This window comes from Floccifex porci, from assembly GCF_009696175.1.
Taxonomy (GTDB): domain Bacteria; phylum Bacillota_I; class Bacilli_A; order Erysipelotrichales; family Erysipelotrichaceae; genus Floccifex; species Floccifex porci.
On record NZ_VUMM01000003.1, the window covers coordinates 1 to 57,671 of the forward strand.

66 protein-coding genes and 1 pseudogene (1 of these 67 running past the window's edge) are annotated in these 57,671 nt (G+C 33.6%); 12 read left to right on the forward strand and 55 right to left on the reverse strand.

Annotated features, from left to right (window positions below; genetic code table 11):
- Window positions 1–208 precede the first annotated feature (208 nt).
- From FYJ50_RS02365 to FYJ50_RS02420, 12 genes are all read right to left on the reverse strand, one after another.
- Entirely contained in the window at window positions 209–3,133 is a 2,925-nt protein-coding gene (locus FYJ50_RS02365) for a DEAD/DEAH box helicase (protein ID WP_205946386.1), read from the reverse strand.
- A 512-nt stretch (window positions 3,134–3,645) separates the two neighbouring features.
- Entirely contained in the window at window positions 3,646–4,746 is a 1,101-nt protein-coding gene (locus FYJ50_RS02370) for a glycerol dehydrogenase (protein ID WP_154459445.1), read from the reverse strand.
- A 57-nt stretch (window positions 4,747–4,803) separates the two neighbouring features.
- Window positions 4,804–5,406, reverse strand: a complete 603-nt coding sequence (locus FYJ50_RS02375; protein WP_205946387.1) for a hypothetical protein — start codon at window positions 5,404–5,406, stop codon at window positions 4,804–4,806.
- Window positions 5,406–6,452 carry an SIS domain-containing protein gene (locus FYJ50_RS02380; RefSeq protein WP_154459447.1) on the reverse strand — a complete coding sequence of 349 codons (1,047 nt, stop codon included), beginning with the start codon at window positions 6,450–6,452 and terminating at the stop codon, window positions 5,406–5,408. The genes FYJ50_RS02375 and FYJ50_RS02380 overlap by 1 nt, the downstream gene beginning before the upstream one ends.
- On the reverse strand, window positions 6,445–7,287 hold the full coding sequence (locus FYJ50_RS02385) for a DMT family transporter (RefSeq protein WP_154459448.1): 843 nt from the start codon (window positions 7,285–7,287) through the stop codon (window positions 6,445–6,447). The genes FYJ50_RS02380 and FYJ50_RS02385 overlap by 8 nt, the downstream gene beginning before the upstream one ends.
- Complete coding sequence (gene agaF, locus FYJ50_RS02390; RefSeq protein WP_154459449.1) at window positions 7,265–7,684, reverse strand: PTS galactosamine/N-acetylgalactosamine transporter subunit IIA; 420 nt, start codon at window positions 7,682–7,684, stop codon at window positions 7,265–7,267. The genes FYJ50_RS02385 and agaF overlap by 23 nt, the downstream gene beginning before the upstream one ends.
- A 39-nt stretch (window positions 7,685–7,723) precedes the next feature.
- Window positions 7,724–8,773, reverse strand: coding sequence for an SIS domain-containing protein (locus tag FYJ50_RS02395; protein ID WP_154459450.1), 1,050 nt, complete (start codon window positions 8,771–8,773; stop codon window positions 7,724–7,726).
- A gap of 4 nt (window positions 8,774–8,777) precedes the next feature.
- Window positions 8,778–9,257 carry a PTS sugar transporter subunit IIB gene (locus FYJ50_RS02400; protein WP_154459451.1) on the reverse strand — a complete coding sequence of 160 codons (480 nt, stop codon included), beginning with the start codon at window positions 9,255–9,257 and terminating at the stop codon, window positions 8,778–8,780.
- A 9-nt stretch (window positions 9,258–9,266) separates the two neighbouring features.
- Entirely contained in the window at window positions 9,267–10,076 is an 810-nt protein-coding gene (locus tag FYJ50_RS02405) for a PTS system mannose/fructose/sorbose family transporter subunit IID (RefSeq protein ID WP_235900905.1), read from the reverse strand.
- Window position 10,077: 1 nt separating this feature from the next.
- Entirely contained in the window at window positions 10,078–10,860 is a 783-nt protein-coding gene (locus tag FYJ50_RS02410) for a PTS mannose/fructose/sorbose/N-acetylgalactosamine transporter subunit IIC (RefSeq protein WP_154459453.1), read from the reverse strand.
- 154 nt (window positions 10,861–11,014) lie between these two features.
- Window positions 11,015–11,746, reverse strand: a complete 732-nt coding sequence (locus tag FYJ50_RS02415; protein ID WP_154459454.1) for a GntR family transcriptional regulator — start codon at window positions 11,744–11,746, stop codon at window positions 11,015–11,017.
- Window positions 11,743–12,249 carry a GntR family transcriptional regulator gene (locus FYJ50_RS02420; RefSeq protein ID WP_154459455.1) on the reverse strand — a complete coding sequence of 169 codons (507 nt, stop codon included), beginning with the start codon at window positions 12,247–12,249 and terminating at the stop codon, window positions 11,743–11,745. The genes FYJ50_RS02415 and FYJ50_RS02420 overlap by 4 nt, the downstream gene beginning before the upstream one ends.
- Before the next feature lie 164 nt (window positions 12,250–12,413).
- Between FYJ50_RS02420 and FYJ50_RS02425 the strand changes: the two genes are divergently transcribed.
- Window positions 12,414–13,598, forward strand: a complete 1,185-nt coding sequence (locus FYJ50_RS02425) for an ATP-binding protein (protein WP_154459456.1) — start codon at window positions 12,414–12,416, stop codon at window positions 13,596–13,598.
- 19 nt (window positions 13,599–13,617) lie between these two features.
- Here FYJ50_RS02425 and FYJ50_RS02430 read toward each other — a convergent pair whose 3' ends face one another.
- The 10 genes and pseudogenes from FYJ50_RS02430 to FYJ50_RS02470 form a co-directional block, all read right to left on the reverse strand.
- Window positions 13,618–14,448, reverse strand: coding sequence for a histidinol-phosphatase (locus FYJ50_RS02430; RefSeq protein ID WP_154459457.1), 831 nt, complete (start codon window positions 14,446–14,448; stop codon window positions 13,618–13,620).
- Window positions 14,441–14,884 carry a low molecular weight protein-tyrosine-phosphatase gene (locus FYJ50_RS02435; RefSeq protein ID WP_154459458.1) on the reverse strand — a complete coding sequence of 148 codons (444 nt, stop codon included), beginning with the start codon at window positions 14,882–14,884 and terminating at the stop codon, window positions 14,441–14,443. The genes FYJ50_RS02430 and FYJ50_RS02435 overlap by 8 nt, the downstream gene beginning before the upstream one ends.
- 293 nt (window positions 14,885–15,177) lie before the next feature.
- Window positions 15,178–15,738, reverse strand: a complete 561-nt coding sequence (locus FYJ50_RS10625) for an ATP-binding protein (protein ID WP_420841791.1) — start codon at window positions 15,736–15,738, stop codon at window positions 15,178–15,180.
- Window positions 15,739–15,941: 203 nt separating this feature from the next.
- A pseudogene (locus FYJ50_RS10630) lies at window positions 15,942–16,340 on the reverse strand (ATP-binding protein).
- On the reverse strand, window positions 16,255–16,851 hold the full coding sequence (locus FYJ50_RS10635) for a macro domain-containing protein (protein WP_154459459.1): 597 nt from the start codon (window positions 16,849–16,851) through the stop codon (window positions 16,255–16,257). Before FYJ50_RS10635 ends, FYJ50_RS10630 begins: the two are co-directional and overlap by 86 nt.
- Before the next feature lie 46 nt (window positions 16,852–16,897).
- Entirely contained in the window at window positions 16,898–18,055 is a 1,158-nt protein-coding gene (locus FYJ50_RS02450; protein ID WP_154459460.1) for an aminotransferase class V-fold PLP-dependent enzyme, read from the reverse strand.
- Window positions 18,056–18,064: 9 nt separating this feature from the next.
- Window positions 18,065–18,934: an SPL family radical SAM protein gene (locus tag FYJ50_RS02455; protein ID WP_154459461.1), complete on the reverse strand. Its 870-nt coding sequence runs from the start codon at window positions 18,932–18,934 to the stop codon at window positions 18,065–18,067.
- A gap of 18 nt (window positions 18,935–18,952) precedes the next feature.
- Window positions 18,953–19,093 (reverse strand): hypothetical protein, encoded by a 141-nt coding sequence (locus tag FYJ50_RS02460; RefSeq protein ID WP_154459462.1) that lies wholly within the window; start codon window positions 19,091–19,093, stop codon window positions 18,953–18,955.
- 182 nt (window positions 19,094–19,275) lie between these two features.
- Complete coding sequence (locus FYJ50_RS02465) at window positions 19,276–19,440, reverse strand: hypothetical protein (RefSeq protein WP_154459463.1); 165 nt, start codon at window positions 19,438–19,440, stop codon at window positions 19,276–19,278.
- Window positions 19,441–19,524: 84 nt separating this feature from the next.
- Window positions 19,525–20,718 (reverse strand): aspartate kinase, encoded by a 1,194-nt coding sequence (locus FYJ50_RS02470; RefSeq protein WP_154459464.1) that lies wholly within the window; start codon window positions 20,716–20,718, stop codon window positions 19,525–19,527.
- A 71-nt stretch (window positions 20,719–20,789) separates the two neighbouring features.
- Here FYJ50_RS02470 and FYJ50_RS02475 point away from each other — a divergent pair, with 71 nt between their 5' ends.
- Together FYJ50_RS02475 and FYJ50_RS02480 are read left to right on the forward strand one after the other, a co-directional pair.
- Window positions 20,790–21,365: a histidine phosphatase family protein gene (locus FYJ50_RS02475; protein ID WP_154459465.1), complete on the forward strand. Its 576-nt coding sequence runs from the start codon at window positions 20,790–20,792 to the stop codon at window positions 21,363–21,365.
- The gene (locus FYJ50_RS02480) at window positions 21,362–22,660 is read left to right on the forward strand and encodes an MATE family efflux transporter (RefSeq protein WP_154459466.1); all 1,299 of its coding nucleotides are present in this window, start codon (window positions 21,362–21,364) and stop codon (window positions 22,658–22,660) included. Before FYJ50_RS02475 ends, FYJ50_RS02480 begins: the two co-directional genes overlap by 4 nt.
- 56 nt (window positions 22,661–22,716) lie before the next feature.
- Here the strand turns inward: FYJ50_RS02480 and FYJ50_RS02485 are convergent, their stop codons facing one another.
- The 10 genes from FYJ50_RS02485 to FYJ50_RS02530 form a co-directional block, all read right to left on the reverse strand.
- A complete protein-coding gene (locus tag FYJ50_RS02485) occupies window positions 22,717–24,075 on the reverse strand; it encodes a glycoside hydrolase family 1 protein (RefSeq protein WP_154459467.1) in 1,359 nt (452 codons plus the stop codon).
- A gap of 38 nt (window positions 24,076–24,113) precedes the next feature.
- Entirely contained in the window at window positions 24,114–24,992 is an 879-nt protein-coding gene (locus FYJ50_RS02490; protein ID WP_154459468.1) for an ABC transporter permease, read from the reverse strand.
- Entirely contained in the window at window positions 24,989–25,900 is a 912-nt protein-coding gene (locus FYJ50_RS02495; protein WP_154459469.1) for an ABC transporter ATP-binding protein, read from the reverse strand. Before FYJ50_RS02495 ends, FYJ50_RS02490 begins: the two co-directional genes overlap by 4 nt.
- A 64-nt stretch (window positions 25,901–25,964) precedes the next feature.
- A complete protein-coding gene (locus FYJ50_RS02500; RefSeq protein WP_154459470.1) occupies window positions 25,965–27,095 on the reverse strand; it encodes an AI-2E family transporter in 1,131 nt (376 codons plus the stop codon).
- A gap of 35 nt (window positions 27,096–27,130) precedes the next feature.
- Window positions 27,131–27,703, reverse strand: a complete 573-nt coding sequence (locus tag FYJ50_RS02505) for an HD domain-containing protein (RefSeq protein WP_154459471.1) — start codon at window positions 27,701–27,703, stop codon at window positions 27,131–27,133.
- Window positions 27,693–28,442 carry a GNAT family N-acetyltransferase gene (locus tag FYJ50_RS02510; RefSeq protein ID WP_154459472.1) on the reverse strand — a complete coding sequence of 250 codons (750 nt, stop codon included), beginning with the start codon at window positions 28,440–28,442 and terminating at the stop codon, window positions 27,693–27,695. Before FYJ50_RS02510 ends, FYJ50_RS02505 begins: the two co-directional genes overlap by 11 nt.
- A complete protein-coding gene (locus tag FYJ50_RS02515) occupies window positions 28,435–28,863 on the reverse strand; it encodes a 2-thiouracil desulfurase family protein (protein ID WP_154459473.1) in 429 nt (142 codons plus the stop codon). The genes FYJ50_RS02510 and FYJ50_RS02515 overlap by 8 nt, the downstream gene beginning before the upstream one ends.
- 1 nt (window position 28,864) lies before the next feature.
- Window positions 28,865–29,047, reverse strand: coding sequence for a PspC domain-containing protein (locus tag FYJ50_RS02520; protein ID WP_154459474.1), 183 nt, complete (start codon window positions 29,045–29,047; stop codon window positions 28,865–28,867).
- Window position 29,048: 1 nt separating this feature from the next.
- Complete coding sequence (locus FYJ50_RS02525; RefSeq protein WP_154459475.1) at window positions 29,049–29,789, reverse strand: response regulator transcription factor; 741 nt, start codon at window positions 29,787–29,789, stop codon at window positions 29,049–29,051.
- Window positions 29,786–31,075: a sensor histidine kinase gene (locus tag FYJ50_RS02530; protein ID WP_205946388.1), complete on the reverse strand. Its 1,290-nt coding sequence runs from the start codon at window positions 31,073–31,075 to the stop codon at window positions 29,786–29,788. Before FYJ50_RS02530 ends, FYJ50_RS02525 begins: the two co-directional genes overlap by 4 nt.
- 100 nt (window positions 31,076–31,175) lie before the next feature.
- Here FYJ50_RS02530 and FYJ50_RS02535 point away from each other — a divergent pair, with 100 nt between their 5' ends.
- Window positions 31,176–32,162 (forward strand): LacI family DNA-binding transcriptional regulator, encoded by a 987-nt coding sequence (locus tag FYJ50_RS02535; RefSeq protein ID WP_154459477.1) that lies wholly within the window; start codon window positions 31,176–31,178, stop codon window positions 32,160–32,162.
- A gap of 65 nt (window positions 32,163–32,227) precedes the next feature.
- A complete protein-coding gene (locus FYJ50_RS02540; protein ID WP_205946389.1) occupies window positions 32,228–33,547 on the forward strand; it encodes an MATE family efflux transporter in 1,320 nt (439 codons plus the stop codon).
- A 10-nt stretch (window positions 33,548–33,557) separates the two neighbouring features.
- Here the strand turns inward: FYJ50_RS02540 and FYJ50_RS02545 are convergent, their stop codons facing one another.
- Together FYJ50_RS02545 and cysK are read right to left on the reverse strand one after the other, a co-directional pair.
- Complete coding sequence (locus tag FYJ50_RS02545) at window positions 33,558–33,974, reverse strand: RrF2 family transcriptional regulator (protein ID WP_154459479.1); 417 nt, start codon at window positions 33,972–33,974, stop codon at window positions 33,558–33,560.
- A 2-nt stretch (window positions 33,975–33,976) separates the two neighbouring features.
- Complete coding sequence (cysK, locus tag FYJ50_RS02550; protein ID WP_154459480.1) at window positions 33,977–34,900, reverse strand: cysteine synthase A; 924 nt, start codon at window positions 34,898–34,900, stop codon at window positions 33,977–33,979.
- A 104-nt stretch (window positions 34,901–35,004) separates the two neighbouring features.
- Between cysK and rbr the strand changes: the two genes are divergently transcribed.
- Genes rbr through FYJ50_RS02570 form a run of 4 tightly spaced genes read left to right on the forward strand, consistent with a single transcriptional unit; the run spans window position 35,005 to window position 37,473 of the window.
- A complete protein-coding gene (gene rbr, locus FYJ50_RS02555) occupies window positions 35,005–35,544 on the forward strand; it encodes a rubrerythrin (RefSeq protein WP_154459481.1) in 540 nt (179 codons plus the stop codon).
- 42 nt (window positions 35,545–35,586) lie between these two features.
- Window positions 35,587–36,339 carry an N-acetyltransferase gene (locus tag FYJ50_RS02560; RefSeq protein WP_154459482.1) on the forward strand — a complete coding sequence of 251 codons (753 nt, stop codon included), beginning with the start codon at window positions 35,587–35,589 and terminating at the stop codon, window positions 36,337–36,339.
- Window positions 36,340–36,389: 50 nt separating this feature from the next.
- Window positions 36,390–37,190 carry a MerR family transcriptional regulator gene (locus FYJ50_RS02565; protein WP_154459483.1) on the forward strand — a complete coding sequence of 267 codons (801 nt, stop codon included), beginning with the start codon at window positions 36,390–36,392 and terminating at the stop codon, window positions 37,188–37,190.
- Between the two features lie 19 nt (window positions 37,191–37,209).
- Window positions 37,210–37,473, forward strand: a complete 264-nt coding sequence (locus FYJ50_RS02570) for a hypothetical protein (protein WP_154459484.1) — start codon at window positions 37,210–37,212, stop codon at window positions 37,471–37,473.
- 12 nt (window positions 37,474–37,485) lie between these two features.
- On the opposite strand, the gene rpiB is transcribed toward FYJ50_RS02570, so the two are convergent.
- From rpiB to FYJ50_RS02650, 16 genes are all read right to left on the reverse strand, one after another.
- Window positions 37,486–37,935: a ribose 5-phosphate isomerase B gene (gene rpiB, locus FYJ50_RS02575; RefSeq protein WP_154459485.1), complete on the reverse strand. Its 450-nt coding sequence runs from the start codon at window positions 37,933–37,935 to the stop codon at window positions 37,486–37,488.
- Window positions 37,936–37,953: 18 nt separating this feature from the next.
- The gene (locus FYJ50_RS02580; RefSeq protein ID WP_154459486.1) at window positions 37,954–38,262 is read right to left on the reverse strand and encodes a nucleoside triphosphate pyrophosphohydrolase family protein; all 309 of its coding nucleotides are present in this window, start codon (window positions 38,260–38,262) and stop codon (window positions 37,954–37,956) included.
- An 81-nt stretch (window positions 38,263–38,343) separates the two neighbouring features.
- Window positions 38,344–38,970: an endonuclease III gene (gene nth, locus FYJ50_RS02585; RefSeq protein ID WP_154459487.1), complete on the reverse strand. Its 627-nt coding sequence runs from the start codon at window positions 38,968–38,970 to the stop codon at window positions 38,344–38,346.
- Window positions 38,967–39,497, reverse strand: coding sequence for a DnaD domain-containing protein (locus FYJ50_RS02590; RefSeq protein WP_154459488.1), 531 nt, complete (start codon window positions 39,495–39,497; stop codon window positions 38,967–38,969). Before FYJ50_RS02590 ends, nth begins: the two co-directional genes overlap by 4 nt.
- Window positions 39,498–39,944 (reverse strand): hypothetical protein, encoded by a 447-nt coding sequence (locus FYJ50_RS02595; RefSeq protein ID WP_154459489.1) that lies wholly within the window; start codon window positions 39,942–39,944, stop codon window positions 39,498–39,500.
- Window positions 39,934–40,620 carry a 5'-methylthioadenosine/adenosylhomocysteine nucleosidase gene (locus FYJ50_RS02600; RefSeq protein WP_205946391.1) on the reverse strand — a complete coding sequence of 229 codons (687 nt, stop codon included), beginning with the start codon at window positions 40,618–40,620 and terminating at the stop codon, window positions 39,934–39,936. The genes FYJ50_RS02595 and FYJ50_RS02600 overlap by 11 nt, the downstream gene beginning before the upstream one ends.
- Window positions 40,617–41,324, reverse strand: coding sequence for a class I SAM-dependent methyltransferase (locus tag FYJ50_RS02605; protein ID WP_154459491.1), 708 nt, complete (start codon window positions 41,322–41,324; stop codon window positions 40,617–40,619). Before FYJ50_RS02605 ends, FYJ50_RS02600 begins: the two co-directional genes overlap by 4 nt.
- Entirely contained in the window at window positions 41,314–41,652 is a 339-nt protein-coding gene (rsfS, locus tag FYJ50_RS02610) for a ribosome silencing factor (protein WP_154459492.1), read from the reverse strand. Before rsfS ends, FYJ50_RS02605 begins: the two co-directional genes overlap by 11 nt.
- A 1-nt stretch (window position 41,653) precedes the next feature.
- Window positions 41,654–42,670 (reverse strand): nicotinate-nucleotide adenylyltransferase, encoded by a 1,017-nt coding sequence (nadD, locus tag FYJ50_RS02615; RefSeq protein WP_154459493.1) that lies wholly within the window; start codon window positions 42,668–42,670, stop codon window positions 41,654–41,656.
- Entirely contained in the window at window positions 42,667–42,957 is a 291-nt protein-coding gene (locus FYJ50_RS02620) for a YhbY family RNA-binding protein (RefSeq protein ID WP_154459494.1), read from the reverse strand. The genes nadD and FYJ50_RS02620 overlap by 4 nt, the downstream gene beginning before the upstream one ends.
- Entirely contained in the window at window positions 42,957–44,093 is a 1,137-nt protein-coding gene (locus FYJ50_RS02625) for a GTPase (RefSeq protein WP_235900911.1), read from the reverse strand. The genes FYJ50_RS02620 and FYJ50_RS02625 overlap by 1 nt, the downstream gene beginning before the upstream one ends.
- Window positions 44,044–45,612 carry an NAD(P)/FAD-dependent oxidoreductase gene (locus FYJ50_RS02630; protein ID WP_154459495.1) on the reverse strand — a complete coding sequence of 523 codons (1,569 nt, stop codon included), beginning with the start codon at window positions 45,610–45,612 and terminating at the stop codon, window positions 44,044–44,046. The genes FYJ50_RS02625 and FYJ50_RS02630 overlap by 50 nt, the downstream gene beginning before the upstream one ends.
- 3 nt (window positions 45,613–45,615) lie before the next feature.
- Window positions 45,616–46,629, reverse strand: coding sequence for an acyltransferase family protein (locus FYJ50_RS02635; RefSeq protein ID WP_154459496.1), 1,014 nt, complete (start codon window positions 46,627–46,629; stop codon window positions 45,616–45,618).
- 3 nt (window positions 46,630–46,632) lie between these two features.
- Complete coding sequence (gene alr / locus FYJ50_RS02640) at window positions 46,633–47,781, reverse strand: alanine racemase (protein WP_154459497.1); 1,149 nt, start codon at window positions 47,779–47,781, stop codon at window positions 46,633–46,635.
- Window positions 47,775–48,827 carry a D-alanine--D-alanine ligase family protein gene (locus FYJ50_RS02645; RefSeq protein ID WP_154459498.1) on the reverse strand — a complete coding sequence of 351 codons (1,053 nt, stop codon included), beginning with the start codon at window positions 48,825–48,827 and terminating at the stop codon, window positions 47,775–47,777. Before FYJ50_RS02645 ends, alr begins: the two co-directional genes overlap by 7 nt.
- A 2-nt stretch (window positions 48,828–48,829) precedes the next feature.
- Entirely contained in the window at window positions 48,830–50,176 is a 1,347-nt protein-coding gene (locus tag FYJ50_RS02650; protein WP_154459499.1) for a UDP-N-acetylmuramoyl-tripeptide--D-alanyl-D-alanine ligase, read from the reverse strand.
- Between the two features lie 378 nt (window positions 50,177–50,554).
- Here FYJ50_RS02650 and FYJ50_RS02655 point away from each other — a divergent pair, with 378 nt between their 5' ends.
- Entirely contained in the window at window positions 50,555–50,950 is a 396-nt protein-coding gene (locus tag FYJ50_RS02655) for an HIT family protein (RefSeq protein ID WP_154459500.1), read from the forward strand.
- 2 nt (window positions 50,951–50,952) lie between these two features.
- Window positions 50,953–51,672, forward strand: coding sequence for a sugar isomerase domain-containing protein (locus tag FYJ50_RS02660; RefSeq protein ID WP_154459501.1), 720 nt, complete (start codon window positions 50,953–50,955; stop codon window positions 51,670–51,672).
- Window positions 51,673–51,700: 28 nt separating this feature from the next.
- Here the strand turns inward: FYJ50_RS02660 and FYJ50_RS02665 are convergent, their stop codons facing one another.
- From FYJ50_RS02665 to FYJ50_RS02675, 3 genes are read right to left on the reverse strand one after another with little or no spacing between them, the layout of a single operon-like run.
- On the reverse strand, window positions 51,701–52,483 hold the full coding sequence (locus tag FYJ50_RS02665; RefSeq protein ID WP_154459502.1) for a hypothetical protein: 783 nt from the start codon (window positions 52,481–52,483) through the stop codon (window positions 51,701–51,703).
- Between the two features lie 9 nt (window positions 52,484–52,492).
- On the reverse strand, window positions 52,493–54,472 hold the full coding sequence (gene recG / locus FYJ50_RS02670) for an ATP-dependent DNA helicase RecG (RefSeq protein WP_154459503.1): 1,980 nt from the start codon (window positions 54,470–54,472) through the stop codon (window positions 52,493–52,495).
- The gene (locus FYJ50_RS02675) at window positions 54,462–55,211 is read right to left on the reverse strand and encodes a hypothetical protein (RefSeq protein WP_154459504.1); all 750 of its coding nucleotides are present in this window, start codon (window positions 55,209–55,211) and stop codon (window positions 54,462–54,464) included. The genes recG and FYJ50_RS02675 overlap by 11 nt, the downstream gene beginning before the upstream one ends.
- Before the next feature lie 71 nt (window positions 55,212–55,282).
- Between FYJ50_RS02675 and FYJ50_RS02680 the strand changes: the two genes are divergently transcribed.
- Entirely contained in the window at window positions 55,283–55,765 is a 483-nt protein-coding gene (locus FYJ50_RS02680) for a peptidylprolyl isomerase (RefSeq protein WP_154459505.1), read from the forward strand.
- Between the two features lie 37 nt (window positions 55,766–55,802).
- Here the strand turns inward: FYJ50_RS02680 and FYJ50_RS02685 are convergent, their stop codons facing one another.
- Both FYJ50_RS02685 and FYJ50_RS02690 read right to left on the reverse strand, forming a co-directional pair.
- Window positions 55,803–57,428, reverse strand: coding sequence for a hypothetical protein (locus FYJ50_RS02685; RefSeq protein WP_235900907.1), 1,626 nt, complete (start codon window positions 57,426–57,428; stop codon window positions 55,803–55,805).
- A gap of 78 nt (window positions 57,429–57,506) precedes the next feature.
- On the reverse strand, window positions 57,507–57,671 hold the 3' end of the coding sequence (locus FYJ50_RS02690; protein ID WP_154459506.1) for a hypothetical protein. The gene runs 258 nt beyond the window's last position; the window shows 165 of its 423 coding nt (coding positions 259–423); its start codon lies off the right edge, out of view; the stop codon is at window positions 57,507–57,509.

Sequence of the window (57,671 nt, forward strand, 5' to 3'; positions counted from 1 at the left end):
CCCATATTGTTTAGATAAGGATTTTATAGTAACTCCAGATTTTCTTTTATGATATATTTCTATTCTTTGTTCTCTAGTAAGTTTTGCCATATAAAAATGAACCCCTTTCAATTGGTAGTCCAACTTTTGGGGTTCACTTCATTGTGTCACAAATATTTTATTATTTCTTTTAATTACTGCAGCTACTACTTTTATTGTTTTCATAAACTCATCCATTCACTATGTATTCATAAATATCTTTTCTTACAGGTACATCTAAATTCCATTCGATTTCAACTGCACTGCTATTTGTATTATTCATAACAAATTCTTTTATATTCCCAGTCGCATTCATTTGTCCTAAATAATAAAATTCTTTTGAAGTTTTATCATCTTTATTTTTTCTGACAAATAAATGTACCTGAATTCCTCTTTCTTTCGCATATATAAAATTCTGTATATCTTCTGAATTTTTATTTCGATTTGATTTAGAAATCGCAATTAATGTATTTGGATCTATAAAATGATCTTCATATTTCGTTGTTGCACTGATTCCTTCTTCTTTTTCATAATTTATAAATACAGGAAATGTTTTTGTCTTTTTATCAAATTTATATCCACCTATATTTTTTGGAACTTCATTGTGTTCCCAGTTTAATAATCGACATACATCTTCATAAGTATATTTCTGATACAATACAAAATCTGTATCTTTATACCGATTTATATAATTTTTCTGATAACGATACAATCCAAAAGCTATACATTCCTGAATCATATTATAAAATTCTTTATGATTTAATAAATGTTTAAATTCTTTTGATATACAATATTCTTCATTATTTTTTTCTATAAATATACAATCCATATATGTTTTTTTACCCGATCCAGATGGAAACTGATTGGTAAATAGATTTATGATTGTATCTATCTGATTCGAATTCATTTTAATTTTATATTCATTCCATACTTTATCTTTTACTGTATGAATTAAATTCTGATCCTGATTTAATAAACATTTTAAAAAGATTAATTCCTGCACTCTTTTTCCAGAAACCAGTTTTTTTGAGATAAATTCAATCATCTTTTCTTCCTGTTTATTTAAATGAATTGTATAGTCTTTTTCATATTTTTTTAGAAATTTATAATAAGAACCTAAACTATTGTTGTCAAAGATACGTAATACATCGATTTCTCCATATAAATCAAAATCCATTAATTCAGGAATACGTCCCAGTTTATCTTTTAAGTTCTGATAACAGGATCGAATTAATTTAATATCACTGAAATTGGCTTGATCCACTGCATCAAAGAATCGTTTTCGACTGATTTCATCAAAGTGAATCGTACTGGCTCCTGGTATTGTACTGTTTCCTTCTAATACATAATGACGTATATTGTCTTTGTTGTAAGAACGATCTCCAGATAAAGCAATGGGAATCATAAAGTTATTATTGTAATTTCCAATAAAATCTAATATCACAACGTATTCTTTTCCTTTTGATTTACGTAATCCTCTTCCTAACTGCTGAATAAAAACAATAGGAGATTGTGTAGGTCTTAACATAATGACCTGATTGACTTCAACAATGTCCACTCCTTCATTTAATATTTCCACTGAAAATATATAATCCAAAGGTTTTAACCCATTGGATTCATAATCCATAGCCAGTCTTTCAAAAGCTTCTTTTCTTTGTGCTTCACTGTGACCTCCATTTAAAGAAAGAGTTGAATATCCACATTCATTAAATTTTTTACTTAATTCATCTGCTTCTTTAATATTTCGACAGAAAATCAGTCCTTTAACTCGATTTCCACTGTAACCATAATAATTGGCCTGTTCTATAATGTGTTTTACTCTTTCCTCACTGACAAGCTGATTAAAATCAATACTTTGATCATCTGAAATCATTTTTAAGTCCGAAATACCATAATAATGAAATGGACACAATAAATCTTCTTCCATTGCCTGCTGCAAACGTATTTCATAAGCAATCTGATAATCAAAGATTTCATAAATATTTTTTTCTTCTCCATATTCTCTTTTATCTGGAGTTGCCGTCATTCCAAGCCATAATTCAGGTTTAAAATAATTCATGATTTTCTGATACGATTGTGCAGCACTATGGTGAGCTTCATCTAAAATAATACAGTTAAAATCATTGGGTTTATAATGGTATAAATGTTCATCTCGACTCAATGTATCTCTTGTCGCAAATACATAATCTGAATCATAATCACGATATCCATTTCCCACTAAACCCATTGTTTTCGTTTTTCCAAATACTTTTTCATAAGACTGTCTGGCCTGTAATGCCAGCTGATTTCGATGCACTAAAAATAAAACTCTTTTATAGTTCATCTCTCGCATCGCAAAAGCAGAAGCATAAGTCTTTCCTGTACCTGTAGCTGAAATCAATAGTGCTTTATTCTGATTATCTGAAACAATCTTTTCTAGATTTGAAATAAAAGAAACCTGCATAGAATTTGGTTTTAAGTTATACTGTTCCAGACTGGGTGAATCCGACTGTTTGGCAATCTTTCTTTGTGTCTGAATAATATTATACTGGATTCTATATTCTTCTATAAATTCTGAATAAGGAAGTGAATAATCACTGTTAAACAAATAATCAAATTCTGAATTTATATATTGTGCAAAATCCCCTTTTTCTCCGGAAATTAATTTTGTATTCCATTCTTTATTTCTTGTCAAAGCATTAGCCGTAAAATTTGAACTTCCAATAATAATTTTATAGACTTCCTCTTCTTTAAAAATATAGCCTTTTGTATGAAATCCATCCTGTGAATATTTTGTACGATACATCTTTAATTCTATATTTTTAAAAGAAGCAAGTTTATCTAAAGCTTTTGGTTCACTAAACATTAAATAATCTGTTGTTAATATTCTTCCATGTATATTTTTTTCTTCCAGTTCTTTTAAAGTCTGTAATAAACCAGCAATTCCTGACATTGTTATAAAGGCGACACTAATACTAAAAGAATCACAACGATTTAATTCTTCTTCAATTGTTGTTAATACTTTAATTCCTTTTTTATAATCATTTGTCAGAAACTGAGGCTTAAATTCATAATTTGATTCTACATTTGAATTCACAAAAGCAGAGATCAAACCTCTTTCTAATTCTTTTTCCATATTCATAGTAATTTCATTATACCAGCACTTTTCAAAAAGTAAAAAACACAAGGTTTATATTAACCTTGTGCTATGAATTGGATTTAATAATATCTTCTACATATTCTATATCGAACCCTTTTTTATACATGGATCGAATATTTTTACGTAAAGCATTAGTCTCTCCAATGGCTTCAACTTCCAGTTTGGCATTTCGTACTTTCTGGTTTCAATCCAGTTCATTTCTTTCTTCTTCTATTTTTCGTATCCATTCTTTTTCCTATTCATAATCCATTTTTATTCCTCCTATTTTTTATATACGAAACAAAAATAAAAAGTGACAAAAAAATGTATTTATATTCAAAAAATTGGATTTAATCATTTCTTCATTCTATTTTTCTTTATAGAATGATGCTCATAATCTTATATTTTTATGATTGTATGTCCTTTCACTTCTATATCCCTGGATATATCACATTTAATATTCCATATTCTTCTAAAAAAACGTCGAAAAATTTCGACGTTTAATTTTATTAAAATAATCCAATCTTTTTACGACCATATGCATCTGCAGCTAACATTGCGTTATATACCATTTCTGGATTTACTTCAAATGGCATATTGTGTAATGTATCATTTTCTGCACAGGCTGCAATGGCAACTGGCATTAAGTGTTCTCTACTTGTGTCTTCAATTCCCAGCTGTTCTAATGTAACTGGTAATCCCACGGATACCATCCAGCTTAATACATAGTTCAGTTCTTCTTCTTTAATATTTTCCAGTACCAGTTGTGTCAAAGTTCCAAAGTTTACTTTTTCTCCATGATTCATAGAATGACATTCTTCCAGTACTGTCAATCCATTATGAATCGCATGCGCTCCGGCTAATCCTCCAGATTCAAAGCCAATTCCGGATAATAAAGTATTGGCTTCAATAATCTTTTCAACAGATTTTGTACAGGCACCAACATCCAGAGCCACTCTAGCTTTTGGTCCTTCTTCAATCAATGTATCAAAACATAATTTTGCGATTCCTAAAGCAGCGACTCCTACTTTCCCTCCAGCACAAGTCAAGGCACCAGATTTATAACACGCTCTGGCTTCAAAATAGGTTGCCATAGCATCTCCCATACCTGCAACGGTTAAACGAACTGGACTTTTCGCAATAATATCTGTATCCATCAATACTAGATTTGGATTAGATGGCAAGAATAAATATTCTTCAAATACACCTTCATCGCTATAAATAACGGATAATGCCGAACATGGTGCATCTGTAGAAGCAATGGTAGGAGCTACGATTACTGGAATCTGACAATAATAAGCTACGGCTTTGGCTGTATCAAAGATTTTTCCTCCTCCCACTCCAATCATCACATCACATTGATTTTCTTTAACGATTTCTTTTAATCGATTGATTTCATTCTTTGAACATTCTCCATTAAAGTAATCAAATACGACCTGCACTTCATTCTTTTCAAAACTTTTTTCAATCTGATTTCCCTGGCGTTTATATCCTCCTTTTGAAATCAGACATAACGCTTTCTTTCCTAACTGTTTTGTATACGAACCAATATTATCCATTTCATTTGGTCCCTGTACATACTTACTTGGTGAAATAAAAACTGTAGACATAACAATTCCTCCTTTCTCTTATTATAAAATATTTCTTATTAAAAGAAAAAGGGAATCTTATTTCCCTTTCATATCTTCTTTAAACTGATTTAAATATTTTTCTTGATTTAAATTATCTTTTTTATTTTCATAAATCTTAGCCAGTAAAGCATCATTAGATGCTCTTTTTGCTCCTGTTAAAGATTCATTTTCTTTTAATAAAATATCTAAATACATATCGCTTTTATCAATATAAATACTGTACATGCGATTAGCCATTTCATGAAGACTTTCGCTTTTTGTATCGTTTAAAATTTTATCTTTATAATAAGATGATTTTTCTTTATTTTCTTTTTCTACATAATAACCAAAAGCTTTTGAATACAATTCATTTTTCTGTGCCTGATTCATTTTAATTTTTTCAAAAGATTCTAATACTATATCAATATTTTTATTTCTTAAAATTGCTGCATTTAATTTCATATAATGACGATTAAAAGGAGCAATTCTTCTTTGTGCATCTTCTGAATCAATCAACTGATCAAACTTCTTATAATCCTTTTTCAATAAAGCTCCAACCAATTCATCTTCGATTTTATTTTTTTCATTTTTCTGTTTTCTTCTTAAAAAGACATCTAAAATCAATAAAACAATAAACGATATAATAACAATGCTTTTCATCATAATACTCTAGTTTCCATCCAATCTGTATAATCATTATTGGCATCTCGATTTGGATCGGTTCCATTATTTTCTGGAACAAATGCAGAGATTGCCTGAATCACAGATGTAATCAGTAAAATGGAATGTGTATGTTTATACTCTTTTACATTAATAATCTGATCATCTGTATGATTCTTTGTATCAATCATACAAATATTGTATTTCTTTGTTTTACAATAATCAAATGTTTTATTCATAAGATTTTCATTTGTACCATCATTGATCAGTAAAACAAAAGATTCTTCATTCAAGGAACGATGCATACCATGTGAAAATTCAATAATATCACTAAACATTGTAGGAATGCATTGTGTTTCCATCAGTTTTAACTGTCCTTCCATTGCTGTGGCAAAATTCATTCCGTTTCCAATCACATAGATGTTGTTCATATTTTTTCCATAATTGTTTTTTAAACACCATTGAATGGTATTTTCAATACAGTCTGGAATGTCCTGAATCTGATTTTTGATTTCATCCATTAATTCATTTAAAGTATCAATGGAAATCTGTTTCTTTTCAAAAGCCATCTGTATGCTCATTGCCAGCAATACCACTAAAGTAGCACTGTATCCTTTTGTTTTGGCATTGCTTTCTTCTTCATTGACCTGCAGATAATATGTACAATCACTGATTTTCTCAATTGGAGAATCTTTTTCATTGGTAATGGATAATATTTTAAATCCTTCTGGACGAATGGATTCAATGGCTTCTAATACACCTCTTGAAGTTCCTGTTTGAGAAATTCCCATTACACAAGTTGTTTCTTTCTTTTCATATTGAATGGAAATACAATTGTTGATAAAAGCGGATGGTGTATAAACATATACACGAATTTTTGCCCATTTCGATAAGAAAGGAGCAATGGCACTGGCTGCATTGTATGAACTTCCATGCGCCACGATATATAAAGCTTCCATATCTAAAATTTCTAATTTTGTATTAAATGTTTTTAAAAGAAGGTCTTTTTCTTCTTTCATATATTTCCACATTACACTTTCAAACATATTTTTCTCCTTTTTGTTTATACATATTATATAGTAAACTCAAAATAATGAGTATTGCACCGATCAAAGAGTGCATAGTAAACCATTCTTTTAAAAAGATCAAAGCCAGTATAGGGGCAAAAATAACTTCACTCATACACACTACATTTGCACTAAAGGCAGGAATTCTTTCGATGCATTTGGCAAATGTAATACCGGATATTCCCACCGTTATGATTCCAGCTGCCAGTAAAAAGATTCCATCTTTTAAGGTAAAAGAAGCAACTGGATTTTTGATGGAATAAATCAGTAAAGCAAGAATAGAAATCAAATATTGTATTTTTACAGAGCTGATGGCATCGGCTTTTTCTTTGGTATTCAAATAAAACTGTAAGCCAAAAAAAGCACCGGAAAGAATCGCCAATCCATTTCCTAAAATGGAATCAAACGAAAAGCCATCTATAAAGAAGATGATCATTCCCGTTAAAGCCAGTAAAATCACAAAGATCTGATACATTTCTGGTTTCTTTCTCTGATCAATGCTTTGATAGATCAGTACAAAAATCATTGAACTGTATTGCAGAACGATTGCATTTCCAACGGTTGTATACTGATTGGCCAGTACGAAAGTTAAGTGCATCATAAACTGTATGAAACCGACGATCATTGTAAAAGCAGTAAAACGAATTTTTTCTTTTGTGTACAAAAGATTAAAGATCAGAGCAATCAATGCCTGAATACCGACAATCACAAAGGAAGACTGTCCTACTTCTTTTACAAACAATCCAGATGTTGACCAGCACAAGGCAGTAATCAAAGCAAATAAATAGCCTTTACCAGTCTGTGTCATCATCATCCTGCACTACTTCAAACTTTCCAATTCCATTTTTTCCGGTTTCAATGGCTTTGTTTACGATTTCTTCCTGACTGGCTTTCTGCATACGCATCATAACCATTTCCATCAGCATTCCTAAATTGGTTCCATAAACTACCTGAATTTTATCATTGTTCATCGCTTCCATAATTGCGGTATTAAAAGGGGTTCCACTTAGTAAATCACAGAAAACAACAATGGAATCACAATGAGATAAAGTTGAAATGGCCTGTTTTAAATTGTTTTCGATTTCCGTTTTTGTATCTGTTTCAGGAAAATCTACCGTCATTAAATCTTCCTGTTTTCCCATAATCAGTTCCAATGCACTTAAAATACCAGAAGCAAAATGTCCATGTCCTGTAATAATATATCCAATCATAGTCTTCCTTTCTAAAGAATAAGAGTTCAAAAAGAACTCTTATTCATAATGCGCCAATGCGATTTCAAATGGATTGATAGCTGTATCAATACCAATATCTTTAGCTCCTTTTGCTGCTACAAACTGAAAAGGTACTGTATACATTAATGGAGCTAAATATTTATTTGTTTTTACACTGAATACTAAATCTTTATCGTCTTTTTCATCCAATTCTTTGCATGTGATGACATGAACACGATCAGTATACTGTTTAAAAGCTTTTCGATACTCTATCATCTGATTCCATTCTGGCTCATCGGAACCAATCATAAATAAAGTATGTTTTGGATTTAATGCCATTGTAGGTCCATGAGAATATTCCACCATTTCATATCCCACAATTGGTAAACGAAGCATTTCTCCAATTTTTAACTGTGCTTCAATGGCTGTGGCAAAATCAATTCCATATCCCATCGCATACAAACAGTTACTGTTGACAATGGTTACTTTATTTCTTTCATACCAGGCTTCACTTTCCACAATTACCTGATCAAACTGATTGACCAGTTTTTCTACCTGATCATATCCATCCACCTTAGCTAAGGCAATGGCCCATAAATAAACAGTTAATACCGATACTGTATATCCTTTTGTTTCAGGTGGTAAAAGTTCATCTCCAACCAGTAAATGCACTTTTGTATCTACATAATCACAGATTTTGCTTTCTAAATTTCCTGTTAAAGCTAAAGTTGGATACCCATTGGCTTTGGCATATTCCATGATTTCACAAGTTGAAACCGATGTTCCTGACTGAGAAATTCCCACAAATAAGATTTCTTCTTTCTTTAAGGAATTAGACCAGTCTGGCTGTTCATAATATTTAAAAACATTTGGATAATAAGCCTGTGCATCAATATGACAAATGTGTTTAAAATAATAAGTTGCCAGTAAAGAAACATTATAAGAAGTTCCTGAACCAAAAAATAAAATTTTCTTTTTTCCTTTACAGGCTTCTAAAAAAGGCTGAATAAACACTTCTCTATTTTTAAATACATAGCGTAAACGCTCAGGCTGTTCTCTCATATACCCAATTACAGACACTTCACTCATACAATTATCCCTTCCTGATTTCATCGATTATATCTTCTCTAGGTTCACTTGGAACCATCTGCGATATAATTTTAACTCCATATTCACTTAATTTGATAAAAGCTTCTTTTTCTTCTTTTGAAACAAATAATGTTTTACGAATTCTGGTAGAATCTGGTTTAGAAGCCATATTTCCTACTGTAATTTCTTTAAAATGATATCCTTTTTCATACAGTTTTAATAACGGAATGGAACTTTGACATAAAATCATTACGCGAATTCCTTCATCAATTTTACGATTGAATTTATCCGCTGCTGAATCCGTTGAAAAAATAGATAATTTACATTTATCTGGACATCCAAATTTTAAAGCTGTTTTTCGTTGTGCATCGTGAATGATTTCATCATCCACAATAACGATTCTTTGAAGATTATGATGAGGGATCCAGAATCCACACACTTGTCCATGGATCAGTCGATCATCAATTCGAATATCACAAATCATAAGTCTCTCCTATGCGATAATACCAAATACACCTAATACAAAGGCAATCACGATTACACCAATTGTGATTTTTAATGTGCTGACTTTATTCTTTAATAATTTCAGGATAATCAGTACAGCGGATAAAGACAACAATTGTGGACACAACTGATCCAAGTATTCCTGTAATACGATCGTATTTCCTGCAATATCAAATTGTAAAGGAGAACTGATTCCGATCCAGGATGCCGTTAAACATCCAACCGAAGCAATCCCGACAATTCCAGCACAATAGGTAAACAAGTCCATTTTTCCAGAAGACTGCAGGTTTTCTAAGAAACCAGCTCCCTGGTTATATCCAATTTTTAATCCATAGTAACGAGTTAAGAAGTTTGGAATGTTAAAGATCAGCAACAGTACCAAAGGTCCCATGATATTTCCCTGTAAGGCAAAGCTGGCTCCTAAGGAACAGGCAAGAACTCTAAAGATTCCCCAGAAGAATGTATCTCCAATTCCACTTAATGGTCCCATTAAAGAAACTTTTAAAGCATTGATCGTTGTTTTATCCATTGAAGGATCTTCTTTAGCCTGTTCTTCCATGGCAACCGTCAGTCCCATAACAAATGGAGATGGAGCTACTGTCATATTGAAGGCTTCCAGATGACGATGCATTGCTTCTTTTAATCCTTCTGGATCATTGGCATAAATTCGTTTTAAACTTGGTAAAACGGCATACAGGAATCCCAATCCTTCCATTCTTTCATAGTTGAAAGAACCTAATAAAGTAAAGGAACGCCAGAAGATGGATTTAAATTCTTTTTTTGATAGTTCTCTTGCCATATTAGTCGTCCTCCCATTCATCTTCTACTTTTTCGACAACAGGTGCACTTTTTAACTGATTGACTTTAATTTCATAAATAATTAAAGCAATCGCAACACTGATGGCACATACACCAACCATATCCACACCTAAATAAGCTGCCAGTGCAAATCCAATGATGAAATATGGAATCAATTTTACATCCCATAAAATATTCAGCAACAAAGCAAATCCCATTGCAGGAAGAGCAACCGCTACTGCACTCAATCCATTTTGTGCCCATTCAGGAATACCAGCAACAATGGCATCGATTACACCCGATCCAACATATAAAACAATAAACGTGAAAGAGAAATAAATCAGGAATGTGAAGAATCCACATAAGAAATGAATCCCAATTAGTTTCTTTTCATTCCCCTGATCAATGGCTGCATCCGCACTGTGCATCAATGCAGAAAAAGCTGTCATTTTCATTATGTTTAACATCTGCATGATAACCGCAACCGGTAAGGCAAAGGCAACCGCAACTTCTAAGTCACTTCCTGTCATTAAAGCGACTGCAGCTCCAATGGTTCCACCAGAACCAATGTCCAGATTCGCTGTAGGTCCAATATTGGTTGCACCCATCCACATCAGCTGTAATGATCCACCAATAAATAAACCTTTTGCGACATCACCCATGATCAATCCAACCAGGAAACCAGTAATAACGGGTTCTCTTAATTTACATTCACCCAGCCAGTCTCCTTCCAACTGTGTCAAAGCACAAACACAGCCAATCAGTATCGCTTGAACCAAACTCATATATTTTCCCTCCTTTGATTCAATTGGTATATTATGTATACCACTTATAACCAATATAAAGGATAAAATAGACATAAATCAAGCATTTTTTCATTTTTTGATTGTTTAAACTATAGCACTTTTAAATCTATAAAAAAAGTGTGGTATACCACACTCAATCCAGATCAATTTGTGTACGAAAACGGAACGTTGTATATTTCGGATGATGATAAGATATTGTATATTCTACCAGCTGATTCATATTATCATATCCTAAATAATCAAATAAAAAATAACGATCGCTTTCTTTTGCTTCCATTACCTGTATATATTCTTTAGGCAATTTTTCAATACGAAGATAAGAAACCATTGTCTTAGGCCGATGATTTCGATCCTGCATATAATCGTATAAAGAACCATTCACAAAATCAAATCGCTCTGCATCTTCAAACAGATCACATGGAATGTATGTCTTCTGTAAAGCATAGGGAGCATCATTAATTAAAGACATTCGTATAATTTCATATACCCATTCCACTTTAAATGCTTCTTTGATTTCTCCTTCTGGTTTTACTTTCTGCATCGACAACAGAATACGACTGCTTTTCATTCCTCTTTGACGAATCTGTTTACTTAAAGATAAAATCTCCTCCTGATTTCCCAGATCTACCGTTCCCTGTATTTGAGGAATGGCTTTTACATACGTGCCTGAACCTCGAATGGATTCCAGAATTCCTTTTTCTTCTAAATGTTTGATCGCATTTCGAACCGTCATACGATTGATTCCATATTTTTCCGACATCACTCTTTCAGAATCCAGCTTGTCGCCAATCTTTAATTCCTGTGAAACAATTTTCTTTTCAATGCTGTTCATCAGCTGCTGATAGATTGCAACGGGTTTGCTCATAATCTTGACACACTCCTGAAACGATAAAATTCAGGCAAAGAAGAAATTTCAAAATATTCTAATACATGCCCATTTGTCTTAATGGTAATCCCCTTTGTCAAAAGAACTTCTTCCCCTTTTTTTAAATTTAATGTTTCACATTCAAAATCATTGGCTCCCACCAGCAACACTTCTTCATCTGATTTTAATTTATGAATTCCTTTTTCAGAACTTAACAGTTTATATAAAGAAACATGATTAAAATCCATCTCTTCCATTCCTTTTACTTCTTCTAAAGGAATATATGTCTTTTCAATAGATACTGGAATCTCATCGACTACCCTTATTTTTTCCAGATAAAAAAGTTTTGTTGCCAAAGGAACATTCAACTGTTTTGAAATATAATAATTGGATTCTATAATTTTCTGATTCAGTACTTTATTTTCAAGTTTTTTCCCCTGCTCATTTAAAATTCCAGATATCGGTTTTAAACTATCTAAATCCCTTAATACATAATTTTCCATAAAAGTATTATATCACGAAGTGCAAAAATGTAAGCGTTTTATTCAAACTCTTTTAGATGTGTAGTCGTACTTCGTATAGGATCACAATAAAAATTTCTTATAAAGATATATTATTGACTTTCAAAACATTAAATATTTTCATTTTTTGAAAGTGAGGAATCAGCATGAAAACAATTGAAAGAAGCGAATATCTCAATCGAATTAAAAATCTAAAAAACACTCCCGATATTAAAGTGATTACTGGTATCCGCAGATCAGGAAAGTCAATCCTGATGCAGGAATATGTCTCTTATCTGAAAGATCACTATGAGGATATCAATATTATTTTTATTGACTTTATGGATCTTTCTTTTGAAGCTCTGAAAGAGTATCACGCCCTTCATACATACGTTGAAGAACATTACAGACAGGGCAAAGAGAATTATCTTTTTATTGATGAAGTTCAAATGTGTCTAAATTTCGAACTGGCCGTAAACAGCCTTTATTCCAAAAGAAAATACGATATTTATATCACAGGATCCAATGCTTTTTTACTGAGTGCAGATTTGGCAACTCTTTTTACAGGCAGGTACATTGAAATCCATATTTATCCATTCAGTTTCAAAGAATACTGTAAATATTATAGTGAAAATTCTGACATAGATATGCTTTTTGAAGAATATACAATCAAAGGTGGTTTTGCTGGATCTTATGCCTATAATACTGAAAAAGACAGGAAGGATTACATTAAGGAAGTGTATGAAACAATTGTCACAAGAGATCTTGCACAAAAATATTCACTGCCAGATACTCAGATGTTACAGCGTTTAAGCGAATTTTTGATGGATAATATCTCTAACCTGACTTCACCAAGCAAGATCAGTAATATGTTAACATCAACCAATCATGTCACCATCGGCAAGTATATTAAATACCTGTGCAACGCTTTTGTCTTCTATGATATCAAGCGTTATGATATTCGTGGCAAGAAGTATCTGAAAAGTACTGAAAAATTTTACTTAAGCGATGTCGGTATGCGTTATGCCATACTTGGAACCAGAAATATGGATTTTGGTAGAGTTTACGAAAATATGGTCTGTCTTGAATTGTTACGCAGAGGATACGATGTTTATGTCGGAAAGCTGTACCAGAAGGAAATTGATTTTGTAGCGCAAAAAGGAAGCGAAAAAATCTATATACAGGTAAGCGACAATATCACTGAAGAGGAAACATTTAAAAGAGAATATACACCTCTTTTGCAGATTCGGGATGCCTATCCAAAAATCATCATTGCCAGAACGAATCATCCTGAATATTCCTATGAAGGTATACGGATTTTTGACATAAAGGACTGGCTTTTAAATCAATAAGAACGCACAAACGAGGATATTATCCTCGTTTAAATTGTTTTATATCTACTGCTTTAAAACCACAATCGGTTAAAACCATCATTTCTTTAAAACCAATCTTTTCAAGAGAAGCTAAAGTGCTATCATATCCAGCATCCAGATCTTTACGATTGTGACAATCACTATTTAATATTATTTTTCCATTCTTTGAAGCAATATATTCCAGTAAATGAACTTCTGGATACGCCTGACTTCGATAGCCTCTTGCCATAGCTCCCGTATTCACTTCAATGATTTTATCTTTTGAAAGAAGACAGTCTAATGCATCACAAGCCATATTTATATATTTTCTATTTGAAAAAGAAAGAAAAGACTGGTCTTCATTGTATTTCATAATTAAATCAAAATGTCCAATTATATCCACTTCATCCCAATCAGCCATTTGAATGATATCTTCATAATAATTTTTCGCATACAGTAAAAAATCATTTGAAAATTGACTCTGAACAATCTTTTTTGTGATTTCTTTTGAACAATCCACTCCATTTTCATATCCTGTTCCATTTACACAATGTTTTGAACCAATAATATAATCAAATGAATCTGGATGTTTTACTCTATACAGCATATCCTGTTCAATTCCTGTATAGATAGAAATCTGATCTTTATATTTATTTTTTAAGCCCTTTAATTCTTTCTGATATTTTATAATGGTTTCTTCATCCATTCCCAATGTTTCATCTGGTGTATATCCATGAGAAGAAAAACCAAGAATGGTAAATTCTTTTTCAATAGCTGTTTGAATCATTTCTTCAAAAGAATCTTTTCCATCACAATATAAGCTATGTGTATGTAAATTCTGTTTAATCATGACTTAACCTCTCAAACCATTTAACACACCCTTCATAAATATCTCTATAGGCTTTTTCAAAATCATCTGTATACCATGGATCGGATACACTTCGATTTTCTAATAAAGGATAAATTTTATGTTTTGAATCATAAGGAAAACGACGATGCAGGTTGTTCATATTGTATGAATCCATTCCAATAATATAATCAAAACGATCATAATCTTCTCTGCAGATCTGACGAGCTTTTCGTTTTGTATAAGGAACTCGTTTCTGATCTAACATTCTTTTTGCCGGTGGATACATATCATTACCAATTTCTTCTGTACTAGTAGCAGCCGATTCAATATAAAACTGATCGGATACCCCTTTAATATCTACTAATTTTTTCATAATAAATTCTGCCATTGGACTTCTGCATATATTGCCATGACAGATGAATAGTATTTTTATCATGTGTTTCAACCTCCTATTTTGCTTGATTTTTGTGTATCTAAGCAAGCTTTTGCATATTTTTTCCTTTGAGTATATAAAATTTAACTGATTTTCCCACAGTGAGTCTGTCATGAATGAAATTCCTTAAAAATACCTAAAACACCAGGCATTAACGAACTTCAGTTTCTTTAATTCTTCTTTCAAATCTTACATGAGTATATGTGTTAAGAGTAACACGGATATCCATATGTCCCATCAGATACTGTAATGACTTTATATAAGAAACCAGCTTTCCCCTGTATTTCTAATCCACATTAGTATTCCCTACTCAAAAGGAAATCCGCAACACGCATACTCTTAATGCCTTCGTAATTACCTCTGGCAAATTCGTCGGTCCTAAGAACGTATTTCGGATAGTTATCTTTAATTTCAAGTAAACGGTCATACTCTCTTTGCTCGGTTTTCTCAGATCGTATTTCCTGGGTAACCTGCACATACAATTTTTCACCTTGACGCTGTGCGACAAAATCAGCCTCACCATCTGCCATCTTACCTATATTAACCTCATAGCCTCGCCTGCAAAGCTCCAGATAGACAACATTTTCCAAGCTGGAAGCAACACTGTCCGGATTATATCCCAGAACACTATATCGAAGCGCAGGATCTGCCAGATAAAATTTTTCCTGTGTCTTCAGAATCTCTTTCCCCTGAAGATCATATCTGGAGCAACGATGCAGCAGATATGCCTTTTCCAGTTTTTCCAAATAACTGTATACAGTCTCATTATCTATCTTTCTATGCTCTGATTTCAAATAGTCTGATATGGATTTTGCAGAAAAAGTATTTCCCACATTGGAAAATGTGTATTTTACCACTCTCTCCAACTAATCAACTTTACGAATCTGATTTCTCCTTACAATATCAGAAAAGATCGTCGAATTGTAAATATCGCGAACGATGGTATAAACCTCATCCTGTGAATAATCTCGAAGATGTGTTGCTGGAAACCCTCCAAGACGGATATAATCTGCAAGTTCTGCATGAACATCTTTTACTTCTGCATACTCTTTCCGGAAAGTCAGATACTCTTCAAAGGAAAGAGGGAAATACGAAAAGAAACATATCGTCCTGTAAGATAAGTTGAGATTTCCTTAGACATCATAAAAGAGTTGGATCCAGTTACATACAGATCCACATCGTAATCACTGGACAACGAATTCACAACCTTCTTTCACCCTTCAATCTCCTGTACTTCATCAAGAAAGAAGTAGGTCTTTTTATTTTCGCTAAGCTTTAATTTCACAGCTTCAAACATCTGCTTTGCAGTCATATCCTCATATTCCATGGAATCAAATCGCATGAATACAATTTGATCTGCAGAGATTCCTCTTTCATTCTGCAGTTTTTCCATAATCATATTTAATATTGTGGATTTTCCACAACGACGAACACCAGTGAGTACTTTTACAAGCTTCATATTCTTCAAATGATTTTTCCTGAATATAGTTTTCATCAATATAGCTTTTAATAGACTGATACAATTTTTCCGATAATACATACGATTCTTTTTCAAATACCACCAGATAGACCCTCATTTCATATTTCAATAAAAAATCATGAATCTGTTCAATGGCAATCTGTAACGCTCTTGGTTTTGGAAAACCATAATTTCCTGTTGATATCAAAGGAAAGGCAATGGATGAACAATGATACTGTTTTGCCAGATACAATGAATTTCTATAACAGGAAGCTAAACATTCTTCTTCCTTAAAAAGACCATTCTTCCATACTGGTCCTGCCGTATGAATCACATATCGAGCATTTAGATTATATCCTTCTGTAATACACGCATTGCCTGGTTCAATAGGGTCAATTTTCTTTCTGGCTTCCCATAAAGATGGGCTTGCTTTTTTATGAATGCCAGCATCTACACCCAAACCAACTACAGGATCGGGATTGGCAGAATTGACTATGGCATCCACTTTCATATTCACAATATCGTTTCGTATAATTTCTAAAGTCCTAAGATCCTCCTTATAATAAATCTATTTTATGAATGGCTTCACTGATAATATCCATCTGTTCAAATGTATTATAAAAATCCAGTCCTAAACGAATATATCCTCCTCTTCTTGTACAATGAATCTTGTATTCTTTACAGATTTCATCCACTTTATCTTCTTTATTTTCAGGATAATATATACAGATGATTCCTCCCTGATTCTTTTTATCCAGTTGAACAACTGGTAAATGAATATCTTTTATCTTATTCCTTAAATAATCTTCCAAAGAAAGAATATATTCTTCAATATCTTCCATTCCCAATTCCAAGATCCATTCCACCCCTTTATTTAAAGCCAGAATACAGTTATAGCTTAAATTTCCCGATTCAAATCGTCGGGCATCTTTATGCCATTCCAGATATTCAAAATTGGTTGTGATTGAAGGAGGACTGACATGGTTTTCTACACTTTGATACGAAGCATAAGAAGGAATGATCCTTTCTGTATATTTTTTATCGCAATACACAAATCCAGCTCCTAATGTGGACAATAATCCTTTGTTGGTACCCGATGCCATCCAGCCAATTCTCATTTTCTTAACATCGATATGCATTCTTCCTAAAGCCTGAATTCCATCCACACAGAATAAGATCCCTTTTTCTTCACAGATTTTTCCTAATGTTTCTAAATCCGCATAATATCCTGTACTGAACTGAATGGAAGAAATTGTTAACAGTTTTGTATGTTCATCGATCTGATTGACAATATCTTCTATTTGAATGCTTCCATTGATACTTTTAACAATGTGCAGATCTACCCCTTTATATTCATGAAGTCGGATCCATGGAAATAAATTGGCACTGTGCTCCTGGTCTACCAGTACGACATTGTCTCCTTTTTCAAATGGAAATCCATTGGCAAGAATCGATATCCCTTCACATGTATTTTTCACAAAACCAATCTCATCTGATTCACAATGAATCAATTGTGCAACTTTCTTTCGAGTGTCTTCTACCATATCCCATAATCTGGATACCACATCAGAATCAAAATCACAGATATATTCTTTCATAAAAGAAGAATAGACATTCTGTACACATAAAGGAGGCATCACCACTCGTGATACATCTAAAAAAATCTCATCGTTTAAAAATGAATATTCTTTCTGAATCTGTTTAAAATCTAACATAAATTCCTCCTAAAATAATGTTTCCTGTATAATTTTGTGTTTTTCTTCAAATGTATTTAAATATTCAAATATCTGATCATTGTCATGTACAATTCCATTTTTTTCACAAAAAGAATGAAAGATATGCATCAGTTCTTTATTTCTAAAACTAAGAACGGAATAGGAATTCCCATAATATTTTATATATTTCTCTTTTAATCCAGGAAAAGATCGATCCAATTGTTTATAAAAATATTCCCGATTTCCTTCTCTTAAAGTTAAACCCATTCCAAAACAGATAATTCCATAAACATTTGCCTTTTTACAGGCTTCCAGTATCTGTATCAGATTTTCTTTTGTATCATTTATAAAAGGCAAAATGGGACATAGCCATACAACAGCAGGAATGTTACATTCTTTTAAATGATGTAACACTTTAATTCTTTCCTGAGTTGTACAGACATTGGGTTCAATAATCTTACATAAAGAATCTTTATATGTTGTCAATGTCATCTGAATCACACATTTACTTTTCTCATTAATTTTTGTGAGAAGATCTAAATCTCTTACTATCAAATCAGACTTTGTGATCAGTGTAATTCCAAATCCATATTTATATACAATTTCCAGTGCTTTTCTGGTATGTTGAATTTCTTTTTCAATGGGAATATAAGGATCAGACATGGAGCCCATACCAATCATACATTTGTTTCGTTTTCTTCTTAAAGACATTTCTAATAATTCTAAAGCATTTTCTTTAATTTCTACATCTCTAAATTCATGATCCATCTGGTAACATTTACTTCTGGAATCACAATAAATACATCCATGTATACATCCTCTATACAGATTCATTCCATTACTGGAAGAAAGTATCCCTTTTACTTTTTTATAGTGCATCTTATTTTCCCTTTAATTCTAGTATAAAATCTGTACTTTTTCATTTGATTTAAATACGATTTTATCTTCCTCTATCTTTGCATGAACAGGTGGATTTAAAAAAATGGTTGAACAAAGGATAATAATTCCAAATATGACCGCAAAAATACATTCAAACATTAATCTTTTTCTTTTGGCCAAATCAAAAACAAAATAAAAGATGATAATGATGATTCCAATGATCGGAGTATAAAAGATTGATTCATAACCTGTCTTTTTTTATACAATAAAAAAAGACAGAACCATCGACAATTCTTACAGTCTATTTCTGTCATTTATTTAACATCTACTATTTTTTCTTTTCATACAATGTATGCATTCCAAATTTCCAGCATAGAAGCACACCAAATACAGCTCCTGTAACAGCCTGTAAAATCTGGAACGGGAACTCCAAAAGATGACAGAGCAATATTCATTGCCAGAAATACAGCTGTCAAAGTTAAATTAAATACATTACTTCTTTTCATAACAATCCTCCCTGATGGAAAACAGTATAGAAAAGATTCGAACCTATGAAAATAACCATAAATAAAATTTTTAATAATATCAGATTATAAATCAAAAGCTTGTGCCAGTACTTGTACAGCTTTCTCTTTATCTTTTTTCTCAATAGTCAAAGAAATAGAAATTTCAGAAGAGGTTATCTGATAATATTTGATTCCATTCTTTGTTAACGTATTTAATGTTTTTGAAGCAATTCCACTATGTGTTGAAATTCCCACTCCCACAACGCTTAATTTCACAAATCCTAAAATACGTTCAATTTTATAGCCAAATTCTTCTTCCTTATAATTCTGTAAAATCAGATCACTTTGTTTCTCATTGCAGTAAAAAGTAAAATTAATTTTATTGTCTTTGGAAATCTGTTGAGAAATCGTATCAATGTTTATATTCAGATCTGCAATCAGCTGAAAAAGATTTCCTAAATAAATTCCATCGTTTTCAATATTCAGAACTCTCATGATCGCATAATCTTCTTTTACTGAAATTCCAGTAATTGGCATATCTTCTAAATGTTTTGTTTCCATAATAAAAGTCCCTTTACTTAAATCGGTTTTTAACGCTCTTCCTAAATACAGCTGAATGTTGTATTTGCTGGCAATTTCTACACAGCGCGTTTCCAGTACGCCTGATCCTAAAGAGGCCATCTGCATCATCTCATTGTATGTGATTTCCTCCAGTCGCTTTGCCTGTGGATAGATTCGTGGATCGGTTGTATAAACGCCATCTACATCGGTATATATGTAACAGTTCCATCCCAGTTTAGCTGCCAGAGCCACTGCAGTTGTATCCGATCCACCTCTTCCTAAAGTTGTGATCTCGCCATTTTCTGTCGCCCCCTGAAATCCAGCGACAACAACGACTTTTCCCTGGTCTAACTGCTGTTTCAGATTTGTCAGATCTATGTCTTTAATACGTGCATGCGCATGATGATTGCTGGTGATAAAGCCTGCCTGGTATCCCGTTAAAGAAATCGCAGGAACACCCAAAGCTTCAATGGCCATGGCAAGAAGGGTCACGGTCTGCTGTTCCCCTGTAGATAATAACGAATCCATTTCACGATCGTTATTGGCATATCCCACTTCTTTGGCCAGTTGAATAAGGGCATTGGTTGTTTTTCCCATCGCACTGGCAACCACTACAATATCATGTCCTCTTTTCTTTATATCGGCAACGTGTTTGGCAATGGCTTTGATCTTATCAACATCTGCTACACTGGTTCCACCATATTTTTCTACAATCATACTTCGTATTATATCGAAAACCAAACCGTTTTCAAAGTTGTATTCTAAAAAAACAATGTTACAATATTTTTATGAAAATCTGGTTAACAAGACATGGGCAGACAAACTACAACAAACAGAAATTAATGCAGGGCCTAACCGATGAGCCTTTAAATGAAACTGGAATCCTGCAGGCAAAACAGGCACGAGAAAAAATTGGAGACATTCATTTTGATGCCATTTATGCCTCCAGTCTGGATCGGGCCATCACAACTGCTTCTATTATTGGAAATATTGAAAAAGAAAAGGTAATAGTGGATGATCGAATCATTGAAGTTAATTTTGGAAAATATGAGCTTCATCACTATTATTTATTAGGGCTTCGTTTTTCTTTATTCTGGGCTTTTCCCGAATTTTTTAAAGAACCTGAAAGTGTAGAGTCCATCTGTTCTATGGTAAAAAGAAGTTCTTCTTTTCTAAAAGAACTGGAATCAAAAAATTATGAAAATGTACTGATTGTCTGTCATGGTGGAATTATTAGAGCTTTATGTGGATATCTGGAAGATAAAGAAAATGGAATCAAATGGAGACCCAAACCACACAATTGTGAAATTCGTGTCTATGAATCCATAAATGGAAAACATAAAACGATTAAATATATAAAATGAAACACGATTTAACCCAGGGAAATATTTTAAGATCCATTATCCTCTTCACTCTTCCACTTTTAATTGGCAATTTGATGCAGCAGGCTTATAACCTGGTGGATACCTATGTTGTAGGAATGGCTTTAGGATCCAATGCTTTGGCTTCTGTTGGTTCCTGTTATACATTAATGACCTTTCTGATTTCCATACTTACTGGATTGTGTATGGGAAGTTCTGCTCTGGTTTCTATTTATTTTGGAAAGAAAGACTGGAATGTTTTACATCAGAGAATGAGTACTTCTTTTATCTGTATTGGCTTCTTTTCAATCGTATTACAGATCTTCTGTATTTTAAATATAGATTTTCTTTTAAATCTTTTACATACTCCTTCTTCTATTTTTATGATGACAAAAGAATATTTATCCATTTTATTTTATGGAATTTTCTTTTTATTTCTTTTTAATTTTTTTGCGTATATGACACGTTCTTTAGGAAATTCAATGATTTCTTTGATTTTTTTATCAATCAGTACCCTTATAAACATTATCTGTGACTTTTTATTTGTTTTTAATTTTCATATGGGAATTCAAGGTACGGCTTATGCGACATTACTGGCACAGTTTTTCAGTGCTTTATGTATGACTATTTACTGTATAAAAATTGAAAAAATCTTTTCCTTTTCTTTTCAGTTTAATGGAATCAAAGAAATTGTATCCAATTCATTGGGAGCCTGCATTCAACAATCCATTATGAATTTTGGAATTCTTCTGATTCAAAGTTTAGTCAATACATTTGGTCCTATTGTCATGGCTGCCTTTACGATTGGTGTAAAAATTGATACCCTGGCTTATATGCCTTTACAGGAATTTGGAAATGCGTTTTCTACTTTTACTGGACAGAATTATGGAGCCTGCCAATATAAAAGGATGGAAGAAGGAAAAAAGAAAGCTCTACAAATGATCATTCCATTCAGCCTTCTCACTTCTTTATGCATTGTCTTCTTTTCAGAATGTCTTATTCATATCTTTTCCAATGATTTAGAAGTTATTTCCATTGGAAGTGAATATTTAAAAATGGAAGGAAACTTTTATATTGGAATTGGATTATTATTTTTCTTATATGGCTATTTTCGAGCCATTAAAAAACCTTCAGTTTCCATTCTATTAACCATTATTTCATTAGGTCTAAGAGTAGTAATCTCTTATTGTTTAAGTCCTGTATTTGGATATACTATAATATGGCTATCCATTCCCATTGGATGGATAACAGCCGATCTAGCAGGCTTTTTATTATTAAAACAACTGAAACCAGGATAAAAGGGGGAATCCTGGTTTCTATGTTATTTATATCTTTTAAATTGACATCATATATGTTAAATTTCTCTTTTATGATTGATTTCCTTAAAGAAATCATAGCTCTTCTTTGGAATTCTTTCCTGAGTCTTGGTATTTAATTCCAGTAAACCATATCGATTTTTAAACGCATTTAATGCCGATACATTATCAATATATGACCAGATAAGATAACCCATACAGGACTTACATTGAAGAGCACATTCCAGATGTTCTTTTAAGAATTCAATGCGATAAGTATCCTGTATCTGTCCATTTTCACGATATCGATCTTCATTGGAAATACCAATTCCATTTTCCGATATAAACCATGGAATCTGATATTCTTCCTGTATACGTTTTTCCGCATCTAAAATAGCCTGTGGATAAATTTCCCATCCTCGATGGGAATTGAATCGACGATCGGGTTTAATATACAGGTCATAATATTTTTCAGGATGAAAGATCCCTTTAAATTCTGTTTCTTTCTGTTTGACCCGAATTGGAAAATAATAATCCAGACCTAACAAATCGATTCGATATTGATCAATGAGCTCCATATCTTCTGGTTTATAAGAAAACATACAATCGTTTTCTTTTAAGACATTCATAAATTCATCTGATATTTTTCCTTTTACATATGGATCCAGATAAATTCGAACCTGTAATAAATCCGCATAATACCAGGCTTCCAAATCTTCTTTTGAATCACTTCTTGGATAAACAGGTGTGTAATGAATCATAGCTCCCAATTTACCACCTGTCTGTTTCTGAAAAGGAAGATATTCCTGTTTGGCAATCGAAGTTGCGACCATTTTATGAAAATGTGCCTGGTAACATTTTTTCGGATCGTGTACAAATGGATACCATTTTTTATCCATATAGCCATTGTCAATTGGAATATTGGGTTCAGTAAACGCAAAGAAATAATGCACCCGATCACTGAAACATTCAAAGACTTTCCGTGCATAAATGCGATAATAATCCAGTATCTTTCGATTGCACCATCCATCAAATTCTTCTAAAAAGAGAGCTGGAAGATCCCAGTGTTCCAATGATATAAAAGGTTCCATTCCATACGATAAAATGGTATCGATCACATGATTATAAAAATCTTTAGCCTGTTCATTCACAATTCCTTTTTTCACATCTTTTAAAAAGTATGGCCATTGAATGGTAAAACGAAACACATTCATTCCAGCTTTTGCCATCCATTCAATATCTTCTTTATAATGATGAATAAAATCACAGGCATCCTGTACTCCTGTTTTTTCATACCATAAAGAAGGATCTTTCTGATAAAACAAATCCGCCCAGCTTGGATTTGAATTCTTATGATTGCCTTCAATCTGCCAGCTGGAACTGCTGGTTCCTATAAAAAAATTGTCTCTTATTTTCATATTGTTCTCCCTGATCTCATTATATCAAAAAAAGGAGATTATTTTTTCCCTTTACGATTTAATAAAATATAGATAACCGTCAGACACATTAAAGTTCCAATCACAATGATATACATGGTATTTACTTCGATAAGATGATTAAAAACGGTCAAATCACAATCCATGCTTTCTTTTAAAGACTGTATCAGTTCAAAAGGAATGTTTAAGGATTTCATTTCTTTAAAAATTCCATTGAAACAATGATTTCTTAATAAAGACGTTCCATAAGTTCCTGGTAAACATAATATTACTTTCTGTACAGCTGTTGAAAATTGAGAAATAGGCATATAAGCTCCACAGATAAATCCATATCCTGCCGAAATAATAGTTCCCACTGCCGATGCCTGTCCTTGTGTCGATAAAGGAAAGGTAATGCAGGAAGATAAAAGCGTACCAAATAACACCAGTAAGATCACATCGACAAATAAAGAGATTATATCGATAATAGATAAGTACCATCCCATATATTTCATATAGCCTAAACAGATAAAAGTAGCTACAATATTAATTAGCACAGAAGAAATAAAAGTCGCAATGGAATACGATAATGCGATTGTACTTTTTTTAATTGGTGTAATATCCAGATCCATTCGAATACCATTGGCTTTATCCTGCACCATCAGTAAATTGGAACAGAACGATACAGTAATACAGCTGACCGCAAGTAAAGAAGAAACCAGCTGTGCTGCCACACATCCATCAATTAAAGAAGACGATACATTAAAAATGGATAAACTGTCTTCAAATATAGAACGATATGTACTGCTTAAAAAGGTTCCATATAATACCAGTAATATGATTGGAGTAATTAAAGATGTTAAAAACATTCCTTTGTCTTTAAAATATAATTTTACATTTCGTTTTACTAAAGAAATCATAATCTTTCTCCTTCTAATTTTTTACCTGTAATATTTAAGAACACATCATCCATTTTTCCTTTTGTGATTTCATAATCAACAAATAAAGATGGATACTGGCAAATTAAAGAAGTGGCATCTCTGGTATTTTTAATTTCAATACGATACGCATCTTTGATTTTTTCATAAGGTAGAGCTAACATTTTAACCTTATCTTCACAAACTCCATATAAAGTAATATAATCGTTGGCATACTGATTTTTTAAGTCTAGAGGAGAGCCAGAAGCTACAATCTGGCCATGATCCAAAATCACCACAGAATCTGCACTGGCTGCTTCTTCCATATAATGTGTGGTTAAGAAAAGAGTCATTCCTTTTTCTTTTCGCAAATATTCAATAAAAGACCAAAGTACATTTCTTGTATGCGGATCTAGTCCCGTTGTAGGCTCATCTAAAATTAAGATTTCTGGATCGTGAATCAAAGCTCTGGCCACATCAATTCGTCTTTTCTGTCCACCGGATAATTTGGATAGACTACGATTTAAATAATCTTTAAACTGCAGCTGAATGGATAAAGTCTCAATGCGTTTCTGACATTCTTTTTTCGATAAACCATATAAAGATCCTCGATACAATAAATTGTCATAGACACTTAAATCTTTATCCAGTACCGAATTTTGAAAAACCACACCCAGTTTTCTTTTAATAGATTCTTTCTGTGTATCCAGATTGTATCCATCAATGATAACTTCTCCTGAATCTTTAGACAGTTGTGAACATATAATATGAATGGTTGTAGACTTACCTGCTCCATTCACTCCTAAAAACGCAAACAGTTCTCCTCTATTTACTGTAAAACTTAAATCATTTACGGCTTTTACATCTTTATAGCTTTTATTTAAATGTGAAATTTTAATAATTGGTTCCATATACTACTCCTTCGATGATTCTATTATAAAGAAACAAATCATAAAAAAATAGGTACATTCCTACCTATTTTGTGTTGATTTTTAAGCTTTTTTCACGATTTTTTGTAGCTTCTTTTACCAGTGTATATAAACTGGAAGTCACCGGAACACTGAACAACATCCCTAAAATTCCTCCAATGTTTCCTCCTATGGTTACCGCAGCCAGTACCCATATTGCCGGTAAATTGATCTTGCTTCCTACTACTTTTGGATAGATCATATTTCCTTCAATCTGCTGCAGAACCAGAAAGAAAACCACAAAAATCAAAGCTTTGAATGGACTGATTGTCAAGATCATAATAAATCCAACAATGCATCCGACAAAAGCTCCCACAATGGGAATCAAAGCCGTTACTCCTACCAGGGCTCCAATCATAGGTGCATATGGCATTCCCAGAATCAGCATACCGATCATACATAAAGTACCTAATATAATGGCTTCAGTTGCCTGTCCTGCTACATACAGTTTAAACACATTGTTGCACACTTCACAGACATGAATAAAATAGTTCGCAAACTTTTCTGGAATCCATGCACGAATCAGACGTCCTGTCTGTTTCATTAATTTTTCTTTACTGGATAAAATATAAATGGAAAAAATCAGTCCCACAAAGAACGTAATAAATCCACTGACAACCGAACCAATCATGTTGGCTGCATGATTCACAAAATTTTTTCCAAAGGACATAAACCATGTTTCAACTGAAGACTTAATGGCCATCCAGTCAATATCAATGGATGCGATCGCATCGGAAACAAAATCAAAACTGGATGCATCCAACCCTTCCAGTTTATCAATGCTGTTTAAAACAATATCTATGATCAAAGAAATGGCTTTTGCCAGTTCAGGAACCACCAGTACCGATACACCTGCAAAGATACCCAGCACCAAAACAATCGATAACACGATGGACAATGGACGAACAAATCGATTCATTTTTTTCTTTAACAGTTTTTCAAAAAAGCCCATAGGAACATTTAAAATCAGGGCGAAGATCATTCCTAAAAATAAAGGCCCTGCATATCCGATACATTTTGATACAAACTGAGCAATATCATTAAAATATTTAATGCCTAAAAAGATTAGAATACAGCAGGTAAAAATTCCAATGATCCATTTTGCCAGTTTTTTTAATTTCTCATTATCTTCTAACATATCTTCATCCTTTCAGTTGAAAAAAGTATATCATATTATAAATTCGATTGCGATTTTTCAATCTTTTCAATCGTATCCTTTTTTATTTCTTCTCTTACTTCTAAAAGATAATCATTAAAAGATACCTGATCATAGGCATAAGTCCTGTTCAAGTCGTATTCTAAATTTAGCCAGGTAGATATATCCGAACAATTGTGCTGAAATACAGCTTCCATTTTATCAATGGATTTATATATTTTCGATTCTAAGCTTTTCTGTTCTTTCATTTCCAGAAATAAAGATTTTAATTCCATTGAATACGCTTCAGGTAAAGAATTGACCCATTGATTCAATTGTTCTTCTTCTATTTTTTCATCCATTTTACTTTTTTCAAATACAGGAATATCTCCTGTAAAAGCTTCTGATAAATCATGAATCAGACACATCCGAATTACTTTATCCATATCTGCATCTAAAAATTCATCTTTCATAAAATAAGCCATTAATGCACACATCCAGCTATGTGCAGCCACACTTTCAAATTTTCCATTTGAAGTCTGACAATGTCGAGCTTCTCCTTTTAATTTTTCCGCAACCGTTAAAACATCCAATAATTCTCTAGCTTTCATTTTCAATGATCCTTTGTATGCTCTTTTCATCTAATAAATTCACAGTTATGAATTTTTGATTATAGAATGCACCAAAATTATTAAAAACACAAGGTAAATTTTTCGCCATTTCCAATGAAGTCACATGAATCAGATGATAAGGAATCAAATGCGAATCACAATAAGATTGAATCTGTTTTATTTTCTGATCAATAAAAGGACACTGATCACTGTAATAAATGGTCAGTTCTTTTTCTTCGATTTTCTGCGTAACACTCTTTGAAAAAGAAGGTATCCTTCCATCCAGAGAATAAGCCAGTAACTCATAACCATCACAAGTTGTATCCACTACCTGAAAACCAAAAGACTTGGCAAAGCTTTGATTGGACAGCCAGTTTTTCTGTTTTTTAGATCCCAGCATGCAAATTCCTGAATACCCTTCTTCTTTAGCCTGTGATATACAATGTTCCATCAGCTGCTTGCCATATCCCTGTTTCTTAAACGGTGAATTGACCCATAAACAGTAAATATACAGATAGTTCTCTCCTGTAACAGGAACCCAGCTGTATTCCAAAGGTGCATATTCAATAAAGCAGCAGCCTTTCTGATTCAGTTTATAAAATACATGCCCATGCTTAAGCTGCCAAGATAACCATTCTTTTTTTGATTGAATCCCTGGATGTTTGCTTCTTGAACGAATGATGCAACAAATATGTTCTTCCTCTAAATTTTCTTCCGTAAGCTGTATAAAATCATTCATAATTCAAATATTCCTTTATATCAATAACTTTTAAGCCTGCCTCTATACATTTTTGTACAAAGATTCCATTTCCTTTTATTTTTGTATGCGAAAAAGACCCATCATAAATTTCATTGACACCACAGCTTGGCGAACGAGACTGAACAATGATCAGATCTGCATGAAAATCCATTACTTTTTTCAAACAGACCTTTGCTCCTTTTTCAAAAGAAGAAGTCACATCCACTCCTTTACAACTCATTACTTTTCCATTTAGAATTTCGCAACAATCTCTGGGAATGGACAATCCTCCTTCTACTTCTGGACAAATGGAAAGAATTTCATGTTTTTCGATACGCTTCAACAATTCCGAATTAAAATTATTTCCCCCATTGTATTTACAATTTTCTCCTAGTAAACAGGCACTAACCGCAATTTTCATTTTATCCCTCCGGAATGATAATGGCAGAGGCAATATATACCAGCAACCCACTTCCAGCTGCTAAGGCAAAAATAACCCATAATAAACGAATCAAAGTGGGATCGACATCAAAAAATTCCCCCAATCCTCCACATACTCCTGCAATCATCTTATTCTGATTGGATTTATATAATTTACGATTCATATCATTCTCCTTTCAAAAAGTCTCTACGAAACTGAGAAGGGGTAATTCCTTCTTTCTTTTTAAATACTTTGGTAAAAACACGATAATCATTGTATCCACACTGATCGGATATATCACTGATGGCATCATCCGTAGACAACAACAACTTCTTTGCGTGTTCAATACGAATGTTTGTCAGATAAGTTAAAAAGCCTACTCCAATTTCAGACTTAAACAACTGTGAAATGTATTGTGCATTTAAATGAAATTCCTGTGCCAGTACATTCAAACTGACATCTTCCTGTAAATGATTCTGTAAATATTTCGTAATGGATACAATCATTCGATCTTTCTGTTGTGAATCCTTATTTTCTTTTTTGGACTCAAATAAAGAAATCTTTAAATTGTCGATACAATTCCCAAATTCTTCATAATTCACTGGTTTTAAAATATAATCGGTAATCTTTAATTTTAATGCCTGACGACAATATGAAAAATCATCATATCCAGAAACGATCACAAAGGCAGTATCTGGATGCTTGATCCTTGATAGTTCAATCACTTTTAAACCATTCATAATCGGAATATTTATATCCATAATTACTATATCTGGTTTTAATTCATCAATTTTTGATAAGGCTTCCAGTCCATCACTGGCCTGGCCAATCACCTGGCAATCGTGAGCTTGCCAATCAAACAATTTAATAAATCCCTGTCGAATAATAATTTCATCATCTACCAGTAATACATTCAGCTTTTTCATATCTTCTCCTGTTCAATGGATAAACGTATATGTGCAACCGTTCCATTTTCATCCTGGGTATACGATAACCCGCTTTCTTCTCCACATAACAATTTAATTCGTTTCTGCACATTCAATAAACCAATGCTGTTTCCATCCAGCCTGAATTCCTGTTTCGCATAATTCTTCAACATAGAATCCACCTGTTCTTTCTTTTCTACAGAAAACCCATTTCCTGAATCCTGTATCTGAATTTCCATAAAATTTGAATCCACTAAAAATGCTTTGATTTTTATTTTTCCTTTGTATCCTTTATTTTTTAATCCATGCAGAAAACTGTTTTCCACTAAAGGCTGACAAATAAAATTTGGAACCAGTTTATCTCCCAGTTCAGGATCCACTTCATATTCACATTCAATCTGTGGATATCGATAACACATCAGTTCAATATACGCTTCCAATAAATCCATTTCATCATCCAGAGCGACCATCTGGCGATCTACTTTTACACTCAAACGAAAGAAATCAACCAGTCGCATCAGTAAATTGGACACTTCTTTATCTCCATTTAATTGGGCTTGTATTCGAATGGTATCCAGCGTATTGTATAAAAAATGAGGATTGACCTGACTCTTTAAATACAACATGGACATTTTCTGTTCCACCAGCTGTCCCTGAAGATAAGCCGGATTTTCAAGCGTCAGATAAAAAGATAAAGTCATCAAGGTCAGACCCATTCCACTGATCAGAGTGATAGGCTGAATGACCTGTATGACACACACAATAAATTCAACCATCAACGCAAAACCAATAACCGCTCTTTCTTTCTTGGTTAGCTGTTCATAATTTTTTAATAAACAGAAAATACATAAACATAGATAAAGAAATACACAGATGTATACGACAAATACATAGGGTCCATATGAATAATTTCCCTGACTGGTTTCTACATAATGGATAGGTAAAACCAAAGCAGAAAAGATGCATAGAATCAGTATGAATACTGGAATCCGATTTCTTTTTTTATCGGGTTGTGTCAATACAGAAATATATTTATAGAATAGATATACCGCAACAATCATAGAGCTGATAAAGATACGATGAAGGATTTCATTGATCAAAGCAGGAATCGTATCTAAATGATTAACGGTATAAATTGTAATGGCATCAAAAATCAGATTGATCAATACTACGACCAGTAAGACTGAAAATATATTGTGCAGCGTATTTTTCTGTCTGAATGTAGAAAAATAAAGAATTGCGACAAGGCATAAAATTAAAATTAAAGCCACTTCCATTCGAATCATACTATCACCTGATATTATTGTATTAAAAGAAAGTGAAAATAAATAGCTTTGATTTATATAAAAATGTGTTAATTTTACTAATCTATGTATAATAAAATATATGGAACGAGTAAAAATTAAAGACATTGCCCAGCAGCTGGGTGTCAGTACTGCCACAGTATCCAATGTGATTCATGGGAAAACAAATAAAGTATCTACACAGACAATTGAAAGAGTACAAAAGGCTTTAGAAGAAAACCAGTACATTCCCAGTATGGCAGGAATTTTACTAGCACAAAATTCAAGTAAGATCATTGGAATCTTTATAAACGACCATGAAAAATATGAAGGAAATGTATTCAATGATTTCTTTATTTCTTCTTCTTTAAATGAATTGTCAAAAGAAATTGAAAAACATAATTTTTTTATGATGATCAAAAAGACAAAAGATCCCTATGATATCGTTCAGTTTTCTTCTATGTGGAATTTGGAAGGTGTCATTATGATTGGTTTCTGTGAGCAGGATTATCATTATTTAAGAAATCAGATTCATATTCCATTGGTCATTTATGATGGATTTTGTGAACAAAGTGATCGATTTGTGAACATAATGATAGATGATACCGATGGTGGCTTTCAGATGGGTCAATATTTGGCTTTAAAACATGATAAAGCTTTATGTATTACCGATAATTTAGAAGATATGGATCTGAATCGATACAATGGATTTCAAAAAGGTTTCCAGAAAGAAATTCATCTATTCCTGGTTCCCATGGAAAAAGAAAAAAGATGGAAATATTATGAAGAAAACTTTGATCACATTCAACAAGCTACCTGTGCTTTTGCCTTATCCGATTATTATGCGATTGATTTTATGCATTTTCTGAATGAACACCATATTCCCATTCCTGATTCGATGAGTGTAGCCGGTTTTGATAATACTCTGTTATGTGAAATGGTTCATCCTTCTTTGACAACCATTGAACAGAACATTTCTTCCAGAGCCAGAATTGCGATTCAATCGATTCTTGCACTAAAAGAAGGGATGAAAATACAGACACAAATTCAATTACCTGTTAAATTAATTGTCAGAAAGAGTACAAAATAAGGTTATGCGTTTAACCTTTGCCTTCTCATTTTAAACAAGCTACAATTCATATGGAGGAATTCTATATGAAACGCAGCTTTTTTTATTCTGTATGTATATTAGCCATTCCAGTGGCATTACAATCCATGCTTCAATCTTCTTTTTCCATTGTGGATCAGATCATGATTGGACAATTAGGAAGCACAAATGTGTGTGCAGTTGGACTGGCCGGTAAATTTTCTTCGATTTTTACCGTTATTATCAGTGCCATTGGAGCAGTAGCTGGAATTATGATTTCACAATACATTGGACAGAAAAATTCAATGGAAGTGAAAAAAAGCTTTTATCTGAATCAATTCATATCCTTTCTTTTAGCCTTTTTATTTTTATTCGCATCTCTTTTCTTTTCTGAAAAGATCATTCGATTCTATATTCAGGATACAGAAACGATTCAGCAAGCCAGTCTATATCTGAAAATCTTTTCTTTCTCTTTTATTCCTTATGCCTTTGCGACATTATTTTCAAGTTATTTACGATGCATTGAAAAAGCACAGATTCCACTTTATATCACTTTATTCAGTGCTTTATGCAATACCATTCTGAATTATTTTCTAATTTTTGGCAAAGGTATCTTTCCTTCTATGGGCATTAAAGGAGCTGCCATTGCATCGGTTCTTTCTCAATGGCTGAACTGTATTCTTTTATTTCTTTTTGTATACAATCATACATATTTAAAAGACAAAGTAAGCACATGGAAATTCCCATTCCAGCAGTATATTACGATTTTATTTCCGATTCTTGCCTGTGAATTCTTATGGAGCGTTGGAGAGAATGTATATGCTTCAATATATGGACATCTGTCCATTGAATCCAGTGCTGCTATGACATTAACCAATCCGATACAAGGATTATTGATTGGAGCGCTATGTGGTTTATCCAGTGCTGCCAGTGTTATCATTTCTAAGCTATTAGGACAAAAAGAATACGAAGATGCTTATCAGTCTTCTGTAAAAATCTTAAAATATGGATTGTTTGCTTCCGTTGGTTTATCCATTATCGTCTTATTCACTCGTTCTACTTATGTTCAGATTTATCAGGTGGATACACTGACAAAACAATTAACCACACAGATTCTATTGGCTTATGCTCTGATTGCCCCTTTTAAAGTGGAAAATATGATTTTAGGATCAGGAATATTACGAAGTGGAGGGAAAACAAAATATGTGATGTATATTGACATCATTGGAACTTATGGATTTGGTATACCATTGGGATACATCGCTGCCTTTGTATTCAAACTATCCATTCCTTATGTTTATTTTATTCTATCTTTAGAAGAATGTGTTCGCTTCCTTTTATCAATGATCGTATTTAAAAAACGAAAATGGATACATACATTAAAATAAGAATGTGAAATCACATTCTTATTTTATCTTCGACTAGATCCTGCAGTGTAATGTTGTTGAAATAATCATATATTTTCTTCTGAAAATCTTCCCATAATGGAAGTGTCTTACAATTGTCTTTTCTGGGACAAGGATCACTGCCACATTCAAGACAAGCGACAGGTGCCAGATCTCCTTCTGATATCTGAAGGATTTCCTTGACTGTGTAATCTTTTGGATCTCGCATTAGACGATAGCCTCCTTTATTGCCATGGACACCTTCCACCAGTTTATTTTTGGAAAGAGAAGGCATGATCCTTTCTAAATATTTTAAAGAAATACCCTGTCGATTGGCCACTTCTTTCATAGGAACATAGCCTTCACTGGCATTTTGAGCTAAATCGATCATTACCCGCAGTGCATATCTTCCTCTTGTTGATATTTTCATAACTATGCGAACAATGGTGTAGAAAGATAACGATCTCCTGTATCTGGAAGAAGCACAACAATCGTCTTTCCTTCATTTTCTTCACGTTTTGCCAGATCAATGGCTGCTTTTAAAGCCGCTCCAGAAGAAATACCCACTAAGACTCCTTCTGAATGCCCCATCAGACGTCCATATTCAAATGCATCTTCATTGGATACTGGAATAATTTCATCATAAACCTGAGTATTTAATACATCTGGAACAAAGCCAGCCCCAATTCCCTGAATTTTATGTGCTCCTGATTGTCCTTTTGATAATACAGGCGATGTTTCTGGTTCAACCGCAACAACTTTAATTTCTGGATTTTTGGATTTTAAATATTCACCAACACCCGTAATGGTTCCTCCTGTTCCAACTCCAGCTACAAAATAGTCCACTTTTCCTTCTGTATCTTCATAGATTTCAGGACCTGTTGTTTCACGATGAGCCTGTGGATTGGCAGGGTTGGTAAACTGGGAAGGAATAAATGAATTTTCAATTTCTTTGGCCAGTTCTTCTGCTTTAGCTATGGCTCCTTTCATTCCTTTTGAACCTTCTGTTAAAACCAGTTCAGCCCCATATGCCTTCATCAGCTGACGACGCTCAACTGACATTGTTTCCGGCATAACAATGATAATTTTATACCCTTTCATCGCTGCAACACTGGCTAAACCAATTCCTGTATTTCCACTTGTCGGTTCAATAATGACAGAACCAGGTTTTAATTTTCCACTGTTTTCTGCATCTTCGATCATTTTGCGTGCAATACGATCTTTTACCGATCCAGCTGGATTTAAATATTCCAGTTTTGCGACTATTTTAGCTTTTAAGTTTAACTTTTCTTCAATATGAGTCAATTCCAATAAAGGAGTTTTCCCAATCAGCTGATCTGCACTTTTATAAATCATAACATCCTCCATTACCTACTTTTGTGGTTGGTTTTAATATAGTCCTTATTCTATTTTATGTCAACACTTTTTTTGATATAATTTCTATAGAAAAGGAGTACATTATGACAAACAAATACAAAGGAACACAAACTGAAAAAAATCTGATGGAAGCATTTGCCGGAGAATCCCAGGCAAGAAATAAGTACACTTATTTTGCTTCCAAAGCAAAAAAAGAAGGATTCGAACAGATTTCTGCTTTATTCTTAAAAACAGCTGACAACGAAAAAGAACACGCAAAGTTGTGGTTTAAAGAATTAAATGGAATTGGAAATACGGCAGAAAACCTATTAAGTGCAGCAGAAGGTGAAAATTACGAATGGACAGATATGTATGATGGATTTGCCAAGACAGCTGAAGAAGAAGGATTCGTTGAACTGGCAAAGAAATTCAGAATGGTAGGTGCCATTGAAAAACATCATGAAGAAAGATACCGTGCTTTATTAAAGAACGTTGAAATGGCTGAAGTCTTTGCGAAAAGTGAAGTTAAAGTATGGGAATGCAGAAACTGCGGACATATCGTAGTCGGAACAAAAGCTCCTGAAGTTTGTCCGGTCTGTGATCACCCACAAGCTTATTTTGAAATTCATGCTGAAAATTATTAGAAAGGATAAGTCACAGTTTTAACTGTGGCTTTTGTGATTTTTATGGAATATATCCAGATAACCGAACAGAATATTGAAAGAGAACATATATGCTGTGCCATCTCTAGCAGCAATGATATCCAGGTTCTTTCAAAAAAAGAATGGCTAAAAGAAAGATTTAAAGATGGTTTAGTCTTTTTAAAAAGGAAAGAAAGAGGAAAATGTTTTATAGAATACATTCCCTGTGAAAATGCCTGGATTCCAATTGTTGCCAAAGATTATATGTATATCAATTGTTTATGGGTTGCTGGCTCATTAAAAGGACATGGTTATGCCAGTGAACTATTGAATGCCTGTATTTTAGACAGCAAAGAAAAACATAAAAAAGGAATCTGTATTTTATCTTCCAGTAAGAAAAAACCTTTTTTAGCCGATCCTAAATTTTTAAAACATAAAGGATTTTCTGTATGTGATCAAAGCGATAATGGCATTCAACTTTGGCATTTATCTTTTCAGGATGAAGAAGATCTTCCTCAATTTAAAGAATGTGCAAAACATCCTCACATTGATGAAATGGGTCTGGTTTTATATTATACAAACCAGTGTCCATTTAATGCGAAATATGTACCTGTTTTAGAACAGATCTCAAAAGAAAAAGAAATTCCTTTTAAAACCATACATATTACCAGTAAAGAACAGGCTCAAAACGTATGTACACCAATCACAACTTATTCTTTATTTTATAATGGTAACTATGTCACAAATGAGCAGATGAATGATAAAAGATTTTTAAAACTTCTATTGACTCTTACATAATGGTAGAGATTAATCTTTAAGTGAGCTCAATAATCCATGGAGGAAAAAACATGTTAAAAATTGGAGAATTTTCAAAACTATCCAGAGTCAGCATTCGTATGCTTCGTCATTATGATGATATCGGTTTAATAAAACCTTATTTTATTGATCCATCCAATGGATATCGTTATTATCAGGAAGAACAATTGTTTATTATTGGAAGAATAACTTCTTTAAAAGAGATGGGGTTTTCTTTATCGGACATCATCCAAATCATAAATTGTTACGATCGAAAAGAAAAAATTGATACTTTTCTATTGGATAAAAAATCAGAATTAAGAAAAGAAATGGAAGAATACGAATATAAAATACGACTCTTGGATTCCGCTTTGAAAAGACTAGAGAAGGAGTCACTTATGAAATTTGATGTCAATGTAAAAACAATACCAGAAAGATATGCTGCCACAGTACAAATGGTTATTCCAAGATATGAAGAAGAAGGCCTGTTGTGGAGTAAACTAATGGAATGTAAAAATCTAATACCGGATGACCCCTGTTTATCCGCTGCTGTATTTCTAGATAAGGAATACAAAGAAGAAAATGTAGAAGTCATGATCTGGATGAGCGTAAAGGGAAAATACGAAGATACCGAACACGTAAAGTTTAAAACTTTACCTGCTATTAAGATCGCAAGCTGTATTTTAAAAGGAAGCTATCAGGGAATGAATGAAGCCACTGCTTCTGTTGTTTCCTGGATCAAAGACAATGGATATCACTGTAATGGCCCAATGTTTAATATTTATCATGTCAGTCCTGCTCAAAGTCAGAATCCAGATGATTTTGTTACGGAAGTTTGTTTCCCTATTGAATAAAATCCTTTATACTTAATTTATGGAAAAGTATGAATTGTATTTTAAAGATATTTTTCTTGGAAACCTGATGATTAACGAAGGAAAATATTATTTTGAACCCAATCAATCCGGAGTCAATCAGGCAAAAGAAGAAACGGTACTGATTGTAGAAATATTAAAGGGAACCCATGGTTTTATCGATCCCATTCCTTTCTTTAAAAATCGAATCGATACCATGAATAAATTAAAATCAAATGAAATACAATATCATACAGATTATTTTGTATTAAAAAAAGTCCTATGAAATTTTAAAATTTCATAGGTTTTTTTCTTCTATTTCTTTGATTTTCTGGATTCTCTTTATATGTCTTTCTCCATTTGAAAATGGTGTATTTAAAAAGGTGTGTACGATATCTTTTGCGGTTTCAATACCAGTTGTTCTCTGTCCTAAAGCCAGAATATTGGCATCGTTGTGTTCTCTTGTCAGCTTTGCCATTGTTGTATCAGTGCATAAAGCACAGCGAATGCCTTTCACTTTATTGGCCGCAATGGAAATTCCAATTCCTGTTCCACATAAAAGAATCCCACAGTCTACATTCTGATTAACGACCAGATCGGCTACTTTTCTGGCATAATCTGGATAATCCACGGATTCTGGTCCATCACATCCAACATTGATGACTTCATGTCCTTCCTTAACCAGCATATCCAGAATTTCATTTTTATAAACATAAGCTCCATGATCGTTTCCAATTGCGATTTTCATAACATCCTCCCTTTTATATTATTTAGCTTTTAAAGACAACATTTCACGATTTCTTGATGCTTGTCTTTTCTGTTTAAAATCAATAAACTGTTGAACGGCATTCTGATCCACCATTCCCAATTCTTCCAGCTGGTCAATGATTACCAGAACATCCGCAATTTCTTCATTTAATTTTTCATACATTTTTGAGTCTTTTGGAAATCGTTTTACTTTATTAACGGCTTGTATGGCTTCGGCAAATTCTTCCATTGCCATACAGGTAATATCGTTATATCCCCATACCTGATTGGTTTCTTTAACCGTATTGCTGTTGATTTGAACTTTCATGTAAAATACCTCTCTTTTTTATATTATACTTTAAAAAGCATAGAATTGCTTAACTTTATTTCGCACAAAAAAGCCGATTGTTCATCGACCTATCTTATCTTTTCGACAAATGGAAGGAAACGGACATGTTTCACATTTCGGATTTCTGGATGTGCATAAATATCGGCCAAAGAAAATCATATCATGATGTCCCTGATTCCATCGATTTCGATCCACTTTCCGTTTTAATTTTTCTTCTACTTTTTCCACACTGTCATAAGGTTTTGCCAGACCCAGTCGTTTTGAAACTCTTTCTACATGCGTATCCACCGCAAAAGAAGGAATATCAAAAGCAACTGAACGAACCACATTGGCTGTTTTTCTTCCCACTCCCTGTAAAGACATTAATTCTTTATAGGTAGAAGGCACTTGTCCATCAAATTTTTCAATCAGATCTTTTGAACATTTTTTTAAAGACCTGGCTTTATTTTTATACAATCCAATGGAATGAATATACGATTCTATATCTTTAATTTCAGCTTCTGCCATAGCTTTCGCATCTGGATAGGCTTTAAATAAAGCGGGTGTTATTTTGTTGACCGAAACATCGGTTGTCTGTGCCGATAGAATCACCGCAATCAACAATTGAAAGGGATTCTGGTGTACCAGTTCACATTGTGCATCTGGAAAAATCTTTTCGATTTCATCTAATATTTCATTGGCATTCATCGTTTTCCATTCTCCACATCCTGAACTGACAGTCCTTTATTCATCCATGAAATCAGAATTCTTTCAATATAGTTCAAATCAACTTTTTCATAAACCACAGCTTCATTCAAAGCACAAATGACTCTTCTTTCATCGTAAGTAGAAGCCATATCCAGTATTCTCTGCATTTCATAAGAAGATAAAGGACGTTTAAATTCATATTCAAAAGTTTCAAGTAAAGATGCTTTTAAAGGAATTCCTTTAGGTTTTTCCTGATAAACTCCTTCAATATTAAAAATAACATTTCCATCACTCATATCAATGGATAAATATCCATTATTGGACAAAGACAAAAAGATTTCTTCAACTTCATCCACTTCAATTTTTAATTTGTCCGCAATAATTTCATGAGTGATCATCTGATGAATTTCATTATAATAATCAATTAACAGAAGTACGAGCGCTTCCTGTGCATTGACATGAAGTTTTTCTAAATTTTCAAATATCCAGTTTCGACGATTAAAATAATTGGTGTTAAAAACGCTCATCTATATTTCCCTTTCATATACACGCACAAATGAATCAAAATCAATTAAGATCATATAATCCGTTCCAACAATTTCATAACACGGATTGTTGTATCCATAACCCAATTCAATGGTTTTACAGTCTACATTATATTCTTCTTTGGCAACATCTTTTGCCTTTTCATAATTCAGATCAGATATTTCTCTTTTTGTGATCGTATCTCCATTCTCATCAAACCAGTATAATGTATCGTTCGTATAACCATTAAAAGTTACATAATCAAAGATATGACAGGTTAACCCTTTGATTCCTTCCACTCTTTTTTCAATTTTAGAAAGAATTTTCTCATTTTTTTCTTCCTGAATACGACTTGGCCCACTGATAAATAAAGACCAGTTTAAACTGATAATAAGAAATAATACGATGCATAAAATAAAAGTCAATCGAAAGGATCCTTTATTTTTCATAGAAAGCCTCTATAAAAGAACGAACCAGTTTTGCACTCTGATGGCTGGCAAGAGAAACATATTTTGAAAATTCCATAGCATTCTCATGATGATAAATGGTATCACTAATGGATCGAACAATTACATAAGGAATCTGAAATGCACTGGCAACCTGTGCAATGGCACCTGCTTCCATTTCCGAACAGATTGAATCTGGAAAATTTTTTATCAGCTTCTGAAAATCTTCTTCTTTTTGCATAAAAAGATCCTGTGAAGCAATGGTCCCCACATGATACGGAATGTGGTTGGCCTGACAGGCTTTTATACAGGATTCCTTTAAAGAAGCATCTGCCTGAAACGACAATCCCAATCCAGAAGGCCCGTCAATGGGTGTAGTATCGTAATCGGCCTGAACAATGGTATCACTGATAATTAGATCCAGTACGTTTTCTTCTTCAATCAGTCCTCCAGCTGTCCCAATATTAATAATGGCTTCCAAACAATGATTCATGCACAATAAAGTAGTTGACATACTGGCCATCCCTTTTCCCACTCCACTTTTACATAGAACCACATCTTTATCTTTGATCGTTCCATAAATAAATTCACTTCGTGCAATTGTCTGTTTCGATGTTACATTCACAAACTTTTCAATTTCAGTAATTTCGGCATCCATTGCAGCAATAATTCCAATCATAACAACCTCCTGCATACATAAAAATATTTTTCCCCTTCCTGAATTCCCTCTAAATCAAAATCCGTAGTGACTTTCAGGATTTCAAAATATTTTTTTAATTCTGTTTCCAGCCATTCTGGCGTATACACTCTTTGAATGTGATGTTCCTGAACAATTTTTCCATCATCCAGATAAAACGCAAAATCCTGATAGATGTAATCGTCTTCCGAAAGAATCGACCATTGGTACTGACAATCTTCAAAACATCCTGTTTCATTAAATTCTTCTTCAAATTCGACCAGACGATCTAAAGAATGTGAATCGAAGAAAAACAATCCATCTTTTTTTAAATGCATAGATACTTCTTTAAAAAACAAAGACACTTCTTCTTTCGAAAGAATATAATTAAAACTATCGCATAAACATGTAATGACATCGTATGTATTCAAATTGGATAAATTTTTCATGTCCTGACAATAAAACTGAATTTTATGTTTTTTATCTTTTTCTTTTGCCGCCTGAATCATACCCTGACTTAAATCCAGGGCACTGACCTGAAACCCGTTTTTAGCTAACAAAAGAGATATTTCCGCACTTCCACAAGCTAAATCCAGTAATTCACAGGGGGAAGATACTGAATCCATTATCCAATTCACCCAGGCCTGTGTAGCCTGGTCATCTTTTACCAGTTCATCGTAATAGAAAGACAATTTATCATAAATCATAACGTTTTACTGGAACATCGCAATACAGACGATCCAGCTGATACACCTGCCTTTCTTCTTTTACAAATAAATGAACCACTGTTTCATTTAAATCCATTAAGATCCACTTCGAAGCACTGTCTCCTTCCATACGAATGGATTTTTTATATCCAGCTTCTTTTAAACGATCTTTTATATTGGTGGCAATCGCATAATTCTGACGAAGATTATTCGTAGAACATACGATCATTGTATCGATAAAAGGCGTTAATGTACGCATATCATACACCAGTATATCAAAACCTTTTTTTTCACTGATTGATTTTAAAATCACTTCATTAAAATCCATATTATTTTCCTTCCAGATATTTTCTATTTTCTTCACATTCGTATAGAAATCCTTTATATATATTTTCATTACATAAACCAATTCCATAAGAAGTATCATAATCTCTTAATGGATCCAGTTTATCCGCACAGAATACGATCATCGCATAAGGATCTTCACTGGTTCCTAATACATGATGATAGATCGCATTTTTAATTTGTGGATCGTGAATTTCAAAGATACGATCGACAATTTCACTTCCAACAAATCCATGCCATACTGCTGGAGCATAGCTTTTATTTTCAGGACATAAAATATCCATCCAAGGTTCCATTTCTTTAACCGTCATACTTTTGGCAATGTCATGAAACAGACCTGCATAATAAGCTTTTTTTTCATCTAAACCATTATTTATGGCAAATTGTGAACATAATTTCGCAACTGACAAACTGTGTTCAAATCGCTTTGGTTTCACTCTTGATTTCACAAATTCTTCAACATACAATCGTTTTTCATAAATATAATCCAGTACTCCATCACATAAATAATTTAATTTATTTCCTTTTCGAATTTCACTGCTGGAAACACAAACATCCTTCATATGTAAACATTGAATGGGATATTTTGTTGAAGACATCTGATAATCTCGGTTAAAACAGACCACCTTTACTTCTTCACAGATACGATTGGCTTCTTTCCATAAATGAAACTGTTTGAGCTGATCGTTTCCAATGATCCAGTAAAAATCATAATCCGGATATAATCGTTTTAATTCTAAAACGGTATCAATTGTATAACTGATTCCTTCTCTTTCCATTTCTATGGTACACAAAGAAAAATAAGGAATATTCTGAATGGATAAAGAAATCATATGTTTACGATCTTCATTATCGGTTAGATTGCGATCTTTTAATGGTGTTTTTGAACTCGGTAAAAACCATACTTCATCCAGATTCAGTAAAGCATACGCTTGTCTGGCAACTTCTATATGACCTGAATGTATGGGATCAAACGATCCTCCAAATATACCAATTTTCATTTCTTTAATCCCAGTTTATTTTCTTTGCTTCTTCTATATAATACAAAAGTATGTCCTACAATATGAACCACTTCACTGTTCGTATAAGAAGCCAGATCAATGGCTGCCTGACGAGTGGAAATTGGACTGGTTTTTAATAAATTACATTTTACCAGTTCATGGGCTTCTAACGAATCGGATAATGTCTGAATCAGATTTTCACTGATTCCATCTTTTCCAACCTGTATAATCGAACGATAGTTCATACTTAATTTTCTTAAATATTTTTTATTTTCACCTGATAACATTAAATCATCGCCTTTCTAAATGTAACATAAATTCCTTTATGGACTTTTACACTGATTTCTTCAATGGCCCCACTTACACAGAACCATCCAAATCCATGGATCACAATATCCATTTTATCCCCTTTCATTTTTGAATGATACGTATGCATTGTCAACAAAGACGTATCCAGACAAGGAGACAGCATTCCATTTAAATGATTTTGCCACAGTGAGTCTGCATTTTCCAGTTTTCCTCTATGAATGGATACAGATCGTGAAAAATAGGCCACTACACTGGCTTTTCCTTTTACTTTTATATCTAAACGAGCCAATCCGGCTGCCGCAAAAGACTGATCTTCAAAAATCTGTGATACAAATGGACGAATGGTTTTTACTGGAATAACCGTTTTCAAATCTTTATTGGATAAATACGTTAATACACTGTGTCCATTTTCAATTCCAGGTGTGTCATAGATGGTATATCCATCCTGAACAATCGGAATCAGATCCAGAGTGGTTCCTGGATTGCAGGAAGTTGTCAGAACTTTATTCTGATTTAAAAGATTTAAAATCGTTGATTTTCCTACATTGGCCATTCCCATAAAGATGACATCTTTATCCTGACGATAATAATCAATGGCCTGTTCTAAAAATTCAATGGACTGTATAGCTTCTGCACTTTGTTTCAAAAGATCTGAACACAATAATATATCTTTTACTTTAATATTTTCCTGAGCCAGTCTTTCCTGTACAAAAGATGAGATTTTTTCAATGGATAATGTTTTAGGAAGAAGATCTCGTTTGGTTAAGACCATAATAATATCTTTTCCTGGTAATTTCTGATTTAATTTAGGAATCAGACTGGATTCAAAGGCAAACAGATCGACGATCCAGAAAACGATTGCGTCGATTTCATTGATTTTACTGAATGTTTTATTGGATTCAATTCCCTGCTGCATAGAAAATACAACATCACCATAATTTCGTATTTTAAAACATCTTTGACAATATATGGCATCTAATGTTGGAACGTATCCAATCTGATCTTTTCTTTCATTCTGCAGCATAACACCGCATCCTTTACAGTATGCACCCATCTGATTCACCTCACTTTTTCTTATATTTTGAAATAATGGACTCTGCACAGCGAATTCCATCAATGGCACTGGTCATAATTCCTCCTGCATAACCTGATCCTTCTCCACAAGGATAGATTCCCTGAATATTGGACTGCAGCGAAGCATCTCTTATAATCCGTATACTGGAAGAACTTCTGGATTCCACTGCAGAAAGAATGGCCCCCTGATAAACAAAACCTGGAACTCTTTTTTCAAAATCCAGTAATGCTTCTTTTAAAGCCTGATTGACTTCTTTACTGAATAAATCGTTTAAATTTCCAAAATGATATCCTAATGCATAGGTTGGTTTTACTTCTTCAAAATGGTCACTGGTCACATTGTTCACATAGTCTTTTGCCAGCTGAACAATTGTTTTATAAGAACCACTCATATTATATGCCTTTTCTTCCAGATTTCTCTGATAAGAAAGACCAGCAAACAATTCTTTGCCATAATCCGATTCATTGACCTGTACCAGCAAAGCACTATTGGCATTGACTCCATCACGAGATGCATAACTCATTCCATTGATCACCAGTTTGCCTTTCTGTGAACTGCAGGGAATCACATAGCCTCCTGGACACATACAGAATGAATACACACCTTTACGATTGCTGGCTGTATACGTTAACTGATAGCGGGCTGGAATCAGTCGAGGATCCGTGGCATATTCTTTTAACATCGCCTCATTGATATACTGCTGGGTGTGTTCAATTCTGACTCCTATGGCATAAGGCTTGTTTTCCATACATAAACCTTTTTTATACAACATCCCAATGGTGTCTTCTGCCGAATGGCCGATACTCAAAATTAAAGCCTGGCAAGGTAATTTTTCCCCATTCACCCAGATGGATTCAATCTTTCCCTCTTTTACTTCTATATCTTCTAATTTTGAATCGAATAAAATAGAGCCTCCACATCGAATGATTTCTTTACGAATATTCTGCAGAATCCGTACAAAAGCATCCGTTCCAATGTGAGGATGAGCATCTATGAGAATTTCCTCTTTTGCCCCAAAACGATGCAGTTCTTCCAATACTTTACGAGCCCTTGCATCTTTAGAACGAGTGGTTAATTTCCCATCACTAAAGGTTCCAGCTCCTCCTTCTCCAAATTGAACGTTACATTCTTCATCCAGAATGCCTTCTTTCCAGAAACGGTTGACCTTTTCCATTCGTTTCTGTACTTCGCTTCCTCTTTCAATCACAATGGGACGATATCCTGCCTGTGCTAAAATCAGAGCCGCAAACATTCCAGCAGGCCCGAAGCCAGCAATCACAGGACGACTTTCCAGAGGCAAAGATCCAGATGCTGGAAAATAATAGGTTTCATCTGGACATATCTGAACATCTTTATCTTTTAATGCTTTCTTTTCATTTTTAATTTGGCAGTCGATCACATAAGAAAATAAGACCTTTTGTTTGCGGGCATCCACGCTTTTTCTATGAATCCGCCATGAAAAAAGGTCTTTTTTTGAAATATTCAATTTTTTCAATAGCTGTTTCTCGATTTCCTTATTTTCCTGTGAGCTGCATTTTACCTGAAAAACTCGAATCATAATTTATACCAGATTTTCTAAAATTGGATATTTTTCTTTATATCGAATCACAAATGTCGCAAATCCCTGAGACAATGCCAGTGTCACAAAATAGACAACCAGATGAGCTTTTGGGAATAGAATCAATAATACTTTTGCGAATAATATATGGGATGTATAAATCAGCAGTGATTCATTTCTTAATGTCAAATATGTATCTTTATATGGTTTTTTGATTGTCAGCATCCAGTTCACAAAAAAGTATACTGCTGGAATCAAAGATAAATACATACTTGTCAGATCTCTTAAAATTCCTGTAAAACGATAAATTGTTACTTCAATCACCAGTAAAATAAAACTGATCCCAAAGCCAATTCCATTGACTTTTACAGGCAATCTTCTTGTTTTTGACAACAATAATCCTATGCTTACAAATAAAGGACCAAAAAAGAATCCATTTCTTGCGGTTGTGAATACTTTTGTGAAAAAAGCATAAAAGAAAGAAAGAACGGGTATCTGTTCCCATACAGGCGCATATACATTAATAAAATATCCAAATATATATAAAATTAAACTTAATTTTAAAGTCGTCATCAATCCTTTTTTAGAATAGACAAAACAAACAATTAAAGTTGCTGTCATTAAAGCTGGTAAAAACCATAAATGATAGTAACTTCCATTCAATACCAAATCTCTTATATACGATATGATATTCATAATTGAAAAACCATCACGTGTATAATCATATATTGAATAAGGTAAATAGATGACGGTCCATATTAAATAAATTTTTAATAGACGCAATAAATAATGTTTTACATTTTTCTTATTCGTTTCTTTATCGTTTGACCATTTTCTAAAAAAGAAAAAACCAGAAGTAGTAAAAAAGAATGGTACGGCAATACGACAGATTGTCTGGATCCAATATGTATTTAACGTTTCACTGATTTCATAAAATGGAAACGTATGAATACAAACCACTAATAAAGCCGAAATGTATTTGGCAATATCAATCATCGCATATTTCTTTTTTGTCATCCCCTACCTCTTTTCTAATCTTGGAACACGAGCTGTAATACAGGAAAGTGTTTCATTATTAATGGTATGTGCCAGTCGACTGATCTGATCCACTGTCACTCTTTCCCCATTTTGTGTCCCAATAATACATACAATATCCCCTTGATGAACAGAATCCACATTGGTAACATCGACCATGCACTGATCCATACAAATATTTCCAATCAACGGACAGCGAACTCCATTGACAAGAACTTCCAGATTCTGATTGGATACCAGACGCGGAAGTCCATCAGCATATCCGATACTGATTGTAGCCACTTTTACAGGTTTTGACGCAATATAATGTCTTCCATAGCTGACGCTTTGTCCGGGATGGATCCATTTTACCAAACTGACATTGGCATACAACGATAAAATCGGAATAAAATCTGGCTGGGATTCAATAGGAATGGAATCATCACTTGTCACACCCATATACAACAAACCAGGTCGACAGTAATCAAATCCCAGATCTCCATAATTTAAGATCCCATAACTGTTCTGAATATGACGAATTCCAGGATCAATTCCTTTTTCTTTTAAAGCGACAATTACTTCATGAAACAGTTCAATCTGATGACTGGTAAAATCTTTATTTTCTTTTGATAAATCATCACTTACAGGAAAGTGAGAAAAGATCCCCTCTACCTGAAGATTAGACATTTGATATTCGGATACGATTTCATCCAGATTCTTTTCCTGATCCTGGTAAATAATTCCTGTTCGACACATACCTGTATCCACTTTACAATGTGCACGAATCTTAACTTTTTTTTCTTTTGCGTAATCATTCAGACATTGTGCATATGAGTAAGAAATTAAAGACTGTACAATGTTTTCTTCATGAAGATAATGAAAATGCTCTTCTGGTGTATATCCTAATATCAGAATATTTTCACAGATTCCTGCCTGACGTAAACGCAACGCTTCATCCACACTGGAAACACCAAAATAATCAATGCCACATTCAACTAAAGCTCTGGCACATTCAATGTCTCCATGTCCATACGCATTGGCTTTTACGATTCCCATAATTTTTGTCTGTCCAATCAGTTTCTGAACTTCTTTCACATTATGGCTTATGGCCTGAGTATCAATTTCTGCCCAGCAGCGACTATAAGAAGCTAACATGCTCCAACCACCCTTTGCATAGCCAGTTCAATCAGCTGATCGATCAGATCCGGGAATTCCAATCCCGCTTCTTTCATCATAGATGGATATCTTGATGTTGCAGTCATTCCTGGAATGGTATTCAATTCATTTAAAATCACTTTCTGATCTTTTGTCACAAACATATCTACACGAGCCAGCCCTGAGCAGTTCATTGCGACATAAACTTCTCTGGCAAGAGTCTGTGCCTGGTCAAAAATTTCTTTTGAAATACGAGCTGGACAATAAATGTTGGCTCCATCCATCGCATATTTTCCTTCAAAATCAAAAATACCACGAGTAATTTCAATTTCATCACAGCTTCCTGTACGAATCGTTTCATTTCCCATAACCGCACAGCCAATTTCAAATCCATCAATCATTTCTTCTACCAGGATTTTTCCACGACCATCATAATAAAAAGCTTCTTCTACTGCTTTATCAAATTCTTCTTTATTGTTTACTTTTGAAACTCCATAACTGCTTCCAGCATTGCATGGTTTAACGATCCAAGGCAAAGGAAACTGTTCTTTAATCTGTTCAAAAGTCAGATTTTCTTTACGTTTATTTAAACATACATATTTTGCACAGGGAATATGAGCTTCATCACATAAGATATGCATGATTTCTTTATCCATAGAAATTGCACTGCTCATTGTATCGCATCCAACATAATGAATGTTCATCACTTCCAGCAAGCCCTGCAGTGTACCATCTTCACAATTCTTTCCATGAACGACTGGAAATACACAATCCAATGGAACAAACTGACTGGATCCATCCAGTAAAATAACTCCTTTATGAACCCATGCACATGGAATACAGTTTTCTTCTTTTTTCCAGTGATCGTGTTCTAAATCATCGATGGATCCATTGTATACATAAAAATGTCCTTCTGTATCGATTCCAATTTTTATAATTTCATATTTTTCTTCATGAATCTGTCTTAAAAAGGAAGCAGTGGAATGAAGTGAAACCGAATATTCACTGCTTTGTCCTCCAAAAATTACACCTAATTTCAATCGCATAACTATTCCTCCCTGATCAATGCACTCACAATTTTATCCATAGCCATAGCACGACTTCCTTTGATCAGAATCGCACTATCCTGACTGATATACGTTTTCAGTATCTGAACACATTCTTCTTTTGTTTCAAACCACTGACCATTGTACGCCTTTGCCGTGAATTTGGATAGAGGTCCACAGCAAATTAATACATCAATTCCGGATTTTAATGCATAAGAACCAATATTTTCATGCAGAGCCACTTCATCTTTTCCTAAATCCAGCATATCCGATAATACGGCAATATGATGTTTTGCGGGAAGACTCATTAACGTATCAATGGCTGCCATTGCACTTTCTGGATTGGATTTATAAGAATCATCCAATATTTTACATGGACCCAGCTGAATCAGCTGCGTTCTCATTTTTGTCATTTCCATTTCAGACAATCCTTTTAAAATAGACTCTTCTTTAATACCTTCCTGTAATGCCAGGGCAATACAAGGCAAAGCATTGGTTGCCTGATGAGCCCCTAATGCATGTACTTTTACTTCTGAATGCAGACAGGAACACGTAAATGTCATACAGTCTTTCACAAATTTTAAATCCGAAGTAATACAAATGGATGTATCTTTCCCAAAAGGAATGGCTTTTTTATGTTTAAAATCCAATGTTTTTAACACTTCTTCAATTTCTTTACTTTCATGATTATAGAATAATGTTCCATAATCTTTCATATTCTCAAAAATTTCACATTTTGCCTGTGCAATTTCATATTTACCACCCAGATTTTCCATATGTGCCGAACCAATCGTTGTGATAATGGTACAATCTGGCTGTGCCAATGAGCATAAAAATTCAATTTCCTTTCGATTTTCCATACCCATTTCCAGAATTCCAACTTCTACATCTTCATCAAATTCTAATATCGTTAAAGGAAGTCCAATTTCATTGTTGTGATTTCCCTGTGTTTTCTGGGTCTTCTTTTCCTGAGAAAAAATGGAACACAGCATATCTTTACAGCTGGTCTTTCCATTTGAACCAGTAATCGCATATATTTTACAATGAAGCTGTTCCAGATAAGCTTTTGATAAAAGCTGTAACGCTTTTGTAGTATCCTCTACCAGTATATACGGAATCCCTTCTGGATAAGGAAGATGGTCTTTCTGCCATAATACAGCTCCCACACGATCTTTTATTTCTTCCACAAAAGAATGTCCATCCACTTTTTGTCCGATCATCGGTATAAATAAAGAGTTCTTATCTACCTGTCTTGAATCAATTTGAACTCCTTCAATCATCTGTTCTACATTTCCATAAGCGGTACTTTCTAACATTTCCGCAATCTTCTTCACACTTCTTCTTATCATATAAAACCTCTAATTTCACTTTATTATAGCATACTTCAATCGTTTTCTGATTGAAATCATAGAGCATTTTCTATTATCTCCTTTTTAATGGTATCATCCCCCACTTTTCTATTAAAAATGGCTTTCTATATAAAAAAATAAAGAAAAAAAAGTCAAAAAACATTCATTTCACATATTTTCCCATATATTTCACACATTTTGTGTTTATATATATGATATACTTCTATCAAGCAAGGAACATTTAAAGCCTTGCCGGTATGAATTGATATTCATACTAATTTTCTATCCCCTTAATTTATGAAAAGGCAAGCATCCCCTTAGCTTGTCTTTTCGCTTTTTTATGATGTATACTTACCTTATCAAAAGGAGATATATAATATGTGCATATTCTGTAAAATTGTAAACAAAGAAATCCCTAATTATACGATTTATGAAGACGATCAGGTACTGGCCTTTCTGGATGTCAATCCCACTGCTTATGGTCATACACTGGTTATCCCTAAAAAACATTATGAATCTTTTGTTGAATGTTCTTCTGATGATTTGAATCATGTAATGGAAGTGGCTCAGAAAATTGCGAAAAAGATGCAGGAAAACTTACATTGCGATGGAATCAACATTTTATCAAATGTAGGTGAACAGGCAGGTCAAAGCGTTCATCATTTTCATGTTCATTTAATTCCAAGATATAAGGATTCAGATGTGATTCAAATTGAATTCAATCCAATTGAAAGCGTTGATTTTAGTGAGATAATTCAGAAGATCGGATTCTAGTTATGAAAGAAGTATTTGAAATTGGTTTGAACCTGATTCGAAAGATTGAAGAAACACAAAGTGAAAATTTAGAAGCCTCTGGTATATTAATTGCCCATGCTTTTATGAATGGTCATCAATTTTTTGTCAGTGGTTCCGGACACTCTCATACCGTAACCGAAGAATTTTATGGAAGAGCAGGTGGTCTGGCTTTTGTCAAACCCATTCTGACCAGTGAATTAACTTTAACCGAACATCCAACCAAAAGTTCTTATCTGGAACGATTGAATGGATATGCCAGTATTCTGGCTGAGCTGTATCATATTTCCAAAGACGATGTCGTTTTAATTGCTTCAAATTCAGGAAGAAATGCCTATCCTGTTGAATTAGCCATTGAATCCAAAAAAAGAGGGGCAAAAGTTATTGCCATCACCAATATTAATCATTCCAGCCAGGTCACAAGCCGTCATGAATCTGGATTGCTGCTAAAAGATATTGCTGATATTGTCATCGACAATTGCGGTGTGATTGGTGACAGTGCTTTACAGCTGGAAGGAATGAATGCAGGAATGTGTCCTACTTCCAGTATGGCCAATTCGTTCATCGTTCAGGCCATTAATGTAGCTTGTGGACAGGAACTATTAAAAAATGGAGTACAGCCTCCTGTATTTGTTTCTTTAAATTGCGATGGAAATGAAGACGTAAACGACAAACTGTTTAAAAAATATACTCGAGTGTATTAATAAAGAGGTATGTCTCAATCATACCTCTTTATTCAATTCTTTCAATATTATACTGGCTTCCATATACTCTTTGTATATAAGCATCAAAATTCAGAATCTGCCATTCATTATCCGATAAATACGCTTTTTCCCCAAATATGTCCTGTTTATCCACTTTCATTCCATCATTGATTTCTGGAACCGATACCGTATAATACAGTGCCATTCTTGAATCCTGGTATTCATAAATCAACCGGTATATCACAAGAATTCGATCACTCGATTTTGAACTGTTTGATTTCATAAATACTCTATATACACTTTGTGCTTCTATAAATTCTGCTTCTTTCTGTTCATTGATTTCAAATATCTGTTCAACATTGGATTCAACGTATTCCAAAGACGCCTTTAATACCTTATCAATATATTTCTTATCAATATCTGCTAAAGAATCGTATCGATTATTCAATCCTTCTACCACAATATCCGCTTCTAAATGTACAGGTTTAAAATGATACTGACTGGCCAATTGTTCATCATAGGATGCACTGACATGAACAACGTCTCCATTGCTTAAATTTTCATTGGGAGCAATCGTATATGTTACACTCTGTAAAAAGTCCTGTGTTCTTTGATTGATATCCAATGTATTATTTTTACAGACCGCCAAAGCCATTCCATTTTCTCCCGTATATTGAATATCCAATCCCTGCATGACATCTACTTCAATGGTTCTTAAAAAGAATATATAAGTGATCAGTACAAGTAAGATACAGATTACAGATAAAGAGAAAAAATAAGTCAGCTTTGTTTTTATTTTTTCTTTATTCATAGTTTTATTTTAATCAAAGTATTCTGCCTTTTCCACTGCCTTATGCACAAAAGAAAGCATATTTTGATCCTCATTCCTTTCTAATATCTCTCTCGCATCCTGGATACAGACATCCATAATGGCTCTATCTTTATTCAGATCTCCCAATATAAAGTTAGGAAGTCCACTCTGTCGAATGCCTAATATATCTCCAGGTCCTCGAATTTGTAAATCATATTCTGTCACCTGAAACCCATCTGTTAATGTTTCTAACATTTGAAGTCGTTTTATAGCCTGTTCATCACTAGAACTGCTTAATAAGAAACAATGTCCCTGTTCATTGCTTCGTGCACATCTTCCTCTTAATTGATGAAGTGTGCTCAAGCCAAATCGATGCGCATCATAAATCACCATATAGGTCGCATTTTTCACATCAATTCCTACTTCAATAACCGTAGTACTGACAAGAATATCTATTTCATGTTTCACAAACTGATTCATTACCTCTTCTTTTTCTTCTTTTTTTAACTTTCCATGCAATAAACCTATTCTTACATTTTTTAAAGATTTTTTCATTCCATTATAAATAGAAGTCGCATCGCGCATAGCCATTTCATTTTCTTCAATGGATGGGCAAACCACATAACATTGCTTTCCTTTTTCAATGGCTTCTAATATTTCAGGTAGAACAGGAGCCATGCTTTTTCCTTTTATATAACGAGTACAAACTGGTTTTCTTCCTGGGGGCATCTGCTTAATGTTGGTAATATCCATATCTCCAAATAGAAAATGTGCATAGGTTCTAGGAATCGGAGTGGCTGACATCATTAAAAAGTCCACATTCTGACCTTTTTCCAGCAGAGACCTTCTCTGTTTCACACCAAAACGCTGCTGTTCATCAATAATTACAAGTCCCAAACGATTAAATTCCACATTTTCCTGAAATAGGGCATGAGTTCCCACAACCAGCGGAAGACTTCCATCTTTCAATCCATCTAATACTTCCTTTTTTGTTTTCGAATTTAAAGAAGAAACATAATATGACACTGGTAAATTCTGTTCTTTTAAATTCAGGTAATGCTGCTTAGCCAGTATTTCTGTAGGAGCCAGAAATACAGCCTGGTATCCAGATAATGCACAGGCATACAAAGAAGCAATGGCCACCATAGTTTTTCCGCACCCGACATCTCCCTGAACTAGACGAAACATAATCTTTCTGGATTTCATATCTTTCAATATTTCATGAATTCCAGATAACTGATCGTGAGTCAGTGTATAAGGCAAAGACTGAATCCATTGTTCAATTTTATTTTCATCAAATTTTTTAGGAATTTTAAATTCTGTCTGCAGCTTTGTATTCTGTACAGCCTGCATGACACATTGAAATTTCAGAAATTCTTCATACTTTAAGCTGCGAAGAGCCATTTCAATTTCTTTCTGACTTTTTGGAACATGAATCATGGTATATGCCTGTTCATGAGTCAATAAGCGATAGGTTAAACGATATCTCTCTGGAATCACATCTTCAATTGTATTTATATAGGACAATGCTTTCTGAATCAAAGAATACATTTCACTCTGTTTCAAACCTTCTGTCAGACTGTAAACAGGATGAATTCCCAGCTGTTCTTTTAAAGGTTTAAAATTATAATTATTTGCTCTGACTTTATAATTTCCCTGATACTGTCCAAATAAAGTAATACGCTGTCCAAACTTGAATTGTTGAACCCATGGTCGATTAAATAAAGTAATTTCCAATTCTTCATCCCAGCTGATCACTTTAAATTTTGTCATTGAACGATTTTTAGATAAACGAACTACATATGCCTGTTTACAGATCAATCCTTCAAAACAGACCATATCGTTTTCTTTCCATTCTAAAAAAGGTGTAGACTGAATCGTTTCATATCGGGTTGGATATGTTCTCAATAATTCTTCTACACTATAAATACCCATACGATTTAATAATTCAATGCGTCTTTTGGTGCATTTCATTTCTTCAAGATTCATCTAATGTACTCTTTCGTTTAATAAATAATATATAATTTACATCAATCAGACCATAACAGATTGCCAATAATAAATACATTCCTGCATAAGCCAGTAAGTCTATTATTTCCAGCTGAAGACTCAAAGCAAAAAAAGAAAACACCATTCCGCTCATTAATGGATTACCATATAGTATCATAAGTGTACAAAGAGAACACGTATTAATACCATTAGCAGCAGACATCATTCCAGACGAAAGAGTATCCAGCAGCAGTACAATCAGTAAACAGACACAAAACTTGTTCGTGATGGAACGATTCTCTTTCTTTAATACTTGTCCAATATAAGAAAAAATAGATTTAAAAGTCTGTTTTCCAATAGCCAGTCCATGAAAATAAATCAGTTGTACCGGAATCATAGAGACCATAAAAATCAATCCTATTACCTGACAAAGAAGATTATCCATAGAAGCTAAAGGCTGAAGTATGACCAGACAAATAAACAAATAGAAAAGTTCAAGTGTTAATACTTTTAAAACAGTATTTTTATTAAAACCTTCCATTTTCCATATTTTTAAACATAACCAGTAAAATCCTATACTGGAAATCAATCCCATTCCAATTTCAAATATAAAAAATAATAAACCGGTAAGATACATCGATCCCATTAAAAACACAAAATTATAAATTAAACTTAATAAATATAAATAACATAAAGGCACAAGAACCGGTTTAATAGATATGTTTTTTAACGATTTCACAAAATCACCTCAAAGCTATTGTATCACATTCTTAATATTTTTGTGTATAATGGTAATATTGGAGGAATTCTATGAAAACAATTGAAATTATCATTACCATGGAAAATGGAGATGTAATGGAAGCTGAACTGTATCCATCTATAGCTCCTGAAACAGTTAAAAATTTTGTGAAACTGATTGAAGAAAAATTTTATGACGGAATCATTTTCCATCGCGTGATTCCTGGATTCATGATTCAGGGAGGAGATCCAAAAGGAAATGGAACCGGTGGTTCAAAAGAAACAATCAAAGGTGAATTTGATGCCAACGGATTCAGAAATACGTTAAAACACACTCGTGGCGTACTATCCATGGCAAGAACATATGACCCAAATTCTGCCAGCTCACAATTCTTTATCATGCATAAAGACGCTCCTCATCTGGATGGACAATATGCAGCATTTGGGAAGATCACAAAAGGAATTGAAGTGGTTGATAAAATTGCCAGCGTAAAAACGGACTTCAGAGATAAACCAAAGACACCTCAAGTCATGAAAACCATTCGTCTAAAATAAAACAGACAGGTTATCCCAAAAATAACCTGTCCTTTTATTATTCAAAAGAATGAACCAGCTGCACTCCTTCCGATTCTAAATATTCAATGGAAACGGTATCTCCATTTTTCAGGAAAGCCAACTGTTCTTCATATTTTGTTGTGAAATCCATTCGATATTTTTTACCATCCTGATCTTCAAAATAGTAAATTGTATTGCCTTCCACAAATACTTTATTCAAATTTGAAACCGTAATTTCTTTCTTTTCATAAACAACTTCATCACTGGAAGTAACTCCCTGTAAAGCAATCATTTCTTTCTTTAATACATTCAGACCCTGATCCACACTGACTGTTGCGACTTTCTGATAGTCTGTGGCATCTACCATCGCATACATCTTTAATACACTTTGTGAAGAATTGCTCGTATCTGCTCTTAAAGACATCAGATAGGTTGGCTGTCCATTTACATTGACAAGAACTGGGAATGTTGCCTTATAGCCATAATTCTGTACTTCATCTTCCGCTGATTTCATTGCGCTTGTTTCGTTGGCTCCTGGTGCATCAATTCGTAAAGCTTCATGCGTTCTTAAATTCACCAGAATAAATCCTAAATTACTGGAATCCGAATTGGCACTGGTCACTCCAGTATAAAGCCAGATGTCTCCATCTTTTTCAATATAATTGTATCCACTGCTGGATTTGATTACACCTTTCTGTCCAATAATGGAATTTATAAATCCTTTCTGAAGAGAACCATAATCATCAATTTCTTCAATGACTAAAGCTTCCGGAAAAATTCGATCCGCCCATTTTGGCACAGATTTTAAATCGTATTTGGTACTTTCTCCTGTAATTGGATCCATGAAAATAGCACCTGTTACATATTTTTTATTTCCCACCAGCTTATAAGAATAAGTAGAACATACATACCATGGATGCCCTTTTTCATCTATTTCAAAAGAAGGCGATCCAAAAATTTCCATAGGGTACTGAAAACGTAAATGACGCATTAAATTTTTATTAAATAAACTGGAAGGTACATATTTCATATTATCCAGACCCATATCTTTTAAACGCACAAGTTTTGCCGTTCCATCAGTAGAATCCACTGTAATATAGGCGGGAATCCCTTCACTTTTATTAGCCCACCATTTAAAGAAATCCGCATATTCCAATGGTGTCACACGATATACACTGTCTTTATAAGAAATCTGTGTATATTCATCACTTACTTCAAACTGAGAAACCCAATCCGACATCTGACCCATAACACGATCCCCTAATGCTTCGGTTGTATCTCGATCAATAATGGCAGTTTTTGTGAAATCCACTTCTCCAATGGTATTGAATTCTGTTGTTTCTACATTGATACGATTCGCATATTCATTTGAATGAAACAAACGAATTCCCATGATCCCTAATAAAGATGGTGCAAGGATCAGTACCAATCCAAAAATCACAACCGGTTTTTTAGGTGCTTGAACCCCCTGGGAAGAAAACATCGTTAAAATAACCAGAAGAATTAAAATAGCTGGCGTAAAAAACGACCAGAAAGCCGGTGAATGCCAGTTTAGTGGCGGTAACATAAGATAATACGCAATCGCCAAAACAATTACATAAACAATCAATGCCTTAACTTTACTGATACGAATCACAGGCATAGTTGGTTTTTGAAATATCATAAAATCATCCTCTCTATGTTCAGTATATTCTTTTTATGTAAACAGAATACTTAAATTTTTATTAAATTTGTGTGAATTCTATATCTTTTTTAAAGGAGTGGATCCTAAAATTTCAACCGCCTTCGAATACGAATCAATCGCAAAATTAGATTCAATCGCCACCTGAAGACAAAACATGACCAGACGAGTATCAAAAGCCTGTATGTTCTCATTGTAGTAGATTGCCGGATATTCACTCAGTTC

Bases quoted from the DNA above. Each gene is read 5' to 3' on its own strand.
- FYJ50_RS02365 (WP_205946386.1), bottom strand. From the start codon at position 3,133: ATGGAAAAAGAATTAGAAAGAGGTTTGATCTCTGCTTTTGTGAATTCA.
- FYJ50_RS02370 (WP_154459445.1), bottom strand. From the start codon at position 4,746: ATGTCTACAGTTTTTATTTCACCAAGTAAGTATGTACAGGGACCAAAT.
- FYJ50_RS02375 (WP_205946387.1), bottom strand. From the start codon at position 5,406: ATGAAAAGCATTGTTATTATATCGTTTATTGTTTTATTGATTTTAGAT.
- FYJ50_RS02380 (WP_154459447.1), bottom strand. From the start codon at position 6,452: ATGTTTGAAAGTGTAATGTGGAAATATATGAAAGAAGAAAAAGACCTT.
- FYJ50_RS02385 (WP_154459448.1), bottom strand. From the start codon at position 7,287: ATGATGATGACACAGACTGGTAAAGGCTATTTATTTGCTTTGATTACT.
- agaF (WP_154459449.1), bottom strand. From the start codon at position 7,684: ATGATTGGATATATTATTACAGGACATGGACATTTTGCTTCTGGTATT.
- FYJ50_RS02395 (WP_154459450.1), bottom strand. From the start codon at position 8,773: ATGAGTGAAGTGTCTGTAATTGGGTATATGAGAGAACAGCCTGAGCGT.
- FYJ50_RS02400 (WP_154459451.1), bottom strand. From the start codon at position 9,257: ATGATTTGTGATATTCGAATTGATGATCGACTGATCCATGGACAAGTG.
- FYJ50_RS02405 (WP_235900905.1), bottom strand. From the start codon at position 10,076: ATGGCAAGAGAACTATCAAAAAAAGAATTTAAATCCATCTTCTGGCGT.
- FYJ50_RS02410 (WP_154459453.1), bottom strand. From the start codon at position 10,860: ATGAGTTTGGTTCAAGCGATACTGATTGGCTGTGTTTGTGCTTTGACA.
- FYJ50_RS02415 (WP_154459454.1), bottom strand. From the start codon at position 11,746: ATGAGCAAACCCGTTGCAATCTATCAGCAGCTGATGAACAGCATTGAA.
- FYJ50_RS02420 (WP_154459455.1), bottom strand. From the start codon at position 12,249: ATGGAAAATTATGTATTAAGGGATTTAGATAGTTTAAAACCGATATCT.
- FYJ50_RS02425 (WP_154459456.1), top strand. From the start codon at position 12,414: ATGAAAACAATTGAAAGAAGCGAATATCTCAATCGAATTAAAAATCTA.
- FYJ50_RS02430 (WP_154459457.1), bottom strand. From the start codon at position 14,448: ATGATTAAACAGAATTTACATACACATAGCTTATATTGTGATGGAAAA.
- FYJ50_RS02435 (WP_154459458.1), bottom strand. From the start codon at position 14,884: ATGATAAAAATACTATTCATCTGTCATGGCAATATATGCAGAAGTCCA.
- FYJ50_RS10635 (WP_154459459.1), bottom strand. From the start codon at position 16,851: ATGAAAGTGGATGCCATAGTCAATTCTGCCAATCCCGATCCTGTAGTT.
- FYJ50_RS02450 (WP_154459460.1), bottom strand. From the start codon at position 18,055: ATGTTAGATTTTAAACAGATTCAGAAAGAATATTCATTTTTAAACGAT.
- FYJ50_RS02455 (WP_154459461.1), bottom strand. From the start codon at position 18,934: ATGCACTATAAAAAAGTAAAAGGGATACTTTCTTCCAGTAATGGAATG.
- FYJ50_RS02460 (WP_154459462.1), bottom strand. From the start codon at position 19,093: ATGTTTGAATGTATTTTTGCGGTCATATTTGGAATTATTATCCTTTGT.
- FYJ50_RS02465 (WP_154459463.1), bottom strand. From the start codon at position 19,440: ATGAAAAGAAGTAATGTATTTAATTTAACTTTGACAGCTGTATTTCTG.
- FYJ50_RS02470 (WP_154459464.1), bottom strand. From the start codon at position 20,718: ATGATTGTAGAAAAATATGGTGGAACCAGTGTAGCAGATGTTGATAAG.
- FYJ50_RS02475 (WP_154459465.1), top strand. From the start codon at position 20,790: ATGAAAATCTGGTTAACAAGACATGGGCAGACAAACTACAACAAACAG.
- FYJ50_RS02480 (WP_154459466.1), top strand. From the start codon at position 21,362: ATGAAACACGATTTAACCCAGGGAAATATTTTAAGATCCATTATCCTC.
- FYJ50_RS02485 (WP_154459467.1), bottom strand. From the start codon at position 24,075: ATGAAAATAAGAGACAATTTTTTTATAGGAACCAGCAGTTCCAGCTGG.
- FYJ50_RS02490 (WP_154459468.1), bottom strand. From the start codon at position 24,992: ATGATTTCTTTAGTAAAACGAAATGTAAAATTATATTTTAAAGACAAA.
- FYJ50_RS02495 (WP_154459469.1), bottom strand. From the start codon at position 25,900: ATGGAACCAATTATTAAAATTTCACATTTAAATAAAAGCTATAAAGAT.
- FYJ50_RS02500 (WP_154459470.1), bottom strand. From the start codon at position 27,095: ATGTTAGAAGATAATGAGAAATTAAAAAAACTGGCAAAATGGATCATT.
- FYJ50_RS02505 (WP_154459471.1), bottom strand. From the start codon at position 27,703: ATGAAAGCTAGAGAATTATTGGATGTTTTAACGGTTGCGGAAAAATTA.
- FYJ50_RS02510 (WP_154459472.1), bottom strand. From the start codon at position 28,442: ATGAATGATTTTATACAGCTTACGGAAGAAAATTTAGAGGAAGAACAT.
- FYJ50_RS02515 (WP_154459473.1), bottom strand. From the start codon at position 28,863: ATGAAAATTGCGGTTAGTGCCTGTTTACTAGGAGAAAATTGTAAATAC.
- FYJ50_RS02520 (WP_154459474.1), bottom strand. From the start codon at position 29,047: ATGAATCGTAAATTATATAAATCCAATCAGAATAAGATGATTGCAGGA.
- FYJ50_RS02525 (WP_154459475.1), bottom strand. From the start codon at position 29,789: ATGAAAAAGCTGAATGTATTACTGGTAGATGATGAAATTATTATTCGA.
- FYJ50_RS02530 (WP_205946388.1), bottom strand. From the start codon at position 31,075: ATGATTCGAATGGAAGTGGCTTTAATTTTAATTTTATGCCTTGTCGCA.
- FYJ50_RS02535 (WP_154459477.1), top strand. From the start codon at position 31,176: ATGGAACGAGTAAAAATTAAAGACATTGCCCAGCAGCTGGGTGTCAGT.
- FYJ50_RS02540 (WP_205946389.1), top strand. From the start codon at position 32,228: ATGAAACGCAGCTTTTTTTATTCTGTATGTATATTAGCCATTCCAGTG.
- FYJ50_RS02545 (WP_154459479.1), bottom strand. From the start codon at position 33,974: ATGAAAATATCAACAAGAGGAAGATATGCACTGCGGGTAATGATCGAT.
- cysK (WP_154459480.1), bottom strand. From the start codon at position 34,900: ATGATTTATAAAAGTGCAGATCAGCTGATTGGGAAAACTCCTTTATTG.
- rbr (WP_154459481.1), top strand. From the start codon at position 35,005: ATGACAAACAAATACAAAGGAACACAAACTGAAAAAAATCTGATGGAA.
- FYJ50_RS02560 (WP_154459482.1), top strand. From the start codon at position 35,587: ATGGAATATATCCAGATAACCGAACAGAATATTGAAAGAGAACATATA.
- FYJ50_RS02565 (WP_154459483.1), top strand. From the start codon at position 36,390: ATGTTAAAAATTGGAGAATTTTCAAAACTATCCAGAGTCAGCATTCGT.
- FYJ50_RS02570 (WP_154459484.1), top strand. From the start codon at position 37,210: ATGGAAAAGTATGAATTGTATTTTAAAGATATTTTTCTTGGAAACCTG.
- rpiB (WP_154459485.1), bottom strand. From the start codon at position 37,935: ATGAAAATCGCAATTGGAAACGATCATGGAGCTTATGTTTATAAAAAT.
- FYJ50_RS02580 (WP_154459486.1), bottom strand. From the start codon at position 38,262: ATGAAAGTTCAAATCAACAGCAATACGGTTAAAGAAACCAATCAGGTA.
- nth (WP_154459487.1), bottom strand. From the start codon at position 38,970: ATGAATGCCAATGAAATATTAGATGAAATCGAAAAGATTTTTCCAGAT.
- FYJ50_RS02590 (WP_154459488.1), bottom strand. From the start codon at position 39,497: ATGAGCGTTTTTAACACCAATTATTTTAATCGTCGAAACTGGATATTT.
- FYJ50_RS02595 (WP_154459489.1), bottom strand. From the start codon at position 39,944: ATGAAAAATAAAGGATCCTTTCGATTGACTTTTATTTTATGCATCGTA.
- FYJ50_RS02600 (WP_205946391.1), bottom strand. From the start codon at position 40,620: ATGATTGGAATTATTGCTGCAATGGATGCCGAAATTACTGAAATTGAA.
- FYJ50_RS02605 (WP_154459491.1), bottom strand. From the start codon at position 41,324: ATGATTTATGATAAATTGTCTTTCTATTACGATGAACTGGTAAAAGAT.
- rsfS (WP_154459492.1), bottom strand. From the start codon at position 41,652: ATGGATTTTAATGAAGTGATTTTAAAATCAATCAGTGAAAAAAAAGGT.
- nadD (WP_154459493.1), bottom strand. From the start codon at position 42,670: ATGAAAATTGGTATATTTGGAGGATCGTTTGATCCCATACATTCAGGT.
- FYJ50_RS02620 (WP_154459494.1), bottom strand. From the start codon at position 42,957: ATGTTATCAGGTGAAAATAAAAAATATTTAAGAAAATTAAGTATGAAC.
- FYJ50_RS02625 (WP_235900911.1), bottom strand. From the start codon at position 44,093: ATGGAATTCGCTGTGCAGAGTCCATTATTTCAAAATATAAGAAAAAGT.
- FYJ50_RS02630 (WP_154459495.1), bottom strand. From the start codon at position 45,612: ATGATTCGAGTTTTTCAGGTAAAATGCAGCTCACAGGAAAATAAGGAA.
- FYJ50_RS02635 (WP_154459496.1), bottom strand. From the start codon at position 46,629: ATGACAAAAAAGAAATATGCGATGATTGATATTGCCAAATACATTTCG.
- alr (WP_154459497.1), bottom strand. From the start codon at position 47,781: ATGTTAGCTTCTTATAGTCGCTGCTGGGCAGAAATTGATACTCAGGCC.
- FYJ50_RS02645 (WP_154459498.1), bottom strand. From the start codon at position 48,827: ATGCGATTGAAATTAGGTGTAATTTTTGGAGGACAAAGCAGTGAATAT.
- FYJ50_RS02650 (WP_154459499.1), bottom strand. From the start codon at position 50,176: ATGATAAGAAGAAGTGTGAAGAAGATTGCGGAAATGTTAGAAAGTACC.
- FYJ50_RS02655 (WP_154459500.1), top strand. From the start codon at position 50,555: ATGTGCATATTCTGTAAAATTGTAAACAAAGAAATCCCTAATTATACG.
- FYJ50_RS02660 (WP_154459501.1), top strand. From the start codon at position 50,953: ATGAAAGAAGTATTTGAAATTGGTTTGAACCTGATTCGAAAGATTGAA.
- FYJ50_RS02665 (WP_154459502.1), bottom strand. From the start codon at position 52,483: ATGAATAAAGAAAAAATAAAAACAAAGCTGACTTATTTTTTCTCTTTA.
- recG (WP_154459503.1), bottom strand. From the start codon at position 54,472: ATGAATCTTGAAGAAATGAAATGCACCAAAAGACGCATTGAATTATTA.
- FYJ50_RS02680 (WP_154459505.1), top strand. From the start codon at position 55,283: ATGAAAACAATTGAAATTATCATTACCATGGAAAATGGAGATGTAATG.
- FYJ50_RS02685 (WP_235900907.1), bottom strand. From the start codon at position 57,428: ATGATATTTCAAAAACCAACTATGCCTGTGATTCGTATCAGTAAAGTT.